The following is a 51,254-nucleotide window of genomic DNA, read 5'->3' as shown; positions in this document are numbered from 1 at the left end:
GATGCAGCTGGTTAAAGCGGCGTGATTTTTAAGAGCAAAAACAATGAGTTATTTTTTGTTTGATAAGAGCTGGCTTGACTCTGTAGGAGCGAGCTTGCTCGCGAAAAACTTACAGGCGCCGCGTTTACCCAGGGTGCACACGTTATCGTTGACGTTTTTCGCGAGCAAGCTCGCTCCTACATTGGGTGGGTGGTGTCAGTGTTTGATCAGTTTGTCCAAGCCATCCAGTAAACGCTTCAACGCGCCCTGGTTGGCCTGCATCACCTTGAGCCCCGCCTGCGCCATCTTGCGTGCGTCCTGGGGCAATTCGAACAACTGTCGCACCGCCTCGGCCAGCCCATCGGCATCGTCCACCTCTCGCAACGCCCCGGCGTCGCGCATCATCGCGGTGATGTCGAGAAAGTTGAAGACATGCGGGCCCATGATCACCGGCTTGCCCAGCGCCGCCGGCTCCAGCGGGTTGTGGCCGCCAGTCGGCACCAGGCTGCCGCCGACGAACGCACTATCGGCCAGGGCGTAAAGAAACAGCAATTCGCCCATGGTGTCGCCAAGCAACACCGAGGTTTGCTCGGTGACCGGCTCACCACTGGAGCGACGCACCGTGGCAAAGCCTTGCTGCACGCAGCGCTCAAACGTCGGGCCAAAGCGCTCCTGATGCCGGGGCACCAGAATCAGCAGTGCGTTGGGGTAGTTCGCCAGCAACTGGCGATGAGCGGCCAGCACCACCTCGTCTTCACCTTCGTGGGTACTGGCGGCGATCCAGACCGGACGCTCGCTGGCGCCCCATTGCTCACGCAGGGCGGCGGCGCGGGCCGTTAGCTGGGGGTCGATGCTCAGGTCGAACTTGATCGAGCCGGTCACTTCCACGGTTTCAGGGCGTGCGCCCAGGCTGCGGAAACGTTCGGCCTCGGTCTCGGTCTGTACGGCGAACAAGCTCATTTCTGCCAGCATCGGTGCCGTCAGCTTGGCAAACCGTGCGTACCCCTTGGCCGAGCGCGCCGACAACCGTGCATTGGCCAGCGCCACCGGGATACCGCGCTGGGCGCAGGCATGGATATGGTTGGGCCACAGCTCGGTTTCCATGATCACCGCCAGCGTAGGCTGCACGCGGTCGAGAAAACGCTTGGCAGCGCAGGGCAAGTCGTACGGCAAGTAGCAGTGCTGGATGCGCGGTTCGTTGGCGAACAGCGCCTGGATACGCTCGGAACCGGTGGGCGTCATGCAAGTGACGGTAATCGGCAACTGTGGATAACGCGCCATCAACCCGCGAATCATCGGAGCGGCGGCAATGCTTTCGCCCACTGACACCGCGTGCACCCAGATCCCGCCGGGCCGCATCACCGGCAAGCCATAGGAAAACCGCTCGCCCACCCGCTTGGCGTAGGCTGGCGCCTTGCGCGCGCGCAACCACAAGCGTAAGGCCACCAACGGCAGCGCCAGGTAAAACAGACAGCTATAGAGAGTTCTATTCATGGCGGCGGAGTTTATCGGCTTTTTCAGTCGATCGCCTGCAAGCACTCGGCAAAACGTTTAGCCAAAAAGCGTGCGGCGGGCCCCAGGTGCTCGTCACGGCGCCACACCAGTTCCACCACCAGGGCGGGCGGGGTCCACTCGCTGGTCAACTCGACCATCTGTTGCTGGTAGGTCGGGTATTGCACGATATGCCGAGGCAACCAGGCCCAACCCAGGCCACTCATCAGCCATTCGGCTAATACGTAGAAGCTGTCGGCACGCCATACCAGGGGGCTGGCCGCCTCGCTGCCGGGGTAGACGCTGGTCTGGGTCGACATCAGCAACTGCCGAAACTGGGCCAGGTGCTGGCACGTCACGTACTGCTCCTTGGCCAACGGGTGATTCACTCCGCATACCGTGACCATTTCCACACTGCCCACCACCCGACGCTCCAGGGCTTCGGGAATCTGGTCGTGATAGAACAACAGCCCCAGGTCCGCCTTGCGCTCCACCAACTTGCGCGCCACATCGCCCTGGGCCGCGCTGGACAACTGCACCTCCAGCAACGGGTAGTGCACAGCCAGCGCCTCCAGGCTATCGAGTACTGGTTGGAACAACATCGCCTCATCTTGGGCCAGGCGCAGGCAGGCTTCCTCGCCGCGGGTCAACGACAAGGCCCGCCCCGTCAGGCGTTCACACTGGCGCAGTACCTCACGCGCTTCCTCCAGCAACACACTGCCGGCTTCGGTCAGGCGCGGTTGCCGGCCGCTGCTACGTTCGAACAGGACAACGCCCAAGTCCGCCTCCAGCAGGGCAATGCCATTGCTGACCGCCGATTGCGCCTTGCGCTGCCCACGGGCCACGGCAGAAAACGAGCGCTGCTCGGCGACGCTGACAAACAGGCGCATCTGCTCCAGATCCCATTGCACGCTCATGGCTCAACCTATCTTAAATTCGGATAGGTAATGACTTTACCCCATCTGGCAGCCAGCTAAAATGCCGACCACTGTAGGAGCGAGCTTGCTCGCGAAAAACTCACAGGCGCCGCGTGTATTCAGGAAGCGCGGGTTATGTTGACGTTTTTCGCGAGCAAGCTCGCTCCTACAGTTCTTGAAATCACACCGAGGATTGCCCCATGAATGCCGCCTACTACTACTTGGCTATCGCCATCTGCTCGGAAGTGATTGCCACCGTTTCCATGAAAGCCATCAAAGGCTGGAGCACCCCTATTCCGCTGCTGCTGGTGATCGTCGGTTACGGCGTGGCGTTCTGGATGCTGACTTTGGTGGTGCGTACCGTGCCGGTCGGCGTGGCGTACGCGGTATGGGCCGGGATGGGCATCGTGATGGTCAGCATTGCGGCGCTGTTCATCTACGGGCAGAAGCTGGATGTGCCGGCGATGCTGGGGATGGGCCTGATTGTGCTGGGCGTGGTGGTGATTCAGCTGTTCTCGAAAACCGCGGGCCATTGAAGCGCTAGCCCAGCGACAAGTTTCAAGCTACAAGCGGCAAGAAAAAGCAGCACGGTCGGCCTCTAACTTGCCGCTTGCAGCTGATAACTTGCAGCTGCGCGCTATACTAGGGCCCCCTTTTCTACCCACGAGGTCCCGCGCGCATGCCTATTTCCACCGACGTTCTGATTGTCGGCGCCGGGGTTGCCGGCCTCTGGCTCAATGCGCGCCTGCGCAGCCAGGGGTTTTCCACGGTACTGGTGGAAAGCGCCACCCTGGGCGGCGGGCAAAGCCTGAAGTCCCAGGGCATCATTCACGGCGGTGCGAAATACGCCCTGCACGGCGCCCTCACCGGCGCCTCCGAAGCCATTGCCGACATGCCGCGCCGCTGGCGTGAAGCTCTGGCCGGCAACGGCGAGCTGGATCTGTCCGGCGTGCGCGTGCTGTCCCAGGCGCATTATCTGTGGTCGCCCGGCACGATTGCCGGCAACCTCACCAGCTTTTTCGCCAGCAAGGCCGTGCGTGGCCGCGTCGATCAGGTCAAGGGCGACGAACTGCCCCTGGCGCTGCAGAACCCTCGCTTCAAAGGCAAGGTCTATCGCCTGGCCGAGCTGGTGGTGGACGTGCCCAGCCTGATCAACCGCCTGGCGCAATTGGCTGGTGACGGCCTGCTAGCCGGTCAGCACATCGAACCGCTGCTGGACGGTGACACCCTGGCGGGCTTGAAAGTCGATGGCCGTGAGATCCGCGCCCAGCGCATCGTCCTGAGCGCTGGCGCAGGCACGGCGGACTTGCTCGCGGCCCTGGGCCATAGCCAGCCGGCCATGCAAAAACGCCCGCTGCACATGATCATCGCCAAAGGCCCCGGCCTCAAGCCGCTGTACGCCCACTGCCTGGGCGGCGGCACCAAGCCACGGATCACCGTCACCACCCACCCGGCCGCCGATGGCAATTGGGTGTGGTACATGGGCGGCGATATCGCCGAGGCTGACGGCGTGGCGCGTACGCCGCAAGAACAGATCGCCACCGCGCAGAAAGAGCTGGCGCAACTGCTGCCCTGGATCGACATGAGCCAGACCCGGTGGGCCACCCTGCGGGTGGATCGCGCCGAGCCGCTGCAATCGGGGCTCAGCCGTCCCGACAACGCCTTCCTCGCCGAAGACGGCCGCCTGCTGGTGGGCTGGCCGACCAAACTGGCCCTGGCCCCGGACTTCGCCGACCGCGTACTCCACGCCCTGGCGCGCGACGGCATCCGCCCCAGCGCCAACACCCCTCTGCCCGAGCTGCCAACCCCGGCAATCGGCCAACCCGCCTGGGAGCAACTGTTGCCATGAGCCTGCCAACCCTGCACGACCTGCATCGCCCGCTGGGCAGCACCGGCCTGCTGGTGTCGCCCCTGGGCCTGGGCACCGTCAAGTTGGGCCGCGACCAAGGGGTGAAATACCCCAACGGCTTTCAGATCCCTGGCGACGACGAGGCGCGCATGCTGTTGCGCCAGGCCCGTGAGCTAGGCATCAACCTGATCGACACCGCGCCGGCCTATGGCATGAGCGAAGAACGCCTGGGGCCGCTGCTGCGTAATCAGCGTAAGGACTGGGTGATCGTCAGCAAGGTGGGCGAAGAGTTTGCCAACGGCGTGTCCCATCACGATTTCAGCGCGGCCCACACGCGGATGTCGATCGAACGCAGCCTGAAACGACTTGAAACGGACTTTATCGATCTCGTGCTGGTGCATTCCGACGGCAACGACTTGCATATCCTCAATGATTGCGAGGTTTACCAGACCCTGGCGCAGTTGAAGAAAGACGGCAAGATTCGCGGTTTCGGCTTCTCCGGCAAAACCGTCGAGGGCGGCGTGAAAGCGCTGGAACAGGGCGACTGCGCGATGGTCACCTACAACCTCAACGAACAGGCCGAGAAGACCGTGATCGACTATGCGGCCGCCCACGGCAAGGGCATCCTGGTGAAAAAGGCCCTGGCCAGCGGCCACGTGTGCCTGGAACCGGGAATGGATCCAATTCAGGCCAGTTTCACCTTGTTGTTTGCGCAAACGGGCGTCGCCAGTGCTATTGTCGGGACCATTAACCCGCTGCACCTGGCCCATAACGTAGCAACTGCTGCCCGGGTCATTCGTCAACTCTGATGCCGCCCACGCGGCCGACCCCGTCGCAAGAAGGAGCCGACATGCCGCGAACGCTCATAAGAAAGAACCCCAGCAACTTCAAGACACTGCCGCTGCATGTCGAAGCCACCCCCGAAGGCCTGAGCTACCAGAGCGTCGGCATGCCGCTCAACTTCGCCCAGACCCTGCAACGGCGCAAGCCGGTCGAGGTGCCAGACGCCGAGCGCTTCGCCCTGGAACTGGCGAACCTCGGCGTCTCGGTACGCCTGACCCTGCACTGGCAAAACAAGGACTACTGGGTGCTGGTGCGCCAACGCCGCCAGGACCGTGGCGACGTGGTGCTCAAGCTGATCTCCGGCTACGTCCCGGCCCATGAACTGAACCTGCCACTGCACACCGCCATCCAGGAAATCGCCGAGGAGTGCCTGCTCGAAACCCCCGAAGGCTGGCTGGGCGGGCGCTTCAACGACACCTGGCTGCCGGCGCCCTACTCCGCTGCCCTGCATTACCGCGAGGCCCTGCCGTTTCGCCTCAGCCCTTTGTCCGGTGCCGCGCGCCCGGTGCGCTGCGCCACCATGCAACTGATCGAACGCCCAAGGGCCTACGTGCACCTGCCGACCGCCTCGCTGCAATTGATTTATGACCTGCGCCTGGAAGTGCCGAAGGAAGCCAAGTCCCTCAGCTTGTTTCATGTGGATGAGCGTTTGGAGGGTGACCAGTTGGTGGCGCGCCTGGATCGCCAACGCCCGGACCTGTATTTGATGCCGCTCAAAGATGGCGAACCGCTTGCGGAGCTATATACCGTCAAGAAGGATCAGCTGTACCCGGCCAGCACACGCGGCTTATACCTGGCGGAAAGTTTTGCCCAGCAAGAGGGCTGGCTGGTACGCGATGAGCGGATTCGCTGGAAGGACTGGCTCAGGCAGCAGGGCCTGGCAGAGCCGGAAAAAGACTCCAAGCTCAAGCGCTTGACCGGCAAGGCGCGGCAGATGCTGCGCAAGATCGTGCCGAAGAAGAGCTAGGGGCGAGCAGGCTCGCCCCACGGGGTATCACTCGTTGTTGCGGATCTTCTCGACAATCGCGGTGGTGGAGCTGTTTTCAACCAGCCCCAGCACTTTGACCGTGCCACCGTAGGCGCTGACGATGTCCGCACCGACCACCTGGTCGACGGTGTAGTCACCGCCCTTGACCAGCACGTCAGGCTTGACCTGGGCCAGCAGGTTTTCCGGGGTGCCCTCGGAGAAGCTGATCACCCAGTCCACCGCGCCCAGACCCGCGAGGACCGCCATGCGCCGGTCAACACTGTTGATCGGGCGGCCAGGGCCTTTCAAGCGGCTGACCGAAGCGTCATCGTTGACCGCAACGATCAGGCGGTCACCTTGTGCGCTTGCCTGTTCCAGGTACGTCACGTGCCCGGCGTGCAGGATGTCAAAGCAGCCGTTGGTGAACACAATGCTTTCGTTGTGAGCTCGAGCATCGTCAATCGCCAGCAGCAATTGCTCCAGGCCCAGCACACCGCGCTCCGAGCCTTCGGAACGCTGGATGGCGCGGCGCAACTCCGGCGCGCTGATGGCGGCGGTACCCAACTTGCCCACCACAATGCCCGCCGCCAGGTTGGCCAAGGCCACGGCATGGGGCAGCTCTTCACCGGCGGCAATGGAGGCAGCCAGGGTGGAAATCACCGTGTCGCCGGCACCGGTGACGTCAAACACTTCACGGGCACGCGCCGGCAGGTGCATGGCCGGGTGGCCCGGACGCAACAGGGTCATGCCGTGCTCGCCACGGGTCACCAGCAAGGCGCCCAGGTCGAGATCGGCCATCAGCGCCGCGCCCTTGCTCACCAGTTCGTGCTCATCAGCGCAACCGCCGACGATGGTTTCGAACTCGCTGAGGTTTGGCGTGAGCAGGCTGGCGCCTCGGTAAACCGAGAAGTCCTTGCCCTTGGGATCGGCCAGCACCGGAATGTTGCGAGCCTTGGCGGCCTGGATCAACACCTGGTGATTCTGCAAGGCGCCTTTGCCGTAGTCGGACAACACCAGCACCTTGATACCGTCGAGCAGTGCCTCGACCTGGTCGCCAAGGGCCAGGGCGTCGGTGGCGAAGGGCTCTTCGAAATCGATACGCAGCAACTGCTGGTGACGGCTCATGACTCGCAGCTTGACGATCGTCGGCTGATGGGCGATGCGCTGGAACAACGCACGCACGCCAGCGCCCTGCAGGCTGTTAGCCAGACTTTCGGCCGCTTCGTCGTCGCCGGTCACCCCCACCAGGGAAGCCGGGGCGCCGAGCGCGGCAATATTGAGCGCGACGTTGGCAGCGCCACCTGGGCGGTCTTCGATTTGCTCGACCTTGACGACCGGCACCGGAGCCTCAGGGGAAATCCGTGAGGTACCACCATGCCAGTAACGGTCGAGCATGACATCGCCGACCACCAAGACAGCGGCTTGATTGAATCGCGGCATGGACAACTTCATGGAGCAACCCACATACAAAATGAACAGGGGCGCGATATTAGCACAGGGTTTGCGATGGCTTGCGACTGGCGCGATGCGGAATCCACCGCAGGCCAAATATGAAAGGGGCTTGCGAAACTGATCTGTGGCGAGGGCGCTTGCTCCCGTGACGGCCTTCCAGCCGAAGCTTATCTACCTGATGCACCGAGCTCAAAAATGTGGGAGCTGGCTTGCCTGCGATAGCGGCCGGCCAGCTTGCACTTCTACTACTGACCCACCGCTATCGCAGGCAAGCCAGCTCCCACAGTTGGTTGGATCAGGTGATATCAGCCTGCACCGGCGCATCCAGGCCCATGGCATGCAGGCGAGCGTAGTAACCGTTCTGCGCCAACAACTCGCCATGGGTGCCACGCTCGACAATCCGCCCGTCGTCCATCACCAGGATCAGATCAGCCTTCTCGATGGTGGACAAACGGTGCGCAATCACCAGGGTCGTGCGACCTTGCATGACCTTATCGAGTGCCGCCTGGATATGCCGCTCGGACTCGGTATCGAGGGCCGAGGTGGCCTCGTCGAGGATCAGCAACGGCGCATTCTTGAGCAACGCACGGGCAATCGCCAAGCGCTGACGCTGGCCACCGGACAACAACACACCGTTCTCACCCACCTGGGTATCAAAACCCTTGGGCAACTGGTCGATGAAGTCCTTGGCGTTGGCATCCGCCGCCGCAGCCTCAACGTCGGCACGAGGCGCGCCGGCCAGGTCGCCGTAGGCGATGTTGTTGGTCACGGTATCGCTGAACAGAGTGACATGCTGGGTAACCTGGGCAATGTGCTTACGCAGGTTGAGCAGCTTGTAGTCCTCGATCTCGATGCCATCGAGCAGGATTTCACCGCTTTCATGGTGGTAGAAGCGCGGGATCAGGCTGGCCAGGGTCGACTTGCCACTGCCCGAACGCCCCACCAGCGCAATCATCTGCCCAGGCTCGGCGGTAAAGCTGATGTCCTTGAGCACATGGCGATCGGTACCAGGGTAGGTGAAGTTCAGGTGACGCACTTCCAGGCGACCGCTGACCTTGTCACGTTCAATAGTGCCGTGGTCGACCTCAACGTCTTCGTCCAACTGTTCGAAGATGCTTTCGGCGCCCGCCACACCTTTCTGGATGGTCGAGCTGACCTCCGAGAGTTGGCGGATTGGCTTGGGCAGCAAGCCGGCCAGGGTGATGTAGGCGACCATGTCACCCGCCGAGGCGTCGCCACGCAGGTACAGCACCAAGAACATCAGCACGGCCATGGCGGAGTAGATCACCAATTGCAGCGCCGGGGTGTAGATCGCCCCGGTGCGGGTCATGCGCAGTTGTTTGTTGGTGTTGCTCTGGCTGGCCTTGAAGAAGCGCTTCTGTTCGTAGACTTCGCCGCCGAAGCTGCGCACCACGCGGTAGCCCTGGATGGTCTCGGAGGCCACGTGGGTCACGTCGCCCATGGCCACCTGGATCTTCTTGCTCTGCTTGCGGAATTTCTTGCTGGCGGTACTGACCATCACGGCAATCAACGGCAGGATCGCAATCATCACCAACGTGAGGCGCCAGTTCATGTACAGCAGGGAGGCGAACAGGAAGATCACCGTCATGCCTTCGCGAATCACCACCTTGATGGCATCGGTCGCGGCACCGGTGACCATGGTCACGTTGAAGGTGATGCGGGAAATCAGATGCCCGGAGTTGTGGTTATCGAAGTAACGGTTGGGCAGCGTCAGCAGGTTGTTGAACAGCTGCACCCGCAAGTCGTGGACCAGACCCAGGGAGACCTTGGCCAACAGGTAGTTGCCCAGGAACGAACCCAGGCCCTGCCAGGCTGCGATCAGGATAATCAGCAGCGGTACCGCCTGCAGCAATTGCAGGTCGCGCAAAAACGGCACGGTCGGGAACAGCACAGCTTCCGGATTGGAAAGGCCATCAACAAAGTACTTGAGGATGTAACCCAGCATCGGTTGGGTCGACGCGAAAATCAGAAATCCAAGGATACTCAACGCGAACAAGCCCATATAGGGCTTAACGTAACTGAGCAGGCGGAAGTATATTTTCAAGCTCGAAGGGCTTGCGCTCGGACTGGAGTCGGTCATATCACGCGGCGTTTTGAAAAAGGAGGCTGACTTTAGCACAGCTTCTCTGTTGTACTTGCACCCGGCGTAAGCCGCGGCCCGGTTGGATCCTACCGGCGACATTACTTAGCCACTAGCTTAAGATGGTCGGCTTTCTCTTTCTGGAATGGCTTTACTGTATGCACTCCAAGCGCCTTACCTATGGCTCAAATCGCGTTTTCGACTTCCTGGTCCTATGGATTTTGCCTGTTGGCTTGTTGCTGCTCCTGAGTGCACTGTTCTTCGTCGGCAATCGCAACGTACTGCACCGCATTGTCTACATCCTATTCAGCGTACCGACCTTGTTTCTGTTGTGCATGCGCCCTCGGGAGCTCAAGGACCTGCTGCGCGAGCCCCTGGCGATCGCGTTTCTGGCGTTCTCCGCCTGGGCGCTGACCAGCCTGCTCTGGAGCCCTGAACCCAGTTCCGATACCGACCTGTTCAAGCGGCCGTTGAATACCTTCATGGTGTTTGGCGGCTGCGGATTACTGCTTCATTACCGCAACGAATTGTTCAAGCCGATCTTCTTCAGCGCTGCGGTAATTGCGCTGGTGGTGAGCCTGGGTAACCTTGTGGCGTTCGCCAAAGGCTATCAACCTGGCATGCGTATGATCGGCGGGCTGGGCGCCCTCGACAACCCGCTGCTCAGCTCGCACCTGTTTGGCTTTTTCACGGTGTACTGGCTGTACGTCTGCATGACCACCCAGCGTCTCAACGTGCTGTGGTTCAGCGTACCGGCCCAGGCAATCATGACCGCCGCGGTGCTGGCGACGGGTTCACGCACGCCGCTGGTGGCGCTGACCCTGGCCATACTTTGGATGAGTTTTGTCAGCCGCAATCGCCGCTCAATGCTACTGCTCGCCGGCACCGCCTTGGGCATCGTCGGGCTGATCCTGTTCTATCCTGAATCAATCATTATGCGTGGCAGCTCGTTCCGCCTGGAACTGTGGAGCATGTCTTTGCAGCTTATCGCCGAGCACCCGTGGATCGGCCATAGTTACGACTCCGAGTTGTTCCTGACCTTGGCGGACGGTTATCAACTGCGCGAGCCTCACAGCTTCGCCCTTGGCGTGCTCTATTACGTCGGCATCATCGGTTTCATCCCGTGGGCCTTCATGCTCGGCTGGGGCCTGTATAAAGGCCTGCAACAACGCGCCCAGCCGCTGTTCATCCTGGCATCGTCGCTGCTGGCTTACGGCATCGGCGCGGGCCTGACCGAAGGCGGCGGCATCCTGTCACGGCCCAAGGAGCATTGGTTCCTGCTGTGGATCCCCCTGGCAATTATCACCGGCCTGAGCCTCGCCCAGCGCCACCGCAGCCTGCTGCGCATGCCGGTGCAAAACCTCAAGCCTGCCGCGTTTGAACAGCTGTGCAGTAACGCCCATGTGATTGAAGCCGATGGCCTGGGGCCCAAAGTCCTGCGCCTGGAGGACGGCAGTTTCCTCAAACTGTTCCGCCCACGCCGCTGGTACACCTCCGGCAGCTTCAACCCGTACTCCGAGCGCTTTGCCAGCAACAGCGAGCAATTGCGCACCCTGGGCATTCCTACGCCGCACATCCTCGGGCTCTACCGCCTGAGCGATGCCAGCAGCGCAGTGCGCTACACGCCGTTGCCCGGCCTGACGTTGCGCCAAGCGTTGCAAAGCCTGGACAGCAGCCTGCGTGAATCACTGGTTGAGCGCTTTGGCCGGTTCATGGCGCAGCTGCACGAGCGCGGCGTGTACTTCCGTTCGCTGCACTTGGGTAACGTGTTGTTGATGGACGATGGTGAATTCGCCCTGATCGACGTGGCAGACCTGCGCATCTACCCGTCTTCACTGCGTCACGCCCTGCGCCAACGTAACCTGCGCCACATGCAGCGTTATCCCCAGGACCGCAACTGGCTGTTCGAAACGCATTTCGAACAACTGGTCAAAGGTTACGCCTCGGTGGCAAGCCCAGCCGCCACTGCGAAAATCCGCGAGCAGGTCCAAAGCCTGTAAACACCTGTAGGAGCGAGCTTGCTCGCGAAAAACTCACCGGCACCGCGTTCATTCAGGCAGCACGCGTTATCGTTGACGTTCTTCGCGAGCAAGCTCGCTCCTACAGGGTGCCGTGGCGGCTCAGTTTTTGAGCGGTGCCAGATACAACCGTACCAGCCCCCGCAAGGTCTTGCGCCCCCAGAACTTCAACGGGATCTGCTTGAGAATCTCCCGTGCCAACGGGCGGTCGCGGTCGGCGGTCTTGAGGAACATCGAGTTCAGGAAGTTGTAGCGCACCGCGTCATAAGCCGGGTGCTCGCTGAACTTGGCGTAGGTCTTGAGGATGTTCTGGATCATGTAGCGGTGGTTCTTGTACGTGTTGCTGGCGTGCTGGCGATACTTGGCCATCACCACGTCAAGGGCGTCGATGGTGTAGCCCGCCGCGGTAATCTTCAGTTGGATCAACAGGTCTTCCAGGGGAATCTGCGGATCGAAACCGCCGACCTCCTCCAGCACTTCGCGACGAATCAGCATGGTCGGCGCCGGTGGAAACGGCTTGCGGTCCAGGAACAGGTCGTCGAAATCCAGACGGCGAAACGGCACATCGCGACGCTGCTTCTTCTCCGGGTGCAGATTGCCGTCTCCGTCGATCAGCTCGATATTGCCGGCACACATGCCCACCTTCGGCTTGCCGCCCATATACGCCACCTGGGTGGCGATACGGTCCGGCAACATGATGTCATCTGAACCGAACGGTGCGATCAGGCTGCCCTTGGCGCGAGCAATTGCACCGTTCAAGGTGGCGCTGAGCCCTTGGTTCTGCTGCACCCGGAAATCAAAGCCGTGCTCGGCCTGCAAGCGCTGGATGCGTTCGACGCTGTCATCCTTGGAGCCGTCATCGACCACCAACAACTCGATATTGGGGTAGGTCTGCCCCAGCACGCTAAGAATGCTTTGCTCGATGTACTGGCCATGGTTGTAGGAAGCGATGATCACCGAGACCAGGGGTTGTGGCTGATTCATGCTCTACCTACTTCACGCAAACCGGTTTCAATCAGGGTCAGGTACTTGTGCTTGAACTCGTCGAGGGTGTGGTTGGCCTCCAGATAGCGGAACACCTCTTCACCCTTGGCACGTAATTGTTCATCGCTCAAGGCCAGGTAAGTGTCCAGAGCCGCAGCCAGTTGTTCGACGTTGCCCGGGTCGTGGAACAAGCCGCCCGCGCCCTGCACCAGCGGCAGCATCGCCGGGCCGTTGGAGGCGATCACCGGCAGATGGCCGCTCATGCCTTCCAGCAGGGCCAGGCCCAGGCCTTCGAACAGCGACGGCATGGTCCAGATATCGAAGCCACGCACGTACTTCATGCCGTCTTCGCGAAAACCCAGCAAGTGCGCACGGCCGGTCAGGCCCAGGCGCTCGATGTCGGCGCGCAGGTCGGCTTCGGCACGGCCGGAACCAATGATACCCACCTGCGCCTCAGGGTATTTGTCCTTGAGCGTGGCGAAGGCTTGCAGCAGATGGGTATGGCCTTTGATCGGCACAAGGCGCCCCAGTGCGCCGATCATCCGTGCATCCATGGGCAGGCCCAGGGCCTTGCGCGCGTCCTCGCGGGACAGTTGCAAAGCCTCTGCCTGGGGAATGTCGATCGCGTTGGTGACGTAGCTGGTGTTCTCACGGGTGAACCCGCAGTTGAGGTCTACCAGGTAGTCCTTGACCGCTTCGGACACACCGACAAAGCGCCACGCCGGGCTGACCCAGCGCTGGGTCTGACGCCGACGGTAACCACGGGCGTACTCGCCAAAGCCGTGGGAGATGCCGATGCACAGGGGGATCTTCAACCAGCGGTTGAGTGACAGCATCATGTTCACCGATTTGAAACGGTTACAGATGACCACGTCGAACTTCTGCTCACGGCAATACTTGTAGATCTGCCACATGGCGCCAAAGCGAATGCCCTTGAGGGACTTCTCCGGCAGCTCGAAATAGTGGGAGTGCTCGGCCACGCTCAGGGGCTGGCCAGGCAGCGGGCGCCCGCTGAGAAATCCGGAGGTCACCTCAAAGCGCTCAGCCGGCAAGGATTTGACGATTTGCTCACCCAAGTCCGCGAAGTCATGGGTCTTGACGTTGTAGTCCGGCTGTAACTGCAAAACCTTGAAACGAGGCTTCATAACTCTCCATGCAGCGATCTGGCTACGGGCACGCAGCCCGGTAAAAAGGGCGGCAGGCGCATACCGGCCTGCCTTCAATCGGCTCTCAGTCCTGCTTCAGGACCCACAACAGCTCGTGACGGCGCACGGCCTTGCGGAAGAATTCGTTCTCGCCATAGGGCGACGGCCTACGGCCCGCCAGCAGTTGCTGCAACCACCTACGCACTCGACGCTTGAACGGCGCTGGCGGCTGCAGGTCGTGCATCATGCCCAGGGCCATGGCCTTGTCCTGCTGCTGGCTCAAGGCGAGGGCGAAACTGCACGGCACCAGCTCCACAGCGCCATCGAAACGCGGCGGCAGCGCCACGCCAGCGCCGGAATCGCCCATGGGCCAACGGTCGTTATCATGCAGGTGATTGGCGTAGCCGAGCAATGTGTCGGGCTGCCACGCCAGGCCTTGCAAGGCTTCCAGCACTGCCGCATGGGCGCAGATATGGTCGGCGTGGGGGTCCAGCAACGGCGTGGGCAACACGATGACCTGGGGCCGCGCCTTGAGCAGCAAGGCCCGCAGGTCGGCGATCAGGTTGTTCCAGGTCGGCGCGCCATCAGCATCGCCAGGCAAGGCAAAACCATTGAACTGGCGAAACAGCCGCGTATCGGCCAAATCGGCTTCGCGGGAGGCTTGAGGCTGAGCCGGCGAGGCCTGCATGGCTTGCAACTGCATGCAGAAGTAGCCCAACTGCACGCACTGCGCCTCGGGCACGCCCGCCCAGCGCGGCACCGCGACGCTGTCCCAGGCCCGCAAACGGCCCTTCAGGCGCGCTGCTTCAGCCTTGGGCAGGCCCATGTGCCGATAATGCTCGGCCTCGATTTCACCGGCCGTCAGCGTGACGATCCAGCTTTCAGCCGCCTGGCTGTAAAGGCTGAACGCAGCCAGTTCGGCATCGTCGGCATGGGGCGCGATCACCATCACGCGTTGCTGGCGATAGTCCGGCTGGCGAAAGCGCCACAGCGTCGGCTGCCCCTTGATCCGGCAAAAACGCCCGCGCAAGTGGAGCTTGCCCGCGGCCAAGGCCTCGGCGGCGCCGGTCAGGTTCAGATAACGCCGCCCAGCGACGCCGCGCTCGAAGGCTTGCCGGTCCGGGCTTGCCAGGCCCAACAGATCCACCGCGGGGTCGAAGAAACGCCCCAGCCAGGTACTTTTCAACTCAACGCCGACGATCAGGGTTTCATCCGCCGCCAACGGTGCATCCAGCAGCAGCCGGCCCGCCTCCAGGCGCAAGCCGGGCTGTTCGCTGCCGGCCGGGAACGCGTACTCATAGCTGTCTTTGGGCGAGTAAAACAGGTGATCGGCAAACCAGGCTTCATGGGCGGCCCACAACAGCACCGCAAGGATCAGCGGCAGCCACCAGGCAACCAGTACGCCGGTGGCGACCAGCACCAGCACGCCGATCAATAGCGCAATACGCTTGTTACGCCGATGGCGCTTGAGCAGTTGCTGTTTACGGCTCATACACTGAACACCGGCACCGGGTTGCACCAGCGCTCCTTGTATTCGCGGTCGGAACGCCCGAAGGAAAAGCGCAGCGACTTGTTCGCCGCCCGCGCCTGTTCCCAGGCACTTTGGGTATTGAGAAAACTCAGCACGCTGCCGGGGCTGAAGGCGCGGGTTTCCGGGTCGACGCCGCCGTTGACATACTCGGCGCTGAACCACTCGTTGGACTGCACCTGATACACCAATTGCACCGCAATCGGCGCGTCGTTCAGAAACAGCACCGAGCCGAACAGGAATTCCTTGAGCAGCTCCAGCACCTCGGCCAGGCGCGCCGCGCCCGCCGCCGGAAAGCCCCAGCGGCGTTGGAACAGGTCGCAATAAATCGCCGCCAGTTCTACGCTGGAAAACTCACTGACCGCCCGTACCACGCCGCCCGCCTCTTCCAACAGGCGCAGTTCACGCCGCTGGTTGTAGCGAAACTTCTTCGACAGGTCTTCAGGAGTGCGCGCCATGGCCAACTGCTCGGCCTGGGGCTTGAGGGTGCTCACGCGCCCCTCGTTCAGCGCCGAGAGGTAGCGCGCGCGATGCCGCAATGGCACCTGCGCATCAGCGGCAATCGGCAGGATGATCTCGGCGTTGCCCAGGTCAAACAGGCCTTTCTTGCCGCTGCGCTTGAGCACGTCCTTGGACAGCGCCAGGTCGCGTCCCCAAGTGGCGATTGCCCCCTTGAGTTCACCGCCTTGCTCCCAGCCCAGGTAGCGCACGGGTATCTGCGCCAGGCCGGCCAGCCGCTCGATCACCTGGGGATGGGTCGCCACGCTGCCGCCGTAACGCTGCCAGGCCTGGGCGTATACCTCGGCCTCGACAGGCGCCCAGCCACGTTCACGCCAGCCCTGGAAGCGATTCAGCATTTAAACCACGGCGTCATAAGGGTCCACGCCGTCCTTGACCACCAGGATGTCTTCCATGATCAGGTACTGCAGGTCCGAGCCGAAGAACATGTTCAGCGCGTCGGTCGGCGAGCAGATCATCGCTTCGCCACGACGGTTGAGCGAGGTGTTCAGGGACACGCCGTTACCGGTCAGCACTTCCAGTTCTTTCATCATGTCGTAGTAGCGCGGGTTGTATTCGCGCTTGAGCACCTGGGCGCGGGAGGTGCCATCTTCATGGACTACTTCCGGCACACGGGTCTTCCATTCTTCCGACACTTCAAAGGTGAAGGTCATGAACGGCGCCGGGTGATCGACCTTGATCATCTGCGGGGCCACGGTGTCGAGCATCGACGGGCAGAAAGGCCTCCAGCGCTCGCGGAACTTGATCTGGTGGTTGATGCGATCTGCAACGCCAGTCGCACTTGGGCAACCGATGATCGAACGACCGCCCAACGCACGCGGGCCAAACTCCATGCGGCCCTGGAACCAGGCCACCGGGTTGCCGTCGACCATGATCTTGGCAATGCGCTTGGGCATGTTCTCGATCTTGCGCCAGTGCGGCTTGCTCTCGTGCTTGGCGCACGCGGCAATCACGTCTTCGTTGCTGTAGGACGGGCCGAGGTAAACGTGCTCCATCTTCTCGACCGGTACGCCACGGGCATGGGACACATAGGCAGCCGCGCCAACAGCGGTACCGGCATCGCCGGAGGCCGGTTGCACGAAGAGTTCTTTGACGTCGTCACGGGCAATGATTTTCTGGTTCAGCTTGACGTTCAGCGCACAGCCGCCGGCGAAGGCCAGCTTGCCGGTATCCTTGAGGATGTCGCCCAGGTAGTGGTCAATCATCTGCAAGGCCAGTTTTTCGAACAGCGCCTGCATGCTGGCCGCGTAGTGGATATACGGCTCGTCGGCGATGTCGCCTTCGCGCTTGGGGCCCAGCCACTCGATCAGTTTTGGCGAGAAGTAGAAACCCTTGCCCTTCTCTTTGTAGCGGCGCAGGCCGATGACGTTGGCGTAGTCGGTGTTGATCACCAACTCGCCGTTCTCAAAGGAGGCCAGGCGCGAGAAGTCGTATTTGCTGGCATCGCCGTACGGCGCCATGCCCATGACCTTGAACTCACCGTCGAGCATCTCGAAACCGAGGAACTCGGTGATTGCGCCATACAGGCCGCCGAGGGAGTCCGGATCGTAGAATTCCTTGATCTTGTGGATCTTGCCGTTTTCGCCGTAGCCGAAGAAGGTGGTGGCGTACTCGCCCTTGCCGTCAATGCCCAGGATCGCGGTTTTTTCCTGGAAGCCCGAGCAGTGGTAGGCGCTGGAGGCGTGAGCCAGGTGGTGTTCAACCGGTTCGATCTTGATTTTCTTCGGATCGAAGCCCAGTTGCTCCAGGCACCAGACGATCTTGTTGCGATAGCGCTTGTAGCGACGGTTGCCCATCAGGATCGCGTCGAGGGCGCGGTCCGGGGCGTACCAGTAACGCTTGGCGTAGTGCCAGCGCGCCTCGCCGAACAGGCTGATCGGGGCGAACGGGATCGCCACCACATCAACGTCCGAAGGCTTGATGCCGGCCTGTTCCAGGCAGAACTTCGCCGACTCGTAGGGCATGCGGTTCTTTGCATGTTTGTCGCGTACGAAGCGCTCTTCTTCGGCGGCCGCAATCAGCTTGCCGTCGATATACAGGGCTGCGGAAGGATCATGGCTAAGGGCGCCGGACAGGCCAAGAATCGTCAATGCCACTGGGGTCTAGCCTCTTTTAGTCTGCATGCAGGCGCATCGCGCCTGAAAAAAGTGTGCTTCCCGCCGGGGCGGGAAACAGCTAAAGGGCGGGATTATAGCTTAAAAGCAGGGGGAAGCTGTTAGCGGCAAGCGCCAAGCTCAGCGGGCAATTAGAGTTCAATGCTGCCGTCGGCGCTTTGTCGGTAAATGGTGTACGGCAGCAGCAGCGTGTCCGTGATACCGGAGAGGGGGATGTCTATGAGCGTCCAGGGCACGCTGTTTACTATTACATCGCTGCCGGAGTTCGGCGGGCCATTCAGGACACACAGGTTATAAGTCACCCCACTGTAGACACGTGGAACGGACTGGCAATAGGTTTTGCTGGCCTTGAGCGACCGAACGGTGACGGCATCGTCACGAAGCGCGGTGGTCACCGTTCCACAGCCAGCCATCGTCAACGCGATGCACGCCAGCAGCAGTAATTTCATGCTCGTTGTGCGCATGTTTTTGGCTCTTCTTTTTTTGGAGGAGCCGAAATCTAGCAGCTCAAGCCTCGCAAACCCAACGAATCAGCAGCCTACCGGCGCCGTCGCAGCGCGTGGGAAACTTCCTGTTCCGCCCAGTGGCCGGTGAATTCGGCAAAATCGGGGGGAGCCGTTAAACTTGCGACATTTGCGCCTACGCCACTCCGTCGCGCTGCGCCACAGACCCGGCCCCCTCATGACATCATCCACTCCCTCCCGCCTTGCCCTGCTCTTGCTGGGCCTGTGCAGTAACGCCCACGCCGACGATGCGCCGCTGATACTTGACCCCAGCGTGGTCACCGGTTCGCGCAGCGCTAGCCCAACGTTCGATTTGCCCTACTCCGTGGACGGCATCAGCCGCGAACAGATCAGTGACGGCCAACTCGGCATCAACGCCTCCGAAGCCCTGTCCCGCGTGCCCGGCCTGGTGGTGCAGAACCGTCAGAATTACGCGCAAGACCTGCAGATCTCGTCCCGAGGCTTCGGCGCCCGTTCAGCATTCGGCGTGCGCGGCATCAAGCTGATCGCCGATGGCATTCCCGCCAGTACCCCGGATGGCCAGGGCCAGGCCGCGACGTTCAACCTCGACACGGCCGAGCGCATCGAAGTGCTGCGGGGCCCGGCGGCGACGCTGTATGGCAGCAACGCCGGGGGCGTGATCCAAATGTTCTCTCGCGACGGTGAAGGCCCGCCGCGTATCGGCGCCGAAACCCTGCTGGGTAGCGACGGCCTGAACAAGAACCACCTCAGCGCCGAGGGTGCAGCGAACGGCGCCGGGTTTGTGCTCGACGCCTCGCGCATGGACACCAACGGCTACCGCGACCACAGCAGCGCGCGCCGCGACCAGACCTTCGCCAAGCTCAATTTCCAGCCCGATGACGACAGCAAGCTGGCATTGATCTACAGCAGCCTGGAGCAGAACGGTACGCAGGATCCGCTGGGGCAGACATGGGATGCGTACAAGGCAGACCCTCGCTCGGTGAGCGCCAATGCGCTGAACTACAACACGCGCAAAAGTATCGATCATCAGCAATTGGGGCTGAATTACGAGCGGTATTTCGGTAGCGCGACCTTGCAGGTCAATGCCTATACCGGGCGCCGCAGTGTGATTCAGTACCTGTCGATACCAGGCGGCAGTGACTCGGACAAACGTGGCGGTGTAGTGGACTTCGACCGGACGTTCTACGGTGGCTCCGTCCATTGGCTGCAACCCATTACCAGCGCACCCGGTGATCTGACCTTGATCACCGGTCTCGACTACGACCGCAGCCAGGATGATCGCCAGGGTTACTCAAATACCGTCAACGGCATACACGGCGTCAAAGGTGCCATGGGCCGTGATGAAATCGACACCGCCACCAGCCTCGACCCTTTCGTACAGGCCAACTGGTTGCTGGGCGACTGGACTCTGCAAGCCGGCTTGCGTCACAGCACTATGAAGATGGACGTGGACGACCACTTCATCAGCGATGGCAACGACAGCGGCAGTAAGACTTACCAGAAGAACACCCCGTCGATCAGCGCCATGTACGCCTTTACTCCCGACCTGCACGCTTATGTAAGCGCAGGCAAAGGCTTTGAAACGCCTACTCAAGCTGAGTCAGCTTACTCAAACACTTCGAACGGCTTTAACTTCAACCTCAAGCCGTCTGTCAGCAAGCAGTATGAGGTTGGCGTGAAGGCGCGCATCGGCCAGGACACGCGCCTTAATGCTGCTCTATTCCAGATCACCACGGACAACGAGTTAGTGATAGCGCGATCAGATGGCGGGCGCTCTACCTACCAGAACGCCGGCCGCACGCTGCGCCGTGGCTTCGAACTGGGTGTGGAAAGCCAGCTGAGCGAGCACTGGAGCACCAGCCTCGCCTATACCCGCCTGCAAGCTCAATACGACAGCGACTTCATCAATAACGGGAAAACCATCGACAAAGGCAACTACCTCCCCGGAGTGCCACAGACCACCCTGTTCGCCGAACTGAACTGGAAACCACGGGACTGGGTCAGCACCGCCATCGAAGGCTTGTACCGCAGCAAGGTCTACGTAGAAGACACCAACCAGCAACACGCCGCACCGGCCTACAGCGTCTTCAACTGGCGCGCACGGTTTGAGCAGAAGGTCGAGCATTGGACCTTTCACCAGACCTTGCGCCTGGATAACCTGCTGGACCGTCAGTACGTAGGGTCGGTGATTGTGGGGGATGGCAATAACCGCTATTACGAAGCGGCGCCGGGGCGCTCGTGGTATGCAGGCGCTGGGGCGCAGTACCAGTTCTGAATGCGGCGCCTGGACGGGCGCCATCGCGGGCAAGCCCGCTCCCACATTTTTACCGCGTTCACAGATCAAGTGTGGGAGCGGGCTTGCCCGCGATAGGTTTAACTGCCGACACCCGCCTCTTTGGGCAAGCGCTGGTCAATCACCTGGTACAGCGCACTGCCCTGCGGCCAGTTACGCATAAATCGCGCACGGTCTTTGGCATACGCAGGGGCGAAGCTGGACAGCGAGGTGTGCTGGCACATGGCATCCAGGTCGATCATCGCCCAGCGCCCGTCGTTCCAGAACAGGTTATGGCCCTTGAAGTCCCCATGGCTGATGCGTTCGCGGATCAACTCGGCAAACAACTGGTCCAGCGCCTGCAACTCGCTCTCGGGCGCCTCGCCGCTTTCCACATACGGCGCAAAGCGCTCGATAATGTCCGGCCCGGGCAGGTATTCGGTGACCAGATAGGCGCGGCTGCGCAACCACAGGAACCGTTTCTCCAGCACCGCCAGCGGCTTGGGTGTGGCGAAGCCCAGGAAGGCCAGGCGATTGCCTTCGCGCCAGGAGTGCCAGGCGCGACTTGGGCGCCAGAAACGCTTGAGCCAATGGGCAAAGCCCTTGATGTTGTAGCGTTTGATCACCAGCGGTCGGCCGGCCACGTCAACCTTGGCCACGCTCGCCGCGCCACCGGTCTTGTACAGGTGCCCCTGGTCGAGCAACGCATCGGCCTGCTCCAGCACCGGCACCATGGCGGCTTCTTCTTCGCGGCGGATCGCACGCAAGCCAAAAGCGCCGCGCACCACGCTGAACAGCGTGCATTCGCGGCCGGTCTTGTCCAGGTAGTCTCTCAAACGCCAGGCGCTGACTTTACGCACCTGCTTTTCCAAGGCTTGCATTGGCAAGGCGTGTTCGCCGTTGGCCAGCAAGTAATACACCAGCAACTCTTCGGTAAAGGGCTCGAGGTTCTTGGGCAGTTGGGCGAAGAACACACCGAGGTTCTCCAGCACTCGATTGCGCGACAACGGCTTGCCCGCCTCTTCGACACGAATACCGGCGCCATCGATCAAATACAGCTTGCCATCCTTGCGCAGCAGGTTGTCCAGGTGCAGGTCTTCTTGCCACAGGCCCTTGGCATGCATCTGGGCAATCGCGCCCAGCGCTTCGGCGAGCACAGCGGTTTGTTCGTCCGCCAACGGCGGCAGGTTTTCGACGGCGAGCCAAGCGTCGGACAGGCTTTGGGCCCCCTCGATAAATTCAAACAGCAGCCAACCGCCCTCGCCGTCCTGCAAGCCATCGGCCAGCAGCAACGGCGTGGTCAGGCCCTGCTCAGCCAACAGGCGCACCCCCGTAAGCTCACGCTGAAAATGCCGCGCCGCCTTGTTGCCCACCAACAACTTGGCCAACACCGGGCGACCCCGCCACACGGCGGCGCCCACATAGCGCTGCCCCGGCAACACCCGCAAAAGGCTCAGCAATTGCAATTGCCCAGGGCCGGCGGCATCCGCCAGGTCGAGGGTCAGTGGCAGGCCGGGGGTACGCCCAGCCGTTTTCAGCTCGGATAAACGCATCAGCGGTTCTCCTTATGGCTGCGGCGTGCGGTCAGGCGCTGGTGCCAAGTGGCGACCAAGGCACTGTCCTCGGGCTGCTCAAGGTACGCCGCCAGCAGTTGGCGCACCTGCGCATCCGACCATTGCGGCGCGCGGCGCAGCAGCGGTTCCAGGTCCTTGACCCGGTCACGCCAGCCAAACAGCAACGGGCGGGTTTTCTCCAGGTCGATCAACTGTGCGGCGTAACCCTCACCGGCAGGCTGCAGGAAAATATGCTTGGGGTAAAAACAGCCATGCACCTGCCCGACGCTGTGCAGATGACGCGCCAGCTTGCCGCACGCCAACAGGATCGCACTCTGCTGGGCCGCGCTCAATTGCGGCCACTGCTCCAGCAACGAATCCAGGTCATTCCAGCCATCCAGCGCACGGGTGAGCAACATCGCCCGGCGCTCGCCCTTGACCTTGCGCTCACCGAAGAACGCCGCTTGCAGGGCCGGGATGCCGAGCTTCCGATACAGGCTGATGTTGCGAAACTCGCGGGCAAAACTCGGCTCGCCAAACGGGCGATGCAAGGTGCGCGTGAGGTAATTGCTCTGGCGTTTGAGGTAGTAACCCTGCCCCTCAAGCTCCAGGCGATACACGCTGCTCCAACCGTCGCCGCTGGTGTTCGGCTCGTCCACCGCATCCAGTTGCTTGGCCCACAGCGCGTCGAAGGTCGCCAGGCCGTTGCGCTCAAGCAGAGCGCGGTCTTCGGCCGCCAGGAAGTCACTCATTCGCGTCCCTCGAAAAACTTCACCACATGGCGAATTCGCTGTTTGTCCGACGCGGTCAAGTGCGCGCGCTGGCGATATTGCAGGTAGAAGCGCAGGCGCTGGGTGGCCGACAAGTGATACTTGGCGACTTTATCCAGGCAGGCCAGGTCTTTGGTGATGCGGTACTTGAGCCAGAAACCGCGCCAGAAATCACCGTTGGGGCAGTCGATCAGGTACAGGGTGCGCTGGTCGTCCACCAACAGGTTGCGCCACTTCAAGTCGTTATGGGTGAAGCGGTGATCGTGCATGGTGCGCGTGTATTCGGCGAGCTGGCGGCTGATGCCATCGACCCACCGAGGGTCTTTGAGGCGCTCATCGTGACGCTCGGCCAGCACCGACAGATCTTCGGTCTTGGGCAGTTCACGGGTGATCATGGCGCCTCGGTTATAAGCCAGGCCCTTGCGGTCCAGGCCCCAGGCCACCACGTCGGCGGTGGGGATGCCCCACTTGGCGAAGCGCTTGAGGTTCTGCCATTCGGATTTCACCCGTGGCCGGCCCAGGTAACGACGCAGGCCCTTGCCGGCGCCTACGTAGCGCTTGACGTAATAATTGACCCCGCCACGTTCCACCCGGATCACTTCCGATAACGGGTCGCGGGTCAGCCGCTCGCCTTGCAGGGCGAACACCGCGTCCAGGCTTCCAAAGTCATCCGCCAGGGCGGCGTAGGCAGGTTCCAGGTTCCAACCCGCCATCAGATCGCATCCCCGTATCGTTGTTTACGCGCATACAGCTTTGCAGCCATGCGTCCCAGCGCAGACAGCAGCGCGGTTTGCTCCGCCAGGATCTGGCGCAGCGGCTGCTGGAAATAGGCCTTGAGAAAACGCAGCTTGTCACGCTGGGTCAAGCCGATCTCCAACGCGGAGTAATACAGGCCGGCCAGGTCTTTGTTGCGCCAGCGCACGGGGATCGTCGCACGCACCTGGGCACGGTGCAGGTCGATCACCGACAGCTTGAGGTTGTCGACGCTGATGGGCCGGTCGGTGTGCAACAGGAAATGGCACAGGTAGCAATCACGGTGGTTGACGCCGCCGCGGTGCATCGCGCCCACGGTACGCGCCAGCTCAAGGGTCAAGGCATGCTTGATGGCCGGCACGGGCGGTTGCTTGACCCAGTCCAGGGTCAGGTCTTCCAGGCTGATGATGGGGGTCAGTTCCTGGGTGATGATGAACGAGTGCTGGTCGGCCGGGTTGCTGCCTTTTTCACCGAACGCCACGGCGGTCATGGTCGGGACGCCAAGCGCCTGCAAACGCTGGATCGCCACCCACTCCTGGCCCGCGCCCAATACCGGCAATTTGGCGGTGACCAGGTTCTTGAGGATTTCGCCCCAGCCAATGCCACGGTGGATCTTCACAAAATAAGGCTGGCCCTCGACCACCGTACGCAACGTACGGCGAGCGGCCAGCTCGCGGAACACCTGGCCTTCCAGCTTCTCGACCTCGGCGAACGCATCGCGCCCGTCCCAGAGGGTCTTGAAGGGTTCGGCTAGAATCAACTTCATCGGTTTGGCTCCGCCAGAATCAGGTCCGCAGCGTACTGCGGCATGCTAAAGAGGTCGGCCGTCTCAGCGAAGGCCAGACCATTGCGACTCCAGGTCGCACGCGCTTGTGGGTCGTCGAGCATATCGACCAGATACTGGTTGAGCTGGGTTTGCTCGAACGGCTCGTCCAACACCCGGCCGCTCTGGGCCTTGTCGATGTAGAACGCATAGCCGCACACCTGGCTCACCAGTACCGGGAGGCCGGCGACCACCGCTTCGACCAGCACCATGCCGGCCGCCTCGTTGTACGCGGGGTGAATCAACAGGTCGGCCCCCAGCAGGAAGCGCGGAATATCATTGCGGCCCTTGAAGAACTGCACCTGGTCGCCCAGGCCCAGCGCCGCGCTCTGCAATTGGAATACTTTGGGGTCGTCCTGGCCGATTACAAATAGCCGGGTGCGTTTCTTCAGGCGCGAAGGCAATGCGGCCAGCGCCTTGAGGCTGCGGTCGACGCCCTTGGTCTTGAACCCCGAACCGATCTGCACCAACAGCAAATCATCTTCAGCCAAGCGAAATTCAGCGCGAAACTCGGCGCGGATCTCGGCGGCGTTCGGCGGCGCTCGGCGGTCGCGGGCGATACCCGGTGGCAGCAGGTGAAAGCGCTCGGGCTGGGTGCCGTAATACTGGGTGAACAGCTGTTGCTGATGCTCGGACAACACCATGATCTGCGTCTTGGCGTTTTTATCGAATACGGCGCGCTCGTATTCGGCAAAGTGCTTGTAGCGCCCGAACCAGCGATACATCGGGTTGCGCAGGGTCTGGGCCTTGTCCTCGAACACACCGTCGGCGGCAAAGTACAGGTCCAGCCCCGGCATCTTGTTGAACCCCACCACACGGTCCACCGGGCGCTTGGCCAGGTCGGCCTGGATCCAGGCGTAGAGCTTTTCGTTGCGGCGGTGGTTGACCAAGGCCTTGACCGGCGCCACCAGCACTTCAAAGCCTGGTGGGATATCGCCTTCCCAGATCAGGGTGTACACCCGAATGCTGTGGCCGCGCTGCTGGCACTCCAGGGCGATGCGCATGAAGTCGCGCTGCAGGCCACCGAAAGGGAAATACTTGTACAGAACAAAAGCCAGTTGCATCAGTGCTGCTCCTCGGCCAGTAACAACGTGCTCAGCCGGTTTGCGACACGCTCAGGGTTCAAGCGCGTGAAGCACAGGGGCGATTCGCGCGCGATGTCGAACCGTCGCAGGTCGTCGGCAGTGGGTTGATACGTGCACTGTTTTTGCAGGCAAGGCGCACACGGCCAGTCGCTGGCCAAGTGGATCTGGCCTTTGCCGTAGGCGCCGGTGAGGCCTGGGTTGGTGGGGCCGAACAGGGAAATGGTCGGCACATCCAATGCGGCCGCCAAGTGGCCGAGGCCGGTGTCGACGGCCACGCAGGCACGGGCGCTCGCCAATATACGGGCCACGCCCGCCAGGTTGAGCTTGGGCAACACTTCGGCGTTGGGCAGGCCCAGGGCCAGGCGTTCGGCCCGCGCCTTTTCGGCGGCGTTACCCCACGGCAGCTTTACGTCCACGCCCAGGCGACCCATGCGTTCAGCCAGCTCGCGCCAATAGGCTTCAGGCCAGTGCTTGGTGTCCCAGGTGGTGCCGTGCAGCAGCAATACGAACGGTTTTTTCGGCGGCAGGCCGAGCAGTTTTTCGACGCTCAGGCCGTAGTCGCCCAGACGCTGGGGCAGGTCGTAGCCCAGGGCCACGGCGAACAGCTGGCGCAAGCGCTCCACCGCATGCTGTCCACGGGCCACGGCCAGGCGCCGGGAGTAAAAGCGCGCAGCCAGCGGTTCTCGCGCAGAATCTTTGTCGAAGCCGGCGATGGGCGCCCGCACATAGCGGGTCAGCCAGGCGCTTTTGAGCAAGCCCTGGGCGTCGATCACCAGGTCATATTTGGTCGACTGCACCGCCTGCTTGAAGCGCCGCCATTCACCGCTCTTGACGGTTTGCCAAAGGTTTTTGCGCCAGCGGCGGATCGCCACCGGGATGACCTTGTCCACCGCCGGGTGCCAGGTGGGGATTTCGGCAAAGCCTTCTTCCACCACCCAGTCGAACCGAATGCCGGGAATCGCCCGCGCTGCGTCGGTGAGCGCCGGCAAGGCATGGATCACGTCGCCCAGGGATGAGGTCTTGATTACCAGAACCCGCAACTCAATGAACCTCGACCACGTCGCCCTGCAAACGCTGCAAGGCATCGGTGACCGGCTGGGGCAGCAACTGGCGCAGGCAGTTGTAGTGGCCGAAACGGCAGGTACGCTCAAAGCACGGGCTGCAATCCAGGCCCAGGCGCACCACCTCGACCTTGTCGGCCAACGGCGGAGTGAAGCCTGGAGATGTGGAGCCGTATACGGCCACCAGCGGACGGTTCAGCGCCGCCGCCACGTGCATCAGGCCGGAGTCGTTGGACACCACCGAGTCGGCGCACGACAACAGGTCGATGGCCTCGGCCAGGGACGTGTCGCCACTGAGGTTCACCGCCTCCTCACGCAGACCGGGAATCAGGCGCTGGCGGATGTCTTCACCCACCGAGTGATCGTTCTTGGAACCGAACAACCACACCTGCCAGCCTTCGCGGATCTTCGTCTCGGCAACTTTGGCGTAATGCTCCGACGGCCAGCGCTTGGACTCGCCAAACTCGGCGCCAGGGCACAAGGCCAATACGGGCCGATCCAGGGTCAGGCCAAACTTGGCCAGCGCGGCGTCGCGGGTCACCGGGTCGATCTGCAAGCTGGGGCGCGGGTACGGCTTGGGCAGTTCAGCGCCCGGCTCGTAGGCCAAAGCCATAAAGCGTTCGATCATCAACGGGTAACGGGCTTTATCCAGGGTGCGCACGTCATTGAGCAGCACATAGCGGAACTCGCCGCGCCAGCCGGTGCGCTTGGGGATACCGGCAAAATACGGCACCAGCGCCGACTTCAGCGAGTTAGGCAGCAGGATCGCCTGGTCGTACTGGCCGGCCATGGATTTGCCGATACGTCGGCGGGTCGCCAGCTCCAGGGCGCCGTGGCCGAGCGGGAAGCTCAAGGCCTTGCGCACCTCTGGCATACGCTCAAGGATCGGCCGGCTCCACTCAGGGGCGAGCACGTCGATCTGGCAGTCTGGATAGCGCAGGCGCAGGCACTGAAACAGTGTCTGTGCCATCACCATGTCACCGACCCAACTGGGCCCAACGATCAGAATATTCATGTAGTTTCCACAAACGATGCGGGGAGGCTTATGCCTCCCCGCCCTAATAGTGTTGTCAGCTCAAGCCCAGCGCTTGCCAGATTCGCATCACCTGCCGCCGCTCGTCGGCGAACTGGTCCCCGGCTACCGTGCCGGCCTCGTTCTGCAACGCCTGGCGGTGCGCGGCTGAGCGGTAGGCCTTGTACACCTCTCGCAGCAAATGGGCATCGGCGGCGGGCATCAGCCCGACCTGCTCCAGGCCCTCCAAAATGCGGATATTGTCGGTGTAGCGCAGCAACGATGGATGTTGCGCAGACCACGCCAAAGCCGCGTATTGCACCATAAATTCAATATCGACGATACCTCCGGCGTCCTGCTTGAGGTCGAACAGCGCCGTGGCCTCGAAGGCGTTGGCGCCCCTGCCGGCCGTCGTGGCCTTGGTGCCCAGGTTGTCGCGCATCTTGGCACGCATCTCGCTGACCTCCTGGCGCAGCTTCTCCAAGTCCCGTTCACGCCCCAACACATTAGCCCGTACCTGCTCGAACGCCTGGCCCACATCCTGGCTGCCCACCAGCACCCGCGCGCGAATCAGGGCCTGATGTTCCCAGGTCCAGGCTTCATTTTGTTGATAGCGGTCAAACGCACCCAGAGAACTCACCAGCAAGCCGGAGGCGCCGGAAGGTCGCAGGCGCATGTCCACTTCATACAACTGGCCGGAGTTGGTCTGGGTGGTCAGCAGGTGAATGATGCGCTGGCCCAGGCGTGTAAAGAATTGCGCGCCATCGATCGGCTTGGCACCGTCCGTCTCGGCCTGGGGGTCGCCGTCATGGATAAACACCAGGTCCAGGTCCGAACCATGCCCCAGTTCGATGCCGCCGACTTTCCCATAACCGACAATGATGAACCCAGGATCGCACAGGGTGCCGTCCAGGCGCTGCGGCGAGCCGTGACGGGCGACGGTCTGGCGCCAGGCCAGGGCCAGCACTTGTTCAAGAATGGCTTCGGCCAGCCAGGTGAGGTAGTCGCTGACCTTCATCAACGGCAGGCTGCCAGCGATTTCCGAAGCGGCCACCCGCAGGCGGTGCGCCAGTTTGAAATGGCGCAAGGCTTCCATCTGTTGCTCAAGGTCATCTTCGGGAATGCGCGTGAGGCGCTCGCGCAACTCCGCCGCCAGTTCCGGCGCCAGCGGCGGCTTGAACAAGCGGCCTTCGTTGAGCAATTCATCCAGCAACAGCGGGAAACGGGTGATCTGTTCGGCGATCCACGGGCTGGCCGCACACAAGGTCAGCAGGCGGCGCAGGGCGTCGGGGTTCTCGGTCAGCAGTACCAGGTAGGCCGAACGCCGGGCCACGGCCTCCACCAGCGGCAACACACGCTCCAGCACCAGGTCCGGGTTGGCATGTTCGACGGCCTGGGCCAGCAGGCGCGGGATAAACGCATCCAGGCGTTCGCGCCCCAGGCGCTGCATGGCGCGCAACTGCGGGCTGGCGCGCAGGCTGGCCAAGGCCTTGAGGGCCTTGGGGGCATCGGTGAAACCGCCTTCACTCAATTGGCGGCACGCGGCGTCGTCGTCCTGGGATTCCTCCCACAGCGGCAACCATTCACCACCGACCACCAGCTCGCTTTCTTCGCCCTCTTCCTCATCAGGGTCGGCAATCACTTGGCGAAAGTGCCAGTCCACACGGCCACGCCAGTACATCAGGCGCTCGTGGAACGCGGCCCAGTCACTGAAGCCCAGCATAAAGGCAATGCGCGCCTGGTCTTCGGGGCTGTCCGGCAGCATTTGCGTCTGGCGGTCGGCAATCGCCTGGATCGCATGTTCGGTGTAACGCAGAAATTCGTAACCGCTGCGCAGCTCGGTGATCACCGCCGCGGGCAAATAACCCTGGCCTTCCAGCGTGCCCAGCACGTTCAACAGCGGGCGTTGCTGCAGGCTGAGGTCCCGGCCGCCATGGATCAACTGGAAGGCCTGGGCGATAAATTCCACCTCACGAATGCCGCCCGCGCCCAGCTTGATATTGTCGGCCATGCCCTTGCGCCGCACTTCCTGCTGGATCAGTTGCTTCATGGTGCGCAGCGCTTCAATGGCCGAAAAGTCCAGATAACGGCGATAGACAAACGGGCGCAGCATGTCGAGCAGTTGCGCGCCAGCCACCTGGTCGCCGGCCACCACCCGCGCCTTGATCATGGCGTAGCGCTCCCAGTCCCGGCCCTGGTCCTGGTAGTACTGCTCCAGCGCGTTGAAGCTGAGCACCAGGGCGCCGGCCGAACCGTAGGGACGCAGGCGCATGTCGACGCGAAAGACAAAACCGTCGACGGTCATCGGGTCCAGGGCCTTGATCAGTTTTTGACCCAGGCGAATAAAGAACGCCTGATTATCCAGGGCACGCTTCACGCCCACCGTCTCGCCGCCCTCGGGGTAGGCGAAGATCAGGTCGATATCCGACGACAGGTTCAGCTCCACCGCACCGAGCTTGCCCATGCCGAGGATGACCATGTGCTGCGCCTCGCCGCTGCGTGCGCCGGTCGGCGTGCCGAATTGGGAGCAGTGGCGCTGGTACAGCCATTGATAGGCCTGGTCGATGCAGGCGTCGGCCATGTCGGACAGGTCGCGACAGGTTTGCACCAGGTCGGCCTGGCGTGTGAGGTCGCGCCAGATGATGCGCACCTGCTGGCGCGTGCGCTGGCGGCGCAGTACGCGGCCCAGCTCGTCTTCTGTTTCGGCCTGTTGCACGGCGCCAGCTATCTGGCTGCACAGCTCGCCGGGCGCAAACCCGCGGTCCAGCTCGCCCCAGGCCACCAGTTCCAGCAACATCAAAGGGTCACGAACACTCTGTTCAATGACGAAATCACTGGCGGCGCACACGCGGGCAAAGTCGGCCCACCGTTGCGGCGTCCACGCATAAAGGCCATGATCGTCGTCGAGCGCGGCCACCGCGTCACGAAATGACTGCTCGGCCCGGCTGGCGTAAGGCAACAGAATGGCCGGCAGTTCGGCCAGCGTTGGAAGGCTCATGGTCTATCCTTGATCGGCGTGTAAATGGCGTGTAGCTGTGAAGGCAAGAGCCATGCTCGGTGAAGGACTGTCGAACAAAGGTTAGAAATAGCTGAAATTAAATTAATCTTGGCAGGCAACATCAAAGTTTCACCTTTTCTTGTTCGCAATAGACCAACAATAACGATTATGCTCACCAGCAAGACCGAGCCATACGCTCAGTCTTGTGTAGTTTTACTACTCGTATATACATTCGAAAGGCTGAAATGGCCGACGATTTGTAGTAAAACTACAGGACGCCGAAGCAACCTTCGGCCATCCAAGAATTTATGTCGTCTGCCCACAAGGCCAGTCGCAAACTTCAGGCAACCGATTCTGGTAGCCTTTCCGCCCTGGAGCAAGCCATGCAAGACCTCGATCCCGTCGAAACCCAGGAATGGCTGGACGCCCTGGAATCGGTTCTCGACAAAGAAGGCGAAGACCGTGCTCACTACCTGATGACCCGTATGGGCGAACTCGCGACCCGCAGCGGCTCGCAACTGCCTTACGCCATCACTACGCCATACCGCAACACCATCCCCGTTACCCACGAAGCACGCATGCCTGGCGACCTGTTCATGGAACGCCGCATTCGCTCGCTGGTACGTTGGAACGCCATGGCGATGGTAATGCGCACGAACTTGAAAGATTCGGACCTGGGCGGTCACATCTCCAGCTTCGCTTCCAGCGCAACCCTGTATGACATCGGCTTCAACTACTTCTTCCAGGCCCCGACCGACGAACACGGCGGCGACCTGATCTACTTCCAGGGCCACACCTCGCCAGGCGTCTATGCCCGTGCGTTCATGGAAGGTCGCATCAGCGAAGAACAAATGAACAACTTCCGCCAGGAAGTCGACGGTCAGGGCCTGTCGTCCTACCCGCACCCTTGGTTGATGCCTGATTTCTGGCAGTTCCCGACCGTTTCCATGGGTCTGGGCCCGATCCAGGCGATCTACCAGGCACGCTTCATGAAGTACCTGGAAGCCCGTGGCTTCATCCCCGAAGGCAAGCAGAAGGTCTGGTGCTTCCTGGGCGACGGCGAGTGCGACGAGCCGGAATCCCTGGGCGCCATCTCCCTGGCCGGCCGCGAGAAGCTCGACAACCTGATCTTCGTCATCAACTGCAACCTGCAGCGCCTCGACGGCCCGGTTCGCGGCAACGGCAAGATCATCCAGGAACTCGAAGGCGTATTCCGCGGCGCCCAGTGGAACGTGACCAAAGTCATCTGGGGCCGCTTCTGGGACCCACTGCTGGCCAAGGACGTCGACGGTATCCTGCAACGTCGCATGGACGAAGTCATCGACGGCGAGTACCAGAACTACAAAGCCAAAGACGGCGCGTTCGTGCGCGAACACTTCTTCAACACGCCTGAACTCAAGGCGATGGTTGCCGACCTGTCCGACGACGAAATCTGGAAGCTCAACCGTGGCGGCCACGACCCGTACAAGGTCTACGCGGCGTACCACGAAGCGGTCAACCACAAAGAACAACCCACCGTCATCCTGGCCAAGACCATCAAGGGTTATGGCACCGGTGCCGGCGAAGCGAAGAACACCGCGCACAACACCAAGAAAGTCGATGTCGACAGCCTGAAGTTGTTCCGCGACCGCTTCGACATCCCGGTCAAGGACGAAGAGCTGGAGAACCTGCCGTTCTTCAAGCCGGAGCCAAACAGCGCCGAAGCCCGCTACCTGAGCGAGCGCCGCACTGCACTGGGTGGTTTCGTGCCACAGCGCCGCGCCAACAGCTTCAGCGTGCCGACGCCAGACCTGAGCACCCTCAAGGCTATCCTTGACGGCTCGGGCGACCGTGAAATCTCCACCACCATGGCCTTCGTGCGTATTCTGGCGCAGTTGGTCAAGGACAAGGACATCGGCCCGCGCATCGTCCCGATCATCCCGGACGAAGCCCGTACCTTCGGTATGGAAGGCATGTTCCGTCAGTTGGGCATCTACTCCTCCGTCGGCCAGCTCTACGAGCCAGTCGATAAAGACCAGGTGATGTTCTACAAGGAAGACAAGAAGGGCCAGATCCTCGAAGAAGGCATCAACGAAGCGGGCGCCATGAGCTCCTTCATCGCTGCCGGTACTTCGTACTCCAGCCACAACCAGCCAATGCTGCCGTTCTACATCTTCTACTCGATGTTCGGCTTCCAGCGTATCGGCGACCTGGCCTGGGCCGCTGGCGACAGCCGTACCCGTGGTTTCCTGATCGGCGGTACCGCCGGCCGTACCACGCTGAACGGCGAAGGCCTGCAACACGAAGACGGTCACAGCCACATCCTGGCTGCCACCATCCCGAACTGCCGCACCTTTGATCCAACCTACGGCTATGAGCTGGCGGTGATCATCCAGGACGGCATGAAGAAGATGACCGAAGAGCAGCAGGACGTTTTCTACTACATCACCGTGATGAACGAGTCCTACCAGCAGCCAGCCATGCCGGCCGGTGTGGAAGAAGGCATCATCAAGGGCATGTACCTGCTCGAAGAAGACACCAAGGAAGCGGCGCACCACGTACAGCTGATGGGCTCCGGCACCATCCTGCGTGAAGTACGTGAAGCGGCGAAGATCCTGCGCGACGAGTTCAACGTCGGTGCCGACGTGTGGAGCGTGACCAGCTTCAACGAACTGCGCCGTGACGGCCTGGCCGTGGAGCGCAGCAACCGCCTGCACCCTGGCCAGAAGCCAGCCAAGAGCTACGTCGAAGAGTGCCTGGCCGGCCGTAAGGGGCCAGTCATTGCCTCTACCGACTACATGAAACTGTTTGCTGAACAAATTCGCCAGTGGGTCCCGTCCAAGGAATTCAAAGTCCTGGGCACCGATGGTTTCGGCCGCAGTGACAGCCGCAAGAAGCTGCGTCACTTCTTCGAAGTCGACCGTCACTTCGTGGTGTTGGCAGCCCTGGAAGCCTTGGCTGACCGTGGTGAGATCGAACCCAAGGTGGTGGCTGACGCTATCGTCAAGTTCGGGATCAACCCGGAAAAACGCAACCCACTGGACTGCTGAGGAGATTTTTTGTGAGCGAACTCATTCGCGTACCTGACATCGGCAGCGGTGAAGGTGAAGTAATCGAGCTGTTTGTGAAGGTCGGCGACACCGTCGAAGCCGACCAGAGCATCCTGACCCTGGAGTCGGACAAGGCGAGCATGGAAATCCCTGCTCCCAAGGCCGGCGTGGTCAAGAGCCTGAAAGTGAAGCTGGGCGACCGCCTGAAAGAAGGCGACGAACTGCTGGAACTGGAAATCGAAGGTGCTGCCGATGCAGCCCCTGCGGCCCCGGCTCCGGCCGCTGCTGCACCTGCACCAGCCGCTGAAAAGCCTGCCGCTGCCGAGGCTGCTCCAGCCCCGGCCGCTGCGCCGGCCGCCGCGACCGTCCAGGACATTCACGTCCCGGACATCGGCTCGTCGGGCAAAGCCAAGATCATCGAGCTGCTGGTCAAGGTCGGCGACACCGTCGAAGCCGACCAGTCGCTGATCACCCTGGAGTCCGACAAGGCCTCCATGGAGATCCCATCGCCGGCTGCCGGCGTGGTGGAAAGCATTGCGGTCAAGCTCGAAGACGAAGTCGGCACCGGTGACTTCATCCTCAAGCTCAAAGTACAAGGTGCTGCGCCAGCCGCCGCACCAGCACCGGCTGCTGCTCCGGCTGCCAAGGCTGAAGCGGCACCTGCCGCTGCTGCCCCTGCGCCGGCCGCAAAAGCCGAAGCTGCGCCAGCCCCTGCGGCTGCCGCACCTGCGCCAAGCGGTGCCAAGGTTCACGCCGGCCCAGCCGTGCGTCAGCTGGCCCGTGAATTCGGCGTCGAGCTGAGCGCTGTTGCAGCCAGCGGCCCTCACGGCCGTGTGCTGAAGGAAGACGTGCAGGTTTACGTCAAAGCCATGATGCAAAAAGCCAAGGAAGCTCCGGCTGCCGGCGGCGCTACCGGTGGTTCGGGCATTCCGCCGATCCGTACCGTGGATTTCAGCCGTTTCGGCGAAATCGAAGAAGTGCCGATGACCCGCCTGATGCAAATCGGCGCGGCAGGCCTGCACGCCAGCTGGCTGAACATCCCGCACGTGACCCAATTCGACCAGGCCGATATCACCGACCTGGAAGCGTTCCGCGTTGCGCAGAAAGCCGTGGCCGAGAAGGCCGGCGTGAAGCTGACCGTACTGCCACTGCTGCTCAAGGCCTGTGCACACCTGCTCAAGGAACTGCCGGACTTCAACAGCTCGCTGGCGCCAAGCGGCAAGGCGATCATTCGCAAGAAGTACGTGAACATCGGCTTTGCGGTCGACACCCCGGATGGCCTGCTGGTACCGGTCATCAAGAATGTCGACCAGAAGAGCCTGCTGCAACTGGCTGGCGAAGCGGCTGCGCTGGCTGCCAAGGCCCGCGACAAGAAGCTCACCCCGGACGACATGCAGGGCGCCTGCTTCACCATCTCCAGCCTCGGCCACATTGGCGGCACTGGCTTCACGCCAATCGTCAACGCGCCGGAAGTGGCGATCCTGGGTGTGTCCAAGGCCACCATCCAGCCTGTGTGGGACGGTAAAGCGTTCCAACCCAAGCTGATGCTGCCACTGTCGCTGTCCTACGATCACCGCGTGATCAACGGCGCCGCGGCTGCGCGCTTCACCCAGCGCCTGAGCCAGTTGCTGAACGACATCCGCACCATCCTGCTGTAAGTCACAGGACCTTCCTGTGACCGGGAAGGCCCTTGCCGCACCGATTTCCGAGCGCCACGCTCGTACCTCAACCCCGCCACTTGGCGGGGCTTTTTTTGCCTGTGTTTTTGTAGGAGCGAGCTTGCTCGCGAAGATCGTCAACGATGACGCGGGTCTTCTGGATAAACGCGGTGCCCTGGCGTTTTTCGCGAGCAAGAACTAGGCGTCCCCCTCGCTCCTACAGAGGACAGGCGTGAACCATCGATCACCCCAATTACAGAAAACCCTCGCGCGGCCGATAACAGGCTTATAGCACTTAGCCTTCATCCTCTCTTGTCACTGCGTGCTGCATGATGCAACCTTGCCGCAGTCGACAGTCAAGAGGGCGTGAGCCCAGCGCAGTGCGCATTTTCCCAAGCGAGTTTCCCCATGAAAAGCCAACCCGATGTCGCCCGTATGGCGGCCGAGGTAGTGACGCAATTACCGGTGCCTTCGCGCCTCGGTATGCTGCGTTTCGAGCGGCTTAATGAGGCAAGCTGGGCCCTGCTCTACCTCGACCCCAATTGCGAGCGCCAGTTCGGCCTGCCGGCGGTAGAACTCTGCGCCTTGATCGGCACGCCCTACGCCAGCCTGATGGAACCCCAGGCGCGCTACCAGCTACACGATGCGATTCAACAGCAACTGGCCCAGAGCCCCCATTATCTGGTGCGCTACACCCTGCACACCCATGACGGCCCGCTAAGCGTTTTGGAGATGGGCGAAGCCTACAAACAACATAACCGCCACCTAGTGCGGGGCTACCTGATGGTGGTCGAGGGGCTGTTCAGCGAGGCCAGCACGCCCGCCCCGACCGTCGACCTGGAAAACCAGAACAGCCGCCTGCAGATAGCCCTGGAGCTCAACCAGCGAGCGCAGCAGGAACAGTTGCAGCACCTGGAGCGAGTACGTGCCCAGCAGGAGTTGATCCTGCTGCTGGCGCGCCAACGCTACACCACGCCCAACTCTCTGCAAGAAGCCGCTGAACTGATCACGCGCAGCGCGTGCGATATCTACCAGATCGACTGCGCCAGCATCTGGAACCTTGAAGGCCATCACCTGGTACCGATCTCCGCCTATCACCGCGCCGATCAACAGCACCACCTGCCTGAAGCCATCGACGCCAGTGGCTTCCCGGATTACCTGGAAGCCCTGCATTCGAGCCGCGCGATTGATGCCACCCACGCCCTGCGCGACCCACGCACCCGGGAAATGGCCGAAAGCCTGCGCGCCAAGGACGTCCACGCGATGCTCGACGCCAGCATCCGTGTCGACGGCCAGGTCGTCGGCGTGCTGTGCCTGGAACAAGGCGGCAGCCCGCGCGCCTGGCAGTCCGATGAGATCGCGTTCGCCGGCGAGCTGGCAGACCAGTTCGCCCAGGTCATCAACAACCACAACCGCCGCACCGCCACCAGCGCGCTGCACCTGTTCCAGCGCGCGGTAGAGCAAAGCGCTAACGCGTTTTTGCTGGTCAATTGCGACGGCGTGGTGGAGTACGTCAACCCCAGCTTCACCGCGATTACCCAGTACAGCGCCGAAGAAGTCCACGGCCATCGCCTGGCCCAACTGCCGGCCCTGGAAAACCTCAGCGAATTGCTGTTCGATGCGCCCTCGGCCCTGGCCAAAAGCAACAGCTGGCAGGGTGAGTTCAAGAGCCGTCGCAAGAACCTGGAACCCTACTGGGGCCAGCTGTCGATTTCCAAAGTGTATGGCGACAACCGCGAGTTGACCCACTACATCGGCATCTACGAAGACATCACCCAGACCAAGCTGGCGCAGCAGCGCATCGAACGCCTGGCCTACACCGACAACCTGACCAACCTGGGCAATCGCCCGGCGTTCATTCGCAACCTCGACGAGCGCTTTGCCCGCGACAGCGACAGCCCGATCAGCCTGCTGTTGGTGGACATCGACAACTTCAAGCGCATCAACGACAGCCTCGGCCACCAGACCGGCGACAAGCTGTTGATCAGCCTGGCGCGCCGCCTGCGCAACAGCTTGAGCAGCGGCGGCAGCCTGGCGCGTTTTGCCAGTAACGAATTCGCAGTGCTGCTGGACGATGCCGACCTTGAGACCGGCCAGCAGGTGGCCAGCCAGTTGCTGGCCACCCTCGACAAGCCGATGTTCGTCGACAACCAACTGATCAGCGTCACCGGCTCCGTGGGCCTGGCCTGCGCGCCGCTGCATGGCCGCGACCCACAGACCCTGATGCGCAACGCCGGCCTGGCCCTGCACAAGGCCAAGGCCAACGGTAAACACCAGGTGCAGGTGTTTACCGAAGCCCTGAACGCCGAGGCCAGCTACAAGCTGTTCGTGGAAAACAACCTGCGCCGTGCCTTGACCCAGAACGAACTGGACGTGTTCTACCAGCCCAAGCTATGCCTGCGCAGCGGTCGCCTGCTGGGCATGGAAGCGCTGTTGCGCTGGAACCATCCGGAAAAGGGCATGATCCGCCCCGACCAGTTCATCAGCGTGGCCGAAGAAACCGGGCTGATTATCCCCATCGGCAAATGGATCGCGCGCCAGGCTTGCCGCATGAGCCGGCAATTGACGGCCGCAGGCCTGGGCAACTTGCAGGTGGCCATCAACCTGTCGCCCAAGCAATTCTCCGACCCGGACCTGGTGGCCTCGATTGCCACCATCCTCAAGGAGGAACAGCTGCCGGCCAACCTGCTGGAGCTGGAGCTGACCGAGGGCTTGCTGCTGGAAGCCACCGAAGATACGCGCCTGCAACTGGACCAGCTCAAGAGCTTCGGCCTGACCCTGGCGATGGACGACTTCGGCACCGGTTACTCGTCGCTGAGCTACTTGAAAAAATTCCCCATCGACATCATTAAGATTGATCGCAGCTTTATCCATGAAATCCCGGACAACCAGGACGACATGGAAATCACCTCGGCGGTGATCGCCATGGCCCACAACCTCAAGCTCAAGGTGGTGGCCGAAGGCATCGAGACCGCTGAGCAGCTGGCGTTCCTGCGCCGGCACCGTTGCGACGTGGGCCAGGGCTATTTGTTCGACCGCCCGATCCCCGGGGCCGAGCTGATGCAGAGGCTTAAACGCTACCCGCGCGGGCCAATCGCCTGACAGCGCTGTAACACTCGGGCACACTGGCTGTCTGACAATTTACTGTTACTCAACCTGACGAGAGGACTGATCATGGTCTTGCGCTCGGAAATTCTGGTGAATAAAAACGTGCTGCCTACTCAAGAACAAGCTCTGCCTGGCCGTGAAACCCCGATGAAGTTGCCCGAAACGCACTTCGTCAACGGCAACCCACTGCTGGGCCCGTTCCTGGATGACGTCGGCTTTGCAATCTTCGGCCTGGGCTGTTTCTGGGGCGCGGAACGCAAGTTCTGGCAGCGCGACGGCGTGGTCAGCACCGTGGTCGGTTACGCCGGCGGCTTTACGCCCAACCCGACTTATGAAGAAGTCTGCTCGGGCCTCACCGGCCATAGCGAAGTGGTGCTGGTGGTGTATGACCAGGCCAAGGTGAAATACGAAGACCTGCTGAAGATGTTCTGGGAACTGCACAACCCGACCCAGGGCATGCGCCAGGGCAACGACATCGGCAGCCAGTACCGTTCGGTGATCTATGCCACCACGCCTGAGCAACTGGCAGCGGCCAACGCCAGTGCCGAGGCGTATCAGCAAGAGCTGAGCAAGGCCGGCCTGGGTGAGATCACCACGGAAATCGAAGAGGCCCCGACGGTGTACTTCGCCGAGGCGTATCACCAGCAGTACCTGGCGAAGAATCCCCAGGGTTACTGTGGGATCGGCGGCACGGGCGTGACCTGCCCGATCTGACGCCGACCTCTGTAGGAGCGAGCTTGCTCGCGAAAAACCTGAGAGCGCCGCAGGGCGTCAGGTTTCCCGCGTTATCGTTAACGATTTTCGCGAGCAAGCTCGCTCCTACAGTGGGTTATTCGGCGATCAGCCAATCCATCTGCCAGCCACCCTGGGTCTGGCCCAACTGCTTGGACAACCACGGCAGCAACTCCCGCAGTTCCTCTTCCAAACCCCACGGTGGGTTGGCAATCGCCAGGCCCGAGCCGGTGAGGGTATTGGGCGTGTCCAGCGGATGCACCAGCAACTCCACACGCAGCAGCTTCGGCGCGCCAGTGCCGGCCAGGTCCTGGTAGAAACGGCGCAACATGCGCTGGTCTTTCACCGGGTACCAGATCGCCGCCACCGTCTGGCGCATACGGCTGACGGCTTCCTTGAGGGATGCCGCGCAACGCTGCATTTCGTCGAGCTTTTCAAACGGCGGGTCGATCAGCATCAGCGCGCGCTTTTCCGGCACCGGCAGCAAGGCCCGTGGCACATGCCAGCCTTCGCCCAAGTGCACTTTGACGCGGCGATCACCCTTCATGTTGTCCTTGAGCAGCACGCCATCTTCCGGGTGCTTCTCATTGAGCAGCACACGGTCCTGGGGCCGCGTGAGGCGGCGCGCCAGTTCCGGCGAGCCCGGGTAGTAGCGCAACTGGCCATCCGGGTTCATCTCGTGCAGCACGCGCATGTAGTCGGCGGTGAGCGGCGGCAGGTCGCTTGCGCCCCACAGGCGCGCGATGCCTTCCAGGTACTCACCAGTGCGGTTGGCCTGGTCGCCCTGCAGGTCGTACAAGCCAATGCCTGCGTGAGTGTCTAGGTAGGCGAACGGCTGCTCCTTGCGCGACATCAGGGCGATGAGGCGGGTCAAGGTCAGGTGTTTGAAGACATCGGCATGGTTGCCGGCGTGAAAGGCGTGACGATAATTCATGGTTGCTCCTGCGCAGGGGGCGAAGTTTACCTTCTACCGACGCAAAGGTGCAGGGCCGCACGGCAGGCGGCACGGATGTCACGCTATCACCAGGGGCTTAACTGAGTTGCGAGGCAAGGTAATCAGCCAATGCGCCATGGCTGATTTGCGGCCTGCGTGCGAAGTAGGCGACCTTGTGCTGCAAGGTGGCTGGCGTAAACGCGGTGTAGAGGTCAGGGCGCTGTTCCTGGAGCCATTGCAGCAGGTTGTCGACCAGCACCTGCGGAGACTGCTGGGCCATGTGCATCAGCAACGATGCCGGTACCTGCCACCACGGGCTGGTTGGGGCCGCAGTGACGGATTTGGGCGCCACCGACAGCGGCTGGCCGTTGACCAGGTAGCGCTGGAACACCGGCAACACGCGCGCCGCCTCGTCGCCTAATGACTGCAACATCGGCAAAAGGTGCGCGCCGTCCCAGAAACGCAAAAACACCGGCTGGCTTTGCGGCAGGTACACCTGGGTCAAGCCCTGCAAATGCGCGATCACCACCTCCGGCGGGCTGGATGAGACCGCCAGCCAGCCCCAATCCGACGCTTGTGTGGTGGCTATCCACTCGAGAAAGGCACTGCCCGGCTCAACGATGCCCACGTAGGGCATGACCTCATCCCAGTCAGCGTAGGCCGTGCCCGCCCAGATTGGTCGCGGCATCTTTGCAGCGGCTGTGGCTTGCCAGGCGGCAAGCGGCTTGGCGTCGCTGGCATTGCCCAGCACGGCGTACAGCTGTTCATCTGGCTGCAACGGGTAGTGCGCCAGCCAGGCATCGGGCGTCAAGGGCGCGGGCATCAGGACGCACTCCGTACAGGGGCGCCGATGTCACACTGGCCGTTTTTGCAGCGCTCGCATTCTTCACAGAACGGCGCGCTGCGTTTCAGGCTGACCACTTGCGCACGGCTTAACGGCGCGGGCACCACCGCCAATAAAGTTTCGTTCAATCCAGGCTTCAACGGCGCCGGTGTCGGGGCAGGCGCGCTGCCGAGCTGTATCGGCACGCTGCTGAATATCCCGCCCGCTGATAACGTGATCGACTGCCCGCCCGCCTGGATCGTCACGCTGGCACCCGCATCAATGATGATGCTTTGCCCGGCGCCCAGCGCAATGGTCTGCCCGGCCCGCATATGCTGCGAACCGCCGACCACCAGATGGTCATCCTGCTTGAGTTCGGTCAAACGGTTGCCGTGGGTGATGCGCTGCTCCTGGCCCTGCAACTCATGGCGCGACTCGCCGCCCACCTGCACGCGACGCTGATTACCGACCTGTACCTGTTGATCATGCAGCACATGCTGGGTCCAGTCCCGCTGGGCGCGCAGGTAGATTTCTTCGGCGCCCTTGCGGTCCTCGATACGCAGTTCGTTGTAGCCGCCACCGCCTGGGCTGCTCTGGCTACGCCAGAGACTGCGGGTCTTGTCCGCTGGCAGGTCGAGGGGCACAGGCGTGGCTGCGTTGGGCAGGCACCCCACCACCAGCGGCATGTCCATGTCGCCATTGACGAAGCCCACCAGCACTTCCATGCCCACCCGGGGGATCAGCACCACACCATAACGGTCATGGGCCCAGCCACTGGCTACCCGCAGCCAGCAACTGGAATGGTCGTTGTGCTCGCCGACACGATCCCAGGCCAGTTGCACCTTGACCCGGCCGTACTCGTCACAGTGGATCTCACTGTCAACCGGGCCGGTGACCACCGCACTTTGATACCCCGATACCGTCGGGCGCGTCTGCTCTGGCAAGGGCGGACGAAACACCGCATCCCAGGGTGCGACCACAAATGCGTTGCAATAGCCCTGGCGCAGTTCCCCTCCATCCTCCTCGGTGACCGCCTCCTCCAGCACCTGGGGCTGCTTGCCTTCATGGCGCACCTGCGTCACCAGCCACAAGTCATTCCAGTCCTCGCGGGGGTGCTCACGTAACTGCAAAAACCGGCCACTGGCCAACGCCGGCTCATCGCCCTGGCCATGGGCGCTGCGATAGTCGCTGCGGTGCCGCTCCAAGCCACGCTGGGCGAGATATTTGCCATGGGTGCGGTCGGAAAAGTTACCGGGGTAGTGCTGCGCTTCAAGCTTGGGCAATGACTCGTCGACGGCTGCGCTTTCCAGCTCGACATGGGGTTTGCGAAAGTCGTAATCGCGCAGGTTCAGCGCCGTGGTCCGGGTCGCCAATTGCAAGGTGAAGCGCTTGATCGCGGGGGTATCGGCCACCATTCCCGAACCTGGCCGGTAAGGGGTAGGCTGATCCATCTGGGCAAACACCGTCTGGTCATCGCCAAACACCAGCAGGTGTCCGTCGGGGGAATGCTGGAAGTGATAGTGAATCCCCAGCTCGGCACACAGGCGCTGAATGAACGCCAGGTCGCTCTCGCCGAACTGCACGCAATATTCACGCTCCGGGTATTCACCGCTCAACCGGAACTCAAAGCGATCACTGTGAATCCCCTGCCTGGCCAGCACCTGAGCAACAATCTGCGGCACCGTCTTATGCTGAAAAATGCGCTGGTGGCTGCTGTGTGCCAGGTACGCCAGATGCGGCGCAAGGCTGAGCTGGTAGCGCGTCAGGCGCCGGCCCGAGTCACCCTGGGCAACTCGATACACCAGGCCATGAACGCCATGCCCCTGATCATCGAAGCCCAAGTACACCTGGCGATGCAGCAAGCCCTCCAGGTCGATATCCGGCTGCTCGCAGACCAGCTCAAGTTCAAACCGATAAGGCTGGCTGATGGCCTCGGTGCCATCGAACGCGAACACCTTGAAGTCACTGGGCGCCCCATCCAGGGCCAGGGTAAATGCAGGTTGGTTGGCAGGAGCGAACATCCGGTGTTTCTCTGCGAAGGGTGGGCGGCCGATTCTGCACCAGCTTACGGCCGGCCTGGGCTCATACCGGGTAAATCAGTAAGGTCCTACCGCCGTCTTCATTTGGTGGGGGTAGCCGCGTGCTGAAGCACCATTGCGGTAAAAAAGCACACGTCTGACAGAATATTACGGCAGCCCAGTAGCCTGTTTCCTAAACGTAAAAACACCACCCCGAAAAGCCCCTTCATAACCACGACACCCTCTCATCACCTGTTTAAATTGCGCAGCCATGTTCATTCAAAAGGAATGTTTTCATGGCAGGCAATCGCCACTCTTCGAGCCGATCACTCTTGCTGGGGAATCTGTAATGTCCCAGCCCTATGCGTTTATCAATGACCAGCAACAGACCTCTGTGGAACTCAAGGCCACATTACGCTTAGGAAAGCACGCCGAAGCCAAGTTCGACGCGCTCAACGCGCACATTCGCAATGTGGTGGTGCTACCGGGGCAACTCATCATTATCGGCGACGACACCACCGCAGCCTGTACCCTGGAAGAGTCACGCTTGATGCGAGCCGCCTGGGATATTCGCCACAGCGTGATGGCCGAAGGCGGGGATGCCTTTGCACTGCACAACTATGATTTGCTGCAAAAGCTGCTGGGGTATACCTCACTGGGTATAGGCACGGCAGGTGATGCCTGGAGCAAGCATTTGCAAGACATTGCAAAAACCCTGGAAGAAATTGATGCCCTGCATAAACAGTCACTACGCCGGGGCGGTGGTGCCGCCAGAGAGGAGTTTCTCGCACGACGCCGAACACTGTTTGCAAGGCTGGACGCTCAACTGCGCGGTTTTGCGCGTTATGGCACGGGGCTGCGCAATGAAGGCTCGATCAAGAAAATGCTAGGTGTCTCGACTAGAAGCTATTTGCATACGGGGGAGATAAGCCGGTATCAAGAGACCATCGCACGGGTTTCGAAGACGGCGAAGCTGCTTAAAAACGGGACGCCGTTGGGGATAGCATTGAGTACGACGGTGACGGCGCTGGAGATAAAAGAGGCGTGTTCGACCGGGAGAGAGGAACAATGCAGAAAAGCGAAATATGTGGAGGCGGGTAAATTAACTTTCGGGGTTACAGGAGGGATTATTGGAGGTCAGATCGGCATGGGTTTGTGTGTGGCGGTCATGACCCCAACAACCGGACCACTAGCCTTGAGCTGCCTGTTGATAGCCGGGGGCGCGGTAGGCGCAACCTTAGGCAGTTGGGGGAGTGAGTTAGGCGCCATGGCTGGAGAGGTTTTATATGAGTACTGAGTACTTACTCAATCTCTCGGTAAGCGCCCAAATAGCGCTCAGCTCCGCAGGCTGTATGCTCATAGCAGTCATATTCGACATCTTCCTGGCTTATCGCAAACTAGAGAAGATGGAGCATCTGCTGAATCAATGCCGCCTCGTGAACGACTACAAATGTCTTCTGGGGAACAACCTTCAAGGGAGATTAGCCAGGCTATGCGTAGTCTATGTGGCGATCGCCCTGCCAAAGTGGAATGCAAAACGTCGCGTCATTAACGTAAGGCAGGTCGAAGAATTCCCTCGATACCTCAAGCTTATGCTTCATGGCATAGCTTTTATCGGCCTGATCGGGGCCGTTGGCGCGACGGTCTTTCATTTCAGGGATCAACTGAGTTTTTAAGCCGTGCACTACGCCTGTGAACCGCAAAAAAGGCCCGCAGTCCATGGGATGCGAGCCTTTTCAGTTAGCAAGACGTTAAACGCCGACGAATTACTTGTTCAAGTTGTAATCTTTTTCCGCAGCATCAAAACGCTCGACCATACCCACCGTCGGGGCGCCCATCTTGCTCACGAAGTAGATCGCCAGGCTGGCGAAGATGAAGCCTGGGATGATTTCGTACAGGCCCAGCAATTCGAAGTGTTTCCATACGATCACGGTGATCGCGCCGACCAGGATGCCAGCCAGTGCGCCGTTGCGGGTCATGTGTTTCCAGATTACCGAGATCAGTACCACAGGGCCGAAGGCCGCGCCGAAACCGGCCCAGGCGTAGCTGACCAGGCCCAGTACGCGGTTTTCCGGGTTGGCGGCCATGGCGATGGCGATCAAGGCCACGACCAGCACCATCAGGCGACCGACCCATACCAGTTCACGCTGGGACGCGCCCTTGCGCAGGAAAGCCTTGTAGAAGTCTTCGGTCAGGGCGCTGGAGCACACCAGCAATTGGCAGCTCAGGGTGCTCATCACCGCCGCCAGAATGGCCGACAGCAACACACCGGCAACCCATGGGTTGAACAGGATCTTGGCCAGTTCGATAAACACACGCTCCGGGTTTTCAGTCACCGGGCCTGCCACTTCCGGGTGCGCCGAGAAGTAAGCGATACCGAAGAAGCCCACCGCCACGGTGCCGCCCAAGCACAGGATCATCCAGGTCATGGAAATACGACGCGCCTTGGCGATCGACTTCACCGAGTCCGCCGCCATGAAACGCGCGAGGATGTGCGGTTGGCCGAAGTAGCCCAGGCCCCAGCCCATCAGCGAAATAACGCCGATGAAGGTGGTGTTTTTCAGCATGTCGAAGCTGGTCGGGTCCTTGGCTTCAATGGCCAGGAAGGTGGTGTCTACGCCGCCGGTGGCCAGCAGCACGATGATCGGCGTGAGGATCAGCGCGAAGATCATCAACGTGGCTTGCACGGTGTCGGTCCAGCTGACGGCCAGGAAACCACCGATGAAGGTGTAGGCAATGGTCGCTGCAGCACCGGCCCACAGCGCGGTCTCGTAGGACATGCCGAAGGTGCTTTCGAACAGGCGGGCGCCGGCGACGATGCCGGAGGCGCAGTAGATGGTGAAGAACACCAGGATCACCACGGCGGAGATGATCCGCAGCAGGCCGCTCTTATCTTCGAAGCGGCTGGAGAAGTAATCCGGCAGGGTCAGGGCGTCGCCGTTGTGTTCGGTCTGCACGCGCAGGCGGCCAGCCACGAACAACCAGTTGAGGTAAGCACCGACGATCAGGCCGATGGCAATCCAGCTTTCCGACAGACCCGACATGTAGATCGCGCCCGGCAAGCCCATCAACAGCCAGCCGCTCATGTCGGAAGCACCGGCGGACAGAGCTGTCACCACGCTACCGAGGCTGCGACCGCCCAGGATGTAATCGGAAAGGTTGTTGGTGGAGCGATAGGCCATCAGGCCGATCAGCACCATTGCTGCGATGTAGATCACGAACGTGATCAGGGTTGGATTACTAACGCTCATAGGAGTGACGCCCTGGCTTTGTTTTTATGTAGCGACGGTCATGGGGACGGCCACCCTTGGATAACCGGATAGACGAACCTGCATGCCGCGCATTTATGACTGGCGTTTCCCCAGGAAAGCCGCCAGCCGATGAACCCACCCTGAGGGTTGGTTGCACCTTGGTGCGCGAATGCTATTCAACAAAGCAAATAAGGTGCAACCAGTTTCTGCCGATTAAGTTGCACCCAAGTATGTTTTAGGACAAACGCGCTTTTTTTGCTCCTTTTCGGAGCAAGAACAGCCGATCTCAGAAGCAAATGCACCAGCACGGAGCGGATTCGGTCGTCGGTTTATTTTTTTCCGATCAAGCGTAGAACATTTAACCAACAAAAGGGTTGCACCCGGTTGCACCTCGAGATGGGCAAAGCTAATCTTGCCGCCAGCAGATGCCACTCGGTAGTGGCACCCATGAGGATAAAAAAATGGCAACGACCACCCTTGGGGTCAAACTCGACGACCCGACCCGCGAACGCCTGAAGGCCGCCGCGACCTCCATTGATCGCACGCCGCACTGGCTGATCAAGCAGGCGATTTTCAATTACCTGGAGAAACTCGAGGGTGGTGCAACCCTGTCCGAGCTCAATGGCTTGAGCAGCAAGGAGGCCGATGATGCCGGCGAGGTCCAGGCCGACCACGCCCACCAGTGCTTCCTTGAGTTCGCCGAGAGCATCCTGCCGCAATCGGTATTGCGTGCCGCGATCACCGCCGCTTACCGCCGCCCCGAGCCGGAAGTGGTGCCGATGCTGATCGAACAGGCGCGCCTGCCGGCACCGATGGCCGAAGCCACCAACAAGCTGGCCGCGAGCATTGCCGAAAAACTGCGCAATCAGAAGAGTGCCGGCGGCCGTGCCGGTATTGTTCAGGGCCTGCTGCAAGAATTCTCCCTGTCGTCCCAGGAAGGCGTGGCGCTGATGTGCCTGGCCGAAGCGCTGCTGCGCATCCCGGACAAAGGCACCCGCGATGCGCTGATCCGCGACAAGATCAGCACCGGCAACTGGCAGCCGCACCTGGGCAACAGCCCATCGCTGTTCGTCAACGCCGCCACCTGGGGCCTGCTGCTGACTGGCAAGCTGGTGTCGACCCACAACGAAGCGGGCCTGACCTCGTCCCTGAGCCGCATCATCGGCAAGAGCGGCGAGCCGATGATCCGCAAGGGCGTCGACATGGCCATGCGCCTGATGGGCGAGCAGTTCGTCACCGGCGAAACCATCGCCGAAGCCCTGGCCAATGCGAGCAAATTCGAAGCCAAGGGCTTCCGCTATTCCTACGACATGCTCGGTGAAGCCGCGCTCACCGAACACGACGCCCAGAAGTACCTGGCCTCGTACGAACAAGCCATTCACTCCATCGGCAAAGCTTCCCATGGCCGTGGGATCTATGAAGGCCCGGGCATCTCCATCAAGCTCTCCGCCCTGCACCCGCGCTACAGCCGTGCGCAGTACGAGCGCGTGATGGACGAGCTGTACCCGCGCCTGCTATCGCTGACCTTGCTGGCCAAGCAGTACGACATCGGCCTGAACATCGACGCCGAAGAAGCCGACCGCCTGGAGCTGTCCCTGGACCTGCTCGAGCGCCTGTGCTTCGAGCCGCAATTGACCGGCTGGAACGGCATCGGCTTTGTGATCCAGGCGTACCAGAAGCGTTGCCCGTATGTGATCGACTACGTCATCGACCTGGCCCGCCGCAGCCGCCATCGCCTGATGATCCGCCTGGTAAAAGGCGCGTACTGGGACAGCGAAATCAAGCGCGCCCAGGTCGAAGGCCTGGAAGGCTACCCGGTGTACACCCGCAAGGTGTACACCGACGTTTCCTACATTGCCTGCGCACGCAAACTGCTGTCGGTACCGGAAGTCATCTATCCGCAGTTCGCCACGCACAACGCCCACACCCTGTCGGCTATCTACCATATCGCCGGTCAGAATTATTACCCCGGCCAGTACGAGTTCCAGTGCCTGCACGGCATGGGTGAACCGCTGTACGAACAGGTTGTAGGCAAGGTTTCCGAAGGCAAGCTGAACCGTCCGTGCCGTGTGTACGCGCCGGTGGGTACCCACGAAACACTGCTGGCTTACCTGGTACGCCGCCTGCTGGAAAACGGCGCCAACACCTCGTTCGTCAACCGTATCGCTGACCAGTCCATCTCGATCCAGGAACTGGTAGCCGACCCGGTGGCCAGCATCGAGCAAATGGCAACCCAGGAAGGCGGTTTCGGCCTGCCGCACCCGCGCATTCCGTTGCCGCGCGACCTGTACGGCAGCGACCGCGCCAACTCGGCCGGTATCGACCTGGCCAACGAACATCGCCTGGCCTCGTTGTCCTGCGCCCTGCTCGCCACTGCTCACAACAACTGGAAGGCCGCACCGATGCTCGGTTGCGCCGCCAGCAATGAAGCGGCACAACCGGTGCTGAACCCGTCCGACCTGCGTGACGTGGTCGGCCAGGTACAGGAAGCCACCGTCGAAGACGTCGACAACGCCATCCAGTGCGCCATCAGCGCCGCGCCGATCTGGCAGGCCACCCCGCCCGCCGAACGCGCTGCCATCCTGGAGCGCGCCGCCGACCTGATGGAAGGCGAGATCCAGCCGCTGATGGGCCTGCTGGCCCGTGAAGCCGGCAAGACCTTCGCCAACGCCATCGCCGAAGTGCGTGAAGCCGTGGACTTCCTGCGTTACTACGCGGTGCAGGCGCGCAACGACTTTACCAATGACGCCCACCGCCCATTGGGCCCGGTAGTGTGCATCAGCCCGTGGAACTTCCCGCTCGCCATCTTCAGTGGCCAGGTAGCTGCAGCCCTGGCTGCCGGTAACCCGGTACTGGCCAAGCCTGCCGAGCAGACGCCGCTGGTGGCTGCCCAGGCCGTGCGTATCCTGCTTGAAGCCGGTATTCCGGAAGGCGTGCTGCAATTACTCCCAGGCCAGGGCGAAAGCGTCGGTGCCCGCCTGGTGGGTGATGATCGCGTCAAAGGCGTGATGTTCACCGGTTCCACCGAAGTGGCGCGCCTGCTGCAACGCAATGTCGCCGGTCGCCTGGATGCCCAGGGTCGCCCGATTCCGCTGATCGCCGAAACCGGTGGCCAGAACGCGATGATCGTGGACTCCTCGGCGCTGACCGAACAAGTGGTGATCGACGTCGTCTCGTCGGCCTTCGACAGCGCCGGTCAGCGTTGCTCGGCCCTGCGCGTACTGTGCCTGCAGGAAGATTCGGCAGACCGTGTAGTCGAAATGCTCAAGGGCGCCATGGCTGAATGCCGCCTGGGTAACCCGGAACGCCTGTCGGTGGACATCGGCCCGGTGATCGATGCCGAGGCCAAGGCTGGTATCGAGAAACACATCCAGGCCATGCGCGACAAAGGCCGCAACGTTTACCAAGTGGCGATTGCCGACGGTGAAGAGATCAAGCGCGGCACCTTCGTGATGCCGACCCTGATCGAGCTGGAAAGCTTCGACGAGCTGCAACGCGAGATCTTCGGCCCGGTACTGCACGTTGTGCGCTACAAGCGCAAAGAGATCGACCAACTCATCGGCCAGATCAACGCTTCCGGCTACGGCCTGACACTGGGCGTGCACACGCGCATCGACGAGACCATCGCCAAGGTGATCGACAACGTCAATGCCGGTAACGTCTACGTCAACCGCAACATTGTGGGTGCCGTGGTCGGCGTGCAACCGTTCGGCGGCGAAGGCCTGTCGGGCACTGGCCCGAAAGCCGGTGGCCCGCTGTACCTGTACCGTTTGCTGTCGACTCGTCCTACCGATGCGATCGAGCAATCCTTCGTACGGGGCGACAAGTTGGCCGCGCCGGATGTACGCCTGCGTGATGCCATGAGCCAATCGCTGACCGCCCTGAAAACCTGGGCCGACAGCCATAAGTTCAGTGAACTGAGCGCCCTGTGCACGCAGTTCGCCGCCCAGTCGCAAAGCGGTATCACCCGCCAACTGGCCGGCCCGACCGGCGAGCGCAACAGCTACGCCATCCTGCCGCGCGAGCACGTGCTGTGCCTGGCCGAAGTGGAAGGCGACCTGCTGACCCAACTGGCGGCGGTATTGGCCGTCGGTGGTTCGGCGGTATGGCCGGAAACCGAGCTGACCAAGGCCATGTTCCCACGCTTGCCGAAAGAGATTCAGGCGAAGATCAAGCGCGTGGCCGACTGGACCAAGGACGACGTGGTGTTTGACGCCGTGCTGCATCACGGTGATTCCGACCAACTGCGTGCGGTGTGCCAGCAAGTGGCGCAGCGCGGTGGGGCGATTGTTGGGGTGCATGGTATGTCGCAAGGCGAAACGGCGATTGCGCTGGAGCGTCTGGTGATCGAGCGTGCGTTGAGCGTTAACACTGCTGCAGCGGGTGGTAACGCCAGCCTGATGACCATCGGCTAACTGACACAGTGCAGTAAAAGTGTGGGAGCTGGCTTGCCTGCGATAGCGGCCGGTCAGCTTGCACTTCTACTACTGACCCACCGCTATCGCAGGCAAGCCAGCTCCCACAGTTGACCGCGCCCGACCACACACTCCACGATGCGAAGCGAGCCGCTCTTGATCTTGATCTGCTCTTGATCTTAGGCGCCCCGTTAAACCACGCTGGCCGGAATTCGACAGTGATTTGGGGGGTAAACCGGCAGGGATGCCGGTTTAGCCGCCCCGCGCCATGGATGGCGCGTGGCGGCGGCCCCCCAAATCACTGGCGGATTACGGGCACACCGAGCCACAGCGAGGTGCCGAGTGGTGGGGCAAGAGCGTTTTGCTTACTTTGCCGCTTTTGCAAAGTGAGCCGCCGTCAGGGCGGAACCCTAAGTGGCCGTTACCTAAATAACGGATATGTACCCGGTCCAACTGTGTTGACTGTTAGGCCGCCTTCGCGAGCAAGCCCGCTCTTATCAAACAAAAAATAACTCATTGTTTTTGCTCTTAAAAATCACGCCGCTTTAACCAGCTGCATCCCCAGCT

The 51,254-nt window shown here is 61.7% G+C and carries 35 protein-coding genes and 1 pseudogene; 13 read left to right on the top strand and 23 right to left on the bottom strand.

The genetic code is table 11. The annotated features are described in order from the left end of the window. Positions 1 to 195 precede the first annotated feature (195 nt). Both waaA and DK871_RS21090 read right to left on the bottom strand, forming a co-directional pair. A complete protein-coding gene (waaA, locus tag DK871_RS21095; RefSeq protein WP_161906487.1) occupies positions 196 to 1,473 on the bottom strand; it encodes a lipid IV(A) 3-deoxy-D-manno-octulosonic acid transferase in 1,278 nt (425 codons plus the stop codon). Between the two features lie 23 nt (positions 1,474 to 1,496). Beyond that, on the bottom strand, positions 1,497 to 2,387 hold the full coding sequence (locus DK871_RS21090; RefSeq protein ID WP_161906486.1) for a LysR family transcriptional regulator: 891 nt from the start codon (positions 2,385 to 2,387) through the stop codon (positions 1,497 to 1,499). 200 nt (positions 2,388 to 2,587) lie between these two features. On the opposite strand from DK871_RS21090, the gene DK871_RS21085 reads away from it, so the two are divergent. The 4 genes from DK871_RS21085 to DK871_RS21070 all read left to right on the top strand — a co-directional run bounded on the left by DK871_RS21085 (position 2,588) and on the right by DK871_RS21070 (position 6,046). After that, the gene (locus tag DK871_RS21085; RefSeq protein ID WP_003188013.1) at positions 2,588 to 2,923 is read left to right on the top strand and encodes a multidrug efflux SMR transporter; all 336 of its coding nucleotides are present in this window, start codon (positions 2,588 to 2,590) and stop codon (positions 2,921 to 2,923) included. A 143-nt stretch (positions 2,924 to 3,066) separates the two neighbouring features. Further along, entirely contained in the window at positions 3,067 to 4,236 is a 1,170-nt protein-coding gene (locus DK871_RS21080; protein WP_161906485.1) for an FAD-binding oxidoreductase, read from the top strand. Then, the gene (locus tag DK871_RS21075) at positions 4,233 to 5,045 is read left to right on the top strand and encodes an aldo/keto reductase (protein ID WP_161906484.1); all 813 of its coding nucleotides are present in this window, start codon (positions 4,233 to 4,235) and stop codon (positions 5,043 to 5,045) included. Before DK871_RS21080 ends, DK871_RS21075 begins: the two co-directional genes overlap by 4 nt. A 41-nt stretch (positions 5,046 to 5,086) precedes the next feature. Further along, complete coding sequence (locus tag DK871_RS21070) at positions 5,087 to 6,046, top strand: hypothetical protein (RefSeq protein ID WP_003188010.1); 960 nt, start codon at positions 5,087 to 5,089, stop codon at positions 6,044 to 6,046. Between the two features lie 27 nt (positions 6,047 to 6,073). On the opposite strand, the gene hldE is transcribed toward DK871_RS21070, so the two are convergent. Continuing rightward, complete coding sequence (hldE, locus tag DK871_RS21065; RefSeq protein WP_161906483.1) at positions 6,074 to 7,498, bottom strand: bifunctional D-glycero-beta-D-manno-heptose-7-phosphate kinase/D-glycero-beta-D-manno-heptose 1-phosphate adenylyltransferase HldE; 1,425 nt, start codon at positions 7,496 to 7,498, stop codon at positions 6,074 to 6,076. Positions 7,499 to 7,793: 295 nt separating this feature from the next. Next, positions 7,794 to 9,599 (bottom strand): lipid A export permease/ATP-binding protein MsbA, encoded by a 1,806-nt coding sequence (gene msbA / locus DK871_RS21060; RefSeq protein ID WP_161906482.1) that lies wholly within the window; start codon positions 9,597 to 9,599, stop codon positions 7,794 to 7,796. A gap of 158 nt (positions 9,600 to 9,757) precedes the next feature. On the opposite strand from msbA, the gene DK871_RS21055 reads away from it, so the two are divergent. Further along, positions 9,758 to 11,599, top strand: coding sequence for a bifunctional O-antigen ligase/aminoglycoside phosphotransferase family protein (locus DK871_RS21055; protein WP_161906481.1), 1,842 nt, complete (start codon positions 9,758 to 9,760; stop codon positions 11,597 to 11,599). Between the two features lie 120 nt (positions 11,600 to 11,719). Here DK871_RS21055 and DK871_RS21050 read toward each other — a convergent pair whose 3' ends face one another. The 6 genes from DK871_RS21050 to DK871_RS21025 all read right to left on the bottom strand — a co-directional run bounded on the left by DK871_RS21050 (position 11,720) and on the right by DK871_RS21025 (position 18,356). Beyond that, positions 11,720 to 12,601, bottom strand: coding sequence for a glycosyltransferase (locus tag DK871_RS21050; RefSeq protein WP_161906480.1), 882 nt, complete (start codon positions 12,599 to 12,601; stop codon positions 11,720 to 11,722). Further along, positions 12,598 to 13,746 (bottom strand): glycosyltransferase family 4 protein, encoded by a 1,149-nt coding sequence (locus DK871_RS21045; protein ID WP_161906479.1) that lies wholly within the window; start codon positions 13,744 to 13,746, stop codon positions 12,598 to 12,600. Before DK871_RS21045 ends, DK871_RS21050 begins: the two co-directional genes overlap by 4 nt. An 85-nt stretch (positions 13,747 to 13,831) precedes the next feature. Continuing rightward, a complete protein-coding gene (locus tag DK871_RS21040) occupies positions 13,832 to 15,238 on the bottom strand; it encodes a PIG-L family deacetylase (RefSeq protein ID WP_161906478.1) in 1,407 nt (468 codons plus the stop codon). Further along, a complete protein-coding gene (locus DK871_RS21035) occupies positions 15,235 to 16,131 on the bottom strand; it encodes a GNAT family N-acetyltransferase (RefSeq protein WP_032893887.1) in 897 nt (298 codons plus the stop codon). Before DK871_RS21035 ends, DK871_RS21040 begins: the two co-directional genes overlap by 4 nt. Next, positions 16,132 to 17,889, bottom strand: a complete 1,758-nt coding sequence (locus DK871_RS21030) for a carbamoyltransferase (RefSeq protein ID WP_161906477.1) — start codon at positions 17,887 to 17,889, stop codon at positions 16,132 to 16,134. A gap of 149 nt (positions 17,890 to 18,038) precedes the next feature. After that, entirely contained in the window at positions 18,039 to 18,356 is a 318-nt protein-coding gene (locus DK871_RS21025; RefSeq protein WP_256677502.1) for a YceK/YidQ family lipoprotein, read from the bottom strand. A 232-nt stretch (positions 18,357 to 18,588) separates the two neighbouring features. On the opposite strand from DK871_RS21025, the gene DK871_RS21020 reads away from it, so the two are divergent. Beyond that, a complete protein-coding gene (locus tag DK871_RS21020) occupies positions 18,589 to 20,667 on the top strand; it encodes a TonB-dependent receptor (RefSeq protein WP_161906475.1) in 2,079 nt (692 codons plus the stop codon). Positions 20,668 to 20,765: 98 nt separating this feature from the next. Here DK871_RS21020 and DK871_RS21015 read toward each other — a convergent pair whose 3' ends face one another. From DK871_RS21015 to glnE, 8 genes are read right to left on the bottom strand one after another with little or no spacing between them, the layout of a single operon-like run. Further along, on the bottom strand, positions 20,766 to 22,217 hold the full coding sequence (locus tag DK871_RS21015; RefSeq protein ID WP_161906474.1) for a lipopolysaccharide kinase InaA family protein: 1,452 nt from the start codon (positions 22,215 to 22,217) through the stop codon (positions 20,766 to 20,768). Then, positions 22,217 to 22,969: a lipopolysaccharide kinase InaA family protein gene (locus DK871_RS21010; protein WP_161906473.1), complete on the bottom strand. Its 753-nt coding sequence runs from the start codon at positions 22,967 to 22,969 to the stop codon at positions 22,217 to 22,219. Before DK871_RS21010 ends, DK871_RS21015 begins: the two co-directional genes overlap by 1 nt. Then, on the bottom strand, positions 22,966 to 23,700 hold the full coding sequence (locus tag DK871_RS21005) for a lipopolysaccharide kinase InaA family protein (RefSeq protein ID WP_003187993.1): 735 nt from the start codon (positions 23,698 to 23,700) through the stop codon (positions 22,966 to 22,968). The genes DK871_RS21010 and DK871_RS21005 overlap by 4 nt, the downstream gene beginning before the upstream one ends. After that, entirely contained in the window at positions 23,700 to 24,506 is an 807-nt protein-coding gene (rfaP, locus tag DK871_RS21000; protein WP_161906472.1) for a lipopolysaccharide core heptose(I) kinase RfaP, read from the bottom strand. Before rfaP ends, DK871_RS21005 begins: the two co-directional genes overlap by 1 nt. Then, positions 24,503 to 25,627, bottom strand: a complete 1,125-nt coding sequence (locus DK871_RS20995; RefSeq protein ID WP_161906471.1) for a glycosyltransferase family 4 protein — start codon at positions 25,625 to 25,627, stop codon at positions 24,503 to 24,505. Before DK871_RS20995 ends, rfaP begins: the two co-directional genes overlap by 4 nt. Beyond that, positions 25,627 to 26,688, bottom strand: a complete 1,062-nt coding sequence (gene waaC / locus DK871_RS20990) for a lipopolysaccharide heptosyltransferase I (protein ID WP_161906470.1) — start codon at positions 26,686 to 26,688, stop codon at positions 25,627 to 25,629. Before waaC ends, DK871_RS20995 begins: the two co-directional genes overlap by 1 nt. A 1-nt stretch (position 26,689) precedes the next feature. Next, on the bottom strand, positions 26,690 to 27,724 hold the full coding sequence (gene waaF, locus DK871_RS20985) for a lipopolysaccharide heptosyltransferase II (RefSeq protein ID WP_032893896.1): 1,035 nt from the start codon (positions 27,722 to 27,724) through the stop codon (positions 26,690 to 26,692). Positions 27,725 to 27,779: 55 nt separating this feature from the next. After that, entirely contained in the window at positions 27,780 to 30,719 is a 2,940-nt protein-coding gene (glnE, locus tag DK871_RS20980) for a bifunctional [glutamate--ammonia ligase]-adenylyl-L-tyrosine phosphorylase/[glutamate--ammonia-ligase] adenylyltransferase (protein WP_161906469.1), read from the bottom strand. A 383-nt stretch (positions 30,720 to 31,102) separates the two neighbouring features. Between glnE and aceE the strand changes: the two genes are divergently transcribed. From aceE to msrA, 4 genes are all read left to right on the top strand, one after another. Then, positions 31,103 to 33,748, top strand: coding sequence for a pyruvate dehydrogenase (acetyl-transferring), homodimeric type (aceE, locus tag DK871_RS20975; protein WP_014716623.1), 2,646 nt, complete (start codon positions 31,103 to 31,105; stop codon positions 33,746 to 33,748). 11 nt (positions 33,749 to 33,759) lie between these two features. Further along, positions 33,760 to 35,406, top strand: coding sequence for a dihydrolipoyllysine-residue acetyltransferase (aceF, locus tag DK871_RS20970; protein WP_161906468.1), 1,647 nt, complete (start codon positions 33,760 to 33,762; stop codon positions 35,404 to 35,406). A 408-nt stretch (positions 35,407 to 35,814) separates the two neighbouring features. Further along, positions 35,815 to 38,508, top strand: a complete 2,694-nt coding sequence (locus DK871_RS20965; protein ID WP_161906467.1) for a bifunctional diguanylate cyclase/phosphodiesterase — start codon at positions 35,815 to 35,817, stop codon at positions 38,506 to 38,508. Between the two features lie 72 nt (positions 38,509 to 38,580). After that, positions 38,581 to 39,228: a peptide-methionine (S)-S-oxide reductase MsrA gene (gene msrA / locus DK871_RS20960; RefSeq protein ID WP_161906466.1), complete on the top strand. Its 648-nt coding sequence runs from the start codon at positions 38,581 to 38,583 to the stop codon at positions 39,226 to 39,228. 10 nt (positions 39,229 to 39,238) lie between these two features. Here the strand turns inward: msrA and DK871_RS29290 are convergent. The 4 genes and pseudogenes from DK871_RS29290 to DK871_RS20945 all read right to left on the bottom strand — a co-directional run. Continuing rightward, positions 39,239 to 39,325, bottom strand: a pseudogene (locus DK871_RS29290) (outer membrane lipoprotein carrier protein LolA); the annotation flags it as partial. An 18-nt stretch (positions 39,326 to 39,343) separates the two neighbouring features. Further along, positions 39,344 to 40,180 (bottom strand): 23S rRNA (adenine(2030)-N(6))-methyltransferase RlmJ, encoded by an 837-nt coding sequence (locus DK871_RS20955; RefSeq protein ID WP_032893901.1) that lies wholly within the window; start codon positions 40,178 to 40,180, stop codon positions 39,344 to 39,346. A gap of 97 nt (positions 40,181 to 40,277) precedes the next feature. After that, positions 40,278 to 41,003, bottom strand: coding sequence for a DUF4123 domain-containing protein (locus tag DK871_RS20950; RefSeq protein WP_161906465.1), 726 nt, complete (start codon positions 41,001 to 41,003; stop codon positions 40,278 to 40,280). Next, a complete protein-coding gene (locus DK871_RS20945) occupies positions 41,003 to 43,024 on the bottom strand; it encodes a type VI secretion system tip protein VgrG (RefSeq protein WP_161906464.1) in 2,022 nt (673 codons plus the stop codon). Before DK871_RS20945 ends, DK871_RS20950 begins: the two co-directional genes overlap by 1 nt. Before the next feature lie 346 nt (positions 43,025 to 43,370). On the opposite strand from DK871_RS20945, the gene DK871_RS20940 reads away from it, so the two are divergent. Further along, entirely contained in the window at positions 43,371 to 44,318 is a 948-nt protein-coding gene (locus tag DK871_RS20940; RefSeq protein ID WP_161906463.1) for a hypothetical protein, read from the top strand. Beyond that, the gene (locus DK871_RS20935; protein ID WP_153474505.1) at positions 44,308 to 44,697 is read left to right on the top strand and encodes a hypothetical protein; all 390 of its coding nucleotides are present in this window, start codon (positions 44,308 to 44,310) and stop codon (positions 44,695 to 44,697) included. The genes DK871_RS20940 and DK871_RS20935 overlap by 11 nt, the downstream gene beginning before the upstream one ends. Positions 44,698 to 44,787: 90 nt before the next feature. On the opposite strand, the gene putP is transcribed toward DK871_RS20935, so the two are convergent. Beyond that, positions 44,788 to 46,272 (bottom strand): sodium/proline symporter PutP, encoded by a 1,485-nt coding sequence (gene putP / locus DK871_RS20930; RefSeq protein ID WP_014716616.1) that lies wholly within the window; start codon positions 46,270 to 46,272, stop codon positions 44,788 to 44,790. A 461-nt stretch (positions 46,273 to 46,733) separates the two neighbouring features. Between putP and putA the strand changes: the two genes are divergently transcribed. Then, the gene (gene putA / locus DK871_RS20925) at positions 46,734 to 50,687 is read left to right on the top strand and encodes a trifunctional transcriptional regulator/proline dehydrogenase/L-glutamate gamma-semialdehyde dehydrogenase (RefSeq protein WP_161906462.1); all 3,954 of its coding nucleotides are present in this window, start codon (positions 46,734 to 46,736) and stop codon (positions 50,685 to 50,687) included. The last annotated feature ends 567 nt before the right edge of the window (positions 50,688 to 51,254 follow it).

The sequence above is a fragment of the Pseudomonas sp. L13 genome (assembly GCF_009935965.1).
Classification (GTDB): Bacteria; Pseudomonadota; Gammaproteobacteria; order Pseudomonadales; family Pseudomonadaceae; genus Aquipseudomonas; species Aquipseudomonas lactis.
Note: the sequence above shows the minus strand (reverse complement) of the source record. Positions and strands in the feature narration are given on the sequence as shown.

What these genes read in the sequence shown, in the direction of transcription:
- rfaP (WP_161906472.1), bottom strand. Translation starts at nt 24,506, where the DNA reads ATGAAGTTGATTCTAGCCGAACCCTTCAAGACCCTCTGGGACGGGCGC.
- DK871_RS21035 (WP_032893887.1), bottom strand. Translation starts at nt 16,131, where the DNA reads ATGCTGAATCGCTTCCAGGGCTGGCGTGAACGTGGCTGGGCGCCTGTC.
- glnE (WP_161906469.1), bottom strand. Translation starts at nt 30,719, where the DNA reads ATGAGCCTTCCAACGCTGGCCGAACTGCCGGCCATTCTGTTGCCTTAC.
- waaF (WP_032893896.1), bottom strand. Translation starts at nt 27,724, where the DNA reads ATGAATATTCTGATCGTTGGGCCCAGTTGGGTCGGTGACATGGTGATG.
- msrA (WP_161906466.1), top strand. Translation starts at nt 38,581, where the DNA reads ATGGTCTTGCGCTCGGAAATTCTGGTGAATAAAAACGTGCTGCCTACT.
- DK871_RS21070 (WP_003188010.1), top strand. Translation starts at nt 5,087, where the DNA reads ATGCCGCGAACGCTCATAAGAAAGAACCCCAGCAACTTCAAGACACTG.
- DK871_RS20965 (WP_161906467.1), top strand. Translation starts at nt 35,815, where the DNA reads ATGAAAAGCCAACCCGATGTCGCCCGTATGGCGGCCGAGGTAGTGACG.
- putA (WP_161906462.1), top strand. Translation starts at nt 46,734, where the DNA reads ATGGCAACGACCACCCTTGGGGTCAAACTCGACGACCCGACCCGCGAA.
- hldE (WP_161906483.1), bottom strand. Translation starts at nt 7,498, where the DNA reads ATGAAGTTGTCCATGCCGCGATTCAATCAAGCCGCTGTCTTGGTGGTC.
- DK871_RS21025 (WP_256677502.1), bottom strand. Translation starts at nt 18,356, where the DNA reads ATGAAATTACTGCTGCTGGCGTGCATCGCGTTGACGATGGCTGGCTGT.
- putP (WP_014716616.1), bottom strand. Translation starts at nt 46,272, where the DNA reads ATGAGCGTTAGTAATCCAACCCTGATCACGTTCGTGATCTACATCGCA.
- DK871_RS20940 (WP_161906463.1), top strand. Translation starts at nt 43,371, where the DNA reads ATGTCCCAGCCCTATGCGTTTATCAATGACCAGCAACAGACCTCTGTG.
- DK871_RS21010 (WP_161906473.1), bottom strand. Translation starts at nt 22,969, where the DNA reads ATGAGTGACTTCCTGGCGGCCGAAGACCGCGCTCTGCTTGAGCGCAAC.
- DK871_RS21045 (WP_161906479.1), bottom strand. Translation starts at nt 13,746, where the DNA reads ATGAAGCCTCGTTTCAAGGTTTTGCAGTTACAGCCGGACTACAACGTC.
- aceE (WP_014716623.1), top strand. Translation starts at nt 31,103, where the DNA reads ATGCAAGACCTCGATCCCGTCGAAACCCAGGAATGGCTGGACGCCCTG.
- DK871_RS21005 (WP_003187993.1), bottom strand. Translation starts at nt 23,700, where the DNA reads ATGGCGGGTTGGAACCTGGAACCTGCCTACGCCGCCCTGGCGGATGAC.
- DK871_RS21075 (WP_161906484.1), top strand. Translation starts at nt 4,233, where the DNA reads ATGAGCCTGCCAACCCTGCACGACCTGCATCGCCCGCTGGGCAGCACC.
- DK871_RS20935 (WP_153474505.1), top strand. Translation starts at nt 44,308, where the DNA reads ATGAGTACTGAGTACTTACTCAATCTCTCGGTAAGCGCCCAAATAGCG.
- msbA (WP_161906482.1), bottom strand. Translation starts at nt 9,599, where the DNA reads ATGACCGACTCCAGTCCGAGCGCAAGCCCTTCGAGCTTGAAAATATAC.
- DK871_RS21080 (WP_161906485.1), top strand. Translation starts at nt 3,067, where the DNA reads ATGCCTATTTCCACCGACGTTCTGATTGTCGGCGCCGGGGTTGCCGGC.
- DK871_RS20945 (WP_161906464.1), bottom strand. Translation starts at nt 43,024, where the DNA reads ATGTTCGCTCCTGCCAACCAACCTGCATTTACCCTGGCCCTGGATGGG.
- DK871_RS21015 (WP_161906474.1), bottom strand. Translation starts at nt 22,217, where the DNA reads ATGCGTTTATCCGAGCTGAAAACGGCTGGGCGTACCCCCGGCCTGCCA.
- DK871_RS20995 (WP_161906471.1), bottom strand. Translation starts at nt 25,627, where the DNA reads ATGCAACTGGCTTTTGTTCTGTACAAGTATTTCCCTTTCGGTGGCCTG.
- DK871_RS21040 (WP_161906478.1), bottom strand. Translation starts at nt 15,238, where the DNA reads ATGAGCCGTAAACAGCAACTGCTCAAGCGCCATCGGCGTAACAAGCGT.
- DK871_RS21055 (WP_161906481.1), top strand. Translation starts at nt 9,758, where the DNA reads ATGCACTCCAAGCGCCTTACCTATGGCTCAAATCGCGTTTTCGACTTC.
- DK871_RS20955 (WP_032893901.1), bottom strand. Translation starts at nt 40,180, where the DNA reads ATGAATTATCGTCACGCCTTTCACGCCGGCAACCATGCCGATGTCTTC.
- DK871_RS21085 (WP_003188013.1), top strand. Translation starts at nt 2,588, where the DNA reads ATGAATGCCGCCTACTACTACTTGGCTATCGCCATCTGCTCGGAAGTG.
- DK871_RS20950 (WP_161906465.1), bottom strand. Translation starts at nt 41,003, where the DNA reads ATGCCCGCGCCCTTGACGCCCGATGCCTGGCTGGCGCACTACCCGTTG.
- DK871_RS21050 (WP_161906480.1), bottom strand. Translation starts at nt 12,601, where the DNA reads ATGAATCAGCCACAACCCCTGGTCTCGGTGATCATCGCTTCCTACAAC.
- waaA (WP_161906487.1), bottom strand. Translation starts at nt 1,473, where the DNA reads ATGAATAGAACTCTCTATAGCTGTCTGTTTTACCTGGCGCTGCCGTTG.
- DK871_RS21020 (WP_161906475.1), top strand. Translation starts at nt 18,589, where the DNA reads ATGACATCATCCACTCCCTCCCGCCTTGCCCTGCTCTTGCTGGGCCTG.
- DK871_RS21090 (WP_161906486.1), bottom strand. Translation starts at nt 2,387, where the DNA reads ATGAGCGTGCAATGGGATCTGGAGCAGATGCGCCTGTTTGTCAGCGTC.